The organism is uncultured Aquimarina sp. (genome assembly GCF_947495315.1).
Lineage (GTDB): Bacteria > Bacteroidota > Bacteroidia > Flavobacteriales > Flavobacteriaceae > Aquimarina.
Genome location: NZ_CANLYD010000003.1, coordinates 403,701 through 461,371, shown reverse-complemented (window position 1 = coordinate 461,371; position 57,671 = coordinate 403,701). Strand labels below are relative to the sequence as shown.

The following is a 57,671-nucleotide window of genomic DNA, read 5'->3' as shown; positions in this document are numbered from 1 at the left end:
ATACGTTAAAGCAGGAAGAAAAGCATGGGAAGCAGCAGTACCTGTTTATAATGCAGTAGTACTAATGAAAATAATCAATCGTCCATGGTGGTGGGTTATTCTATTATTTATTCCGGTTATTAATGTAATTATGCTTCCTGTAATATGGGTAGAAACCATTAGAAGCTTCGGAAAAAACACGACCACAGATACTATTTTAGTTATCGTTACATTAGGCTTTTATATCTACTATGTAAATTACATGTTGGATGTAAATCATATAGAAGATAGAGATCTAAAACCGAGAACCGGTACTGGAGAATGGGTAAGTTCTATTCTTTTTGCAGTAGTTGCAGCGACACTAGTGCATACATACTTTATGCAACCCTATACGATACCTACCGGATCTTTAGAAAGAACATTATTGGTGGGAGACTTCTTGTTTGTAAGTAAGTTTCATTATGGTGCCAGAACACCTATGACAGCAATTTCTTTTCCTATGGTACATGATACGATACCTTTAGTAAAGACTAAATCATATAATAGCGATATACAATATCCATATTTCAGACTACCTGGTTTTCAAAAAATTAAGCGTAATGATATTGTAGTGTTTAGCTGGCCAGTGGATACCGTAAATGCATTCCAACAATGGGGTGATGGTAAATATCATTATAAACCTATCGATAAAAAATCGAATTATGTAAAACGATGTGTAGGTATACCAGGAGATTCCTTATCTGTGGTGGATGGATATGTCCATATCAACGGAAAACAAACAGAATTGCCGGATAGGGCTGAAATACAGTTCTCTTATAGCGGTGAATTCAAACAAAGTGAATCTTCTTACTCAGCGTTAAATCCCGATTATCTTTATGAAAGATATGGTCTTAAACCAAATGAATTTAGCGCATTCATATTTGATGAACGAACTCAAAAAACTTATCTAAGGAAATCATTTAATCGTGCTCTTTTAACAAATGAGTCAGCAGAACTTTTTAAAAATAATGGTGGAGTAACAGGTTTAGAAAGAAACATCTATCCGAAAGGTGTTAAAGTACCGGGCACTTTTCCAAATAAGGGAAAAGTAAACTGGAATTTAGATAATTTTGGAGCTATTTATATTCCTGAAGCTGGTAAAACGGTTAAAATAGATCTAGAAAGTTTTTATCTATATCGAAGAATTATAGAAGTATATGAAGGATCTGAAATGGGAATCGATAACAAATTATCTGTAAATGGAACTCAGGTATTATTAAATGGAAATCCTATCGACACCTACACCTTTAAGCAAGATTATTACTGGATGATGGGTGATAATCGTCATAATAGCGAAGATAGTCGTGCTTGGGGGTATGTGCCGGCAACTCATATTGTGGGGAAACCTGTTTTTATATGGATGAGTTGGGATACCAATGCAAAAGGGCTTTTTAATAAAATACGATGGGAACGTCTATTTACTACAGTAGGTGGTAATGGAAAACCTGTATCTTATTTCTATTACTTCTTGATCACACTGATTGGTTATATAGTTTTCAGCAAGTATCGTAAACGAAAAAAAGCAGCTTAAGGTAATAACACCATAAGAATAAAAATCTTGAGAGTCATATAAATTTGTATAGATAGTTTTTTAAATATTTTTCGAAGACCTTTTAATGGATAAGAATAGTAAAATACTTCTCGGAACTCTACTCTTTGTGGTTAGTATTTTCTTATACATAGCATTCGGAACAGATGTGTATAGATTTTATACTAATTCGAGCGCCGCTAATGAGCCTAACTTACCTATTAACAGCAAAGTAGTAGTATCTATTTTTATAAAGCCCAAGAGGTTGGATTTTGTTTGCTATAAGCACACCGATAGTTTGTGGGGAAACAATAAACGAATTCATCGATTAGTTGGTATCCCTAATGATACTTTAGAAATTAAAAATGGCGTATTGTATGTTAATCGTAAGAACGTAGATAGTATTATCAATCTTGTACATTCATATAAGATTCAAGAAAAAGTTGCTAAAAAATTAGCCCAAAATAAAGAACTTATCACTTTGTTTGATGACCGTTCTTATTACCAATCTAATAATGATTCTGTAATTGCATTTATGAGTGACCGAATTGCAAAAAGAAATAATCTTGAAAGTTTTAAACAAATAATATCAAAAGGAAAAATTGATCAACATATCAAAAATCAATTTGGAATGAATTGGAATATAGATAATTTTGGTCCTTTAGTACTAAAAGAAAAGGAATATTTTGTAATAGGTGATAACAGACATAATTCAGAGGATTCCCGGATGATTGGAATTATTGATGAATCTAAAATTATTGGTAAAGCAACACGATTCTAGAAACGTTATGAAAACACCTCTACTCCATCCTATGTATTTTGGATCTATTGAGCAATATGTCGCAATAGCACAATCGGACACTATTGTTTTTGAACATCAGGACAATTACCAAAAGCAAACCTATCGCAATAGAACCTATATTTATGGAGCTAATGGTAAACTCTTATTGACCATACCCATAAAACACGTAGGCAATGGAACTAAACAATTATATAAGAATGTACGTGTAGAAAATGAATTCCCATGGCAATTACTCCACTGGAAGTCTATCCAATCTGCTTATCGAACCTCTCCGTTTTTTGAGTATTATGAAGATGATTTGGCTCACCTATTCGAAAAAAGAAAAGATTTTTTACTGGATTTCAATTACGAATGTATGGAGGTTATTTTTGATTGCCTGCAATTAAACCCTTCATATACCAAAACAAAAGATTACCAAAAAGATTCTGAAGATCTGAATGATATGAGAATCTTAGTGAATTCCAAAAAAGAAGAAACACATAAACTGGAAACATACATTCAGGTATTTTCGGACAAACACGGTTTCATTCCCAATCTTTCTATTTTAGACCTATTGTTTAACGAAGGAACGAATACACTTACCTACTTAGAAAATCAATCGATTTTTTGATGTTTCGGCTAACTATACATTACGGATTTCATTTTTTAATACCTTTAGCTATTGCTTTACTTTTCTTTCCTAAACAATGGAAAAAAGTATATCTCATTTTTCTTGGAGCCATGTTGATTGATATAGATCACTTATTAGCGGATCCAATTTTTGATCCAAATCGATGTAGTGTTGGATTTCATATTCTGCACAGCATATATGCTATAATCATATATACGGTTTTATTATTTCCTAAAAAAACAAGAGTTTTGGGTATAGCCCTACTTTGGCACATTATTACAGATCAATTAGACTGTTGGATGATGTAAATGCGTTTATTTAGAAAATATTCTTTACATTTAGTACAAAACTAGCTGTACATATTTCTTTTTTAACACTGTTTACCTATGAATAGATTTCTACTTTTTATCGTTTTAATAACCTTTTTCTCTTGTGGAAAACAAACTAAAGAATCAAAAGAAGATTCTAAAAACCAAACAGAAAACATCGAAGTGTTACCCATACAAAAACACGCTACGATACCAATGGACACAACATTGGCTAGAAAACTTTCTAAAAAAGAAATGAATGCCATTTTCTCTAATAGGAGACAAATTCAATTAGGTATTTCTAACCCACTGTATCAGGTATATAATTATAAAGACAACTCTGGTGAATATTATTTATTACTAACTGATCATAAAAATGTCGTAAACGAAGAAAAAGACACCTTATACGATAATATATATGCACTAAACTTAAGAGTGGAAAAGAATCAATTTAAGAAAAGATCAACGATCAAAGGTGAAATGGATCAAGAATGGGAAACTTCAATTGGTTTCTGGAATCAATACTCACAATTATCAGATCTTGATGGCGACGGTGAAGTAGACCCTATAATTGTCTATGGCACCACTACACATAGTATGTATGAAGATGGTAGAGTAAAAATCATAGCTTATTATAAAAAAAGCAGAGTAACTATTAAACATCAGAACAGTGAAATTCCTGATGGAAGAATCACTAAAATTAATAAGAAGCTCTATAATTTTCCAATACAAATACAAGAAGCAGTAATAGAAAAAATGAAACTAATGACAAAAAATGGTCATGCAGTTTTTGCCGATGATTGGGAGAAAAGCATAAAAAACAAAGCTACTCGTTTAGAAAATAAATAACACTTCAAAATCAGTGTTCTTGTTAATCTCTGTTATACTATTATTGCTATTTTTATACTTTAAAATTATAGTTTAATCCTTGAAAATATCGGATAATGATCAGAAAGTTCTAGGTCAAAACTTTTAAAAACAATAATTATTAAAATAACTAAGTATATCATATTACAGGTCAATTCGAACCCTCAGAATGATGACTAATTAATCTTTTAACGCATTGCCTACCCAACTATATCCAACCAAACCAAAAATAGAAACCATCATTGGAGTTGTAATACTATCTGTAAATAGAGGTCCTAAAAATCCCGCTAACAAAATAACTATACCAATAACATAACTAATATACTTAGAAGATCTCTTGTCAATTAAAGCCGATGTAGACAAAGGAATTATTGAACAAACGGCAGAAATCCCTATTAAAAACCAAGATCCTTTATCTAATATATAAAACAATAAAAAACTACATATCGACAAGCTAGATAAAGAGGAAAACAAAATCCCAGATATCTTATCTTTTTGCTCTAACAAATATTTCCCATATGAATTAAAAAGTAATATAGCATTGGATAATGGTCCAATGATCCATCCACCTAAAGCAAACAAAAGATAAGGTACTATGACAAAATAAGCTAAATAAGGGTAATCCGTTTTACTTAATAAGACAACAATAAAACGATAAGCAAGATATAGTCCAATAATAAAAAACCATTGTTTACCTTCTTTCATTTTAGATACCCAAAAAGCATATTTTAAAAAAAGTCTGTAAACAAAATTCTTTGATTTAATCGATTCAAGCATTCCATCCTTTGCATATCTGGAAGTAGGATCATTCTTAAGAGATTCTTTAAAATGATGCATCGCTTTCTCATGATTTCCTTGTTCTAATTGAACCCAACCAACATTAGCGTGAGAAAAACTACCTTCAGGATCTTGATGAAGAGTATTTCCTATTGTCTCTTGAGCCTCCTGTTTCCTGTTTAACTTAGTCAAAGTTTGGGCACGCACATTAAGACAAAGTATATTATTTGGATTAAGCTCCAACCCTTCATTAGCACAAGCTAGGCTTTCATTAAAATCTTTAGACTCTAACAACATAAGCCCCTTATAACCAAAATAATCTGGATTATAAGGATCCAATGATATTGCTTCATTAATAGCTTCTAAAGCTTTTTGTCTATTCTCATTATGCCGTGCTATAACCGATTTATTGTAAAATAATTCATCTTCATTAGGATACTGAGATATCAAAAGGTTATTCATCTTATTCCCTTTTTCAAAATCATCTAATTCCAAATAACAGCGTACTATTAAACTTTTGGCCAAATAACTCTCTGGATCAGATTGTAAACCTTCTTGTAACGAACGTAATGCCTTATCGAACTTACCTATTTGAAAAAGTTGAAAGCCTCTTTCAAAAAATACATTTTCCATTATTTCTTAATTTTCAAGTACGATAATATTTCGTCATATAAACCTGAATCATTGGCATATAAAGCATAATTCTTAGAAGTATTAAACCATTCTTTAGTACTCGGCTTTATACTTTTTATAGCCTTTAGCACATCTTTAGTATTAATTGGCTTTGGTATTCCATCATTAAATGACTGCATTAATTTCTGTTCTACAGCAACATCTATGGATGCCTGAATATCAGCACCTGAAAACTCTTTAGCTGCTTTTGACAAGGCTTTATAATCAATGTTTTCTATAGGCTTATCCTTTAGCATAATTTCATAAATGGCTGTTTTTGCAGTATTATCTGGTGGCGCCACAAAGATAATCCTATCAAACCTTCCTGGTCTTCTAAATGCAGGATCTAAATGCCAAGGTGTATTGGTAGCACCTAATACCAAAATACCATCATTATCACTATCTATACCATCTAATTCTGCTAAGAATTGATTAATTACATTTCTACCAGCAGACTTGTTCATGTCACTTCTGTTAGCCCCTAAAGCATCAATCTCATCTATAAAAATAACGCAAGGTTTATTACTTCTGGCAGTTTCAAAAACTTCATGAAGGTTTTGTTCACTACTACCTACCCACATATCCAATATGTCATTAATACCAATACTGATGAAATTAGCATCTATTTCTCCTGCAGTAGCTCTCGCTAAATGGGTTTTTCCGCAACCTGGTGGACCATATAACAGAATACCTCCTCCAATCTTTTTACCATAAGCCTTATATAATTCTTTATGCTCAAGAGGTTTAATTATTTTTAATGAAATCTGCTCTTTCACCTCACTCATACCTCCAACATCCGAAAAATTGACAGTAGGTTTTTTTAGAAATTTCACCGCATCTTCATCTACATAGGTATCTTCTTTACTCTGGATTGTTTGCATCCTTAACTTACTATCGAAATCGACATTTTTATAAGATTTATCAATATTTAAAATCTGTTGATACGTTTCTTTTGCCTCTAAAAAATTATCCTCCTCTAATTGGCAATAACATAACAGCTCAAGATATTCTAAATTAAAAGGATCAATCTGCATTAGTTCCTCTAAAATAACTTCTGCAGGAGATATCTTTTTAAGTCTAAAATAACATTTAGAAAGTCCAAATTTTGCATCTTTTAAAGTTCCGTCTAACTTCAAAATTTCCACATATTGCTCTTCTGATTTTGTAAAATCGCTTCTATCAAAATAAGATTTTGCAATTCTCAGTCTAAGAGGTATATTTTCCGGCGAAAAAGAAAGTGCCTCCAAAAGATCATCTATCAAATCGTTGCTCATATTACTATTTTATTACACCTTATTTTATTTTAGAGGTCAAAATTAAAGCTTAATCTTCGAAAAGATGGGATAATGATCTGAAAGTTCTAGATCAAAACTTTTAAAACCTACTACCTCAGTATCCTCTGGCACTAAAATAAAATCAATCCTTGCGGGAAACAGCTCAAAATTAAAGGTTTTTCCGAAGCCTTTACCTGCCTCTTTAAAGGTATCCTGAAGGTTTTCTGATTTTATCTTATCATATATATAAGAATACGCTGTATTATTAAAATCACCCATCACAATATTTCTGTATGGTGATAATTTCATATGTGCGATAAGCTGTTCTGCTTGGCTTTGTTGTTTTTTGAAAGAAACCTGTATTCGTTTGAATAACTTCTGAGAATCCGCCTTCGCTAAATCATCCGTTTTAGTACTAATTCCGTGAGATTGTAGATGAACATTGTACACTCTTATCGTATCAGAAGGCATAGCAATATCCACAAAAATGACATTATTAGCAGTCTTCTTAAAGCTTAACGAGCCTTTATTTACAAAAGGGTATTTAGAAAAAATAACGAGTGCCAATTCTTGACTACGGTGATGAAAATATTCAAATTTATGTTCGTACTGACTAAAATCTATATCAGGATTGTTATAAAACTCTTGAGCACAAAAAACATCAGGGTTTTCATCTTTTACTAATTTAGAAATCTCCTTTGGTATAACCTCAGAATCAATCCATTTAAACCGATTAAAAGCATGTACATTAAAACTAAATAAGGAAAGTGTATCATCAACCGCATCAGAAGATTTTCCTCTTAATTTATATAAAGAAGATACGTGAGAAATTCCAAGAATTAGCACAATTAATGATAATAGCATCTTACGTTTTAAGAGTATTGCCCAATACAACAGAAACAGTACATTAATAACAATTAAAATGGGTACAGTAAGGCTCAATACGGATAACAACGGAAATGTCTGCGGAGAAATGTATGGCAATAGATACGACATCAATAAGGCAAAAGCCACTACCGAATTGATAAAAAATATGATCTTATTAACCAGTTTTCTCATTACTAATTTTTACCCGCTTTAAACAAAAAGTCTTTTTCTTGTTTGGTTAAGCTATCATAGCCGCTTTTACTAATTTTATCAAGTATTGCGTCTATTTTAGCTTGATTGGGGTTTTTAGTCGTAGATGAAGTTGTATTTTTAGTAGTGTTTTTTGGTTTCTTCGCTTTATGCACTGTTTTTAGAGGGCTTTTCTTTCTAGGTTTAAAAAGACTTGCCACTGAATCCATCAACTTTTCAAACCAGCTACCTATGTCTTTTCCTTTTTTGAGTTGACTTGCATACAAATATCCAAATAACGCTCCACCGAGATGTGCTAAATGGGTTCCAGCAGTGTTAGGATTAATTTGAATAAGATCTAAAACAACAAAAAAGGCTGCAATATGCCAAAATTTCACAGAACCTATAAACATTAAACGAACTCCCAAATTTGGTACTCTGGTTGCTACTGCAATCAATATTGCCATGACAGAAGCAGATGCACCTATTAAATACGCATTTTGTGATTTTCCTAATTCAATAAGTGCTGGAAACAAATTATAGGATATCATAAAAAGCAAGGCACCACTAATTCCTCCTAATAGATATACCGTCCAAGCTCTTTTACCATTAAAGTAATCAATGAAATATCTTCCAGAAAAATAAAGCACTAACATATTAAAAAAGATATGTCGTAGGTCTGCATGCAAAAAAGCATACGTAATGATCGTCCAAGGCTTATACCAATATTCATCTAAATCTTTAAAAAAGACAAGCCAATCCACTACAAAAGTAAAATTCCATTGCATCAAAGAAGTAATCCCAGACAATAGTCCGAAAAAAACAAAAGCTAATAAATTGATAGCTATTAGCTTCTCTATAGCCGAAGCAGTTTGATATTTCAGTCTAAGACTATTTTGCAATGACATTAGTTCCAACGATTTTGATTAAACGAATTCTTTTTCCAATACCACACCATCATAAACCCAAACAGAGCTCCTCCTAAATGAGCTAAATATGCCGTGTTAGATGGGCTGAATAATGAATATCCCGATAACATAGAAAATAGATCTAGCAAAATTATAGCCGGAATAAAATATTTAGCTTTTATTGGTATTGGCAGAAATATAAGCATTAGCGGAGTTTCTGGAAACAAAACCCCAAAAGCAACTAATACACCCATTAAAGCTCCGGAGGCTCCTACCAAAGTTCCAACAAAATTTCCGACTAGATTTTGTAAGCCTTTGTCACTTAAGACTTGTTCCCACTGCGTATTATATTTACCTTCATTTAGTAAACTAAAAATCGCTTCTTTATCATATCCCGCTTGAATTAAGTTTGAAAGTTGCTCTTGAAATTGAAAATAATCCCATCCCGCATGTATCAATAGCGCTCCTAAGCCTGCAGAGATATAGAAAAACACAAACTTCTTTGTTCCTAAAAACTTCTCAACAGGTGTTCCAAACATCCAAAGCCCAAACATATTAAATAATATATGTTGAAAATATATTGTTTCTCCTCCTCCCGCTTTAAGAACATATCCTGCATGCATAAACATGTGTGTCAAAACTTGCCAGGGTTTGAATAAATCACTTGTAACAAAATGATATGCAAAAAGATTCTCGAATAAAACCCCTCTACCTATAGATAGTGTTCCTATCCAAAAAACTATATTAATAATCAGTATATGTTTTACTGCTGGTGAAATTCCCCTCATCTACTTTTAAAATTTTTTATCTATATCATCTACTGTTAACGTGATGAAAGTTGGCTTATTATCTGGTGTTACTGTTGGTTCTGTGCAAGCAAAAAGACTATTCACTATATGCTGTTGTTGTTCTTTGGCTAAATCCACTCCTGTTCTCACAGCAATACTTCCTGAAATAGATCTTGCCAACAAATCAGTTAAAGAAAACCCACTGTCTGGTACTTCCTGTTCTATGTCACTAACCAACTTCTCTAAGAGCACAGAAACCTCACTCTCTGTAGTAACTGTAGGAATGCCCGAAATAGATACTTCTTCTCCTGAAATCTCTCCAAAAACGAAACCGGTATTCTCTAAATGTTCCTGAACCGTTTTAAGTAATTGGATCTCTTGCTTAGAAAAAGATAATTTCAAAGGAAACAACAACTGCTGACTCACAGCACTAGCCATAGTGATATTGCGCAATACCTCTTCATATAATATCCTCTGATGTGCTCTGTGTTGATTGATGATTACCATACCGCTTTTTATGGTAGTCACAATATATTTTCGTCTTAGCTGATAGGTTGTATTATGCTCCAATGCTGCTTCCTGATCCCCATTAAATAAAGAACCGGTTACCTCTGCACTTTCAAACTGTATAGAAGAGAACTCACTTTCGGTAGGTTTAGACGGTATTTCTGTTGTATCCAAACCAGCATATAGATTCTCCCAACTACCGGCAGATTTTTTTTTAAAACTCGAATAACTTTTGGTAGAAGAAAATGATGAATCCTCTTTCTTTTCCTCTTTAAAAGGATTAAAACTTCGATCAACTTCTATGGTTGGCGTTTTCACCATTTTACTTTTATACTCATATGGAGTATCCATAGATGAATCTCTATTAAAATCCAATACAGGTGCAACATTAAATTGCCCCAAACTATGTTTTATCGTAGATCGCAGCATTGCATACAATGCATGCTCATCATCAAATTTAATTTCAGTCTTTGTAGGATGAATATTAATATCTATTGATGTTGGATCTACTGTTAGATAAATAAAATAACTAGGATGTGTTTTTTCTTTCAGTAATCCTTCAAATGCCGAATTGACTCCATGATTAAGGTAAGCACTTTTTATAAATCTATTGTTTACAAAGAAAAACTGTTCTCCTCGAGTTCGTTTTGCATACTCAGGCTTACATACAAACCCTGTGATACTTACTAAATCCGTTTCTTCATCAACTGGAACCAATTTTTCATTGGTTTTTCCTCCAAAAATATGCACAATTCGTTGTCGACAATTAGAAATTGGCAAACTAAAAACTTCACTTCCGTTATGATACATGTCAAATTTAATATCAGCGTGTACCATCGCTACTCTGTGAAATTCATCAATAATATGTCGTAGCTCTACCGCATTTGATTTTAGAAAATTACGACGTGCTGGAATGTTATAAAACAAATTCTTAACACTAATAGAGGTTCCTTTTGGCGTAACACAAACCTCTTGAGAAACAACCTCACTACCTTCTATTTTAATCTCTGTTCCGACCTCATCATCTTCTTGTTTGGTCTTTAATTCCACATGCGCAATCGCCGCAATGGATGCAAGTGCTTCTCCTCTAAACCCCTTGGTATTGAGTTGAAAAAGATCTTCCGCTGTTTTTATTTTGGAAGTTGCGTGTCGTTCAAAACTGAGTCGTGCATCTGTGACACTCATGCCTAAGCCATCGTCAATCACCTGGATAAGTGTTTTTCCAGCTTCTTTAACAATTAGTTTTATATGGGAAGCTTTAGCGTCAATCGCATTTTCTAATAGTTCTTTAACTACAGAAGCTGGTCTCTGCACTACCTCTCCGGCAGCTATTTGATTGGCTACGTGATCCGGTAATAGTTGGATGATATCTGACATTTATTGTCGGGCAGTAAATATGGATAAATCAAAATCAATTAAATATAAAAAGATGAAGATTAGCACAAACGCAATATAAATGACTCTTTTGTTAATTTCTCGGTTTCCTCTATTACGGCTTGATTTCCGATCTTCACTCCATTGAGAACCAAAGTCAATTGCATTTCTAGTTTCGCGATATTTAGTAATTCTATTTTCGAAATCGTAAATATTCCCTTCACTCTTTCCTTTGTAATACCTTGGAGTATAGTTATATCTTCGATTTGTTTTTCTCTTAGGGATACTTAATTTCACGTGCTGCTCCTTTCTTTTTATATTATCCAAATATACTTAAAATGCATAGTAATCTAAAGCTTTTAGCATTACAATAACATTGAAAATATCAACAGCAAGGATAATGCCATTTTTTCGATTCTTGAAAAGTGAAGATAGTATAGAAAGCGCGCAATATCCCTTCTTAGAACTTAGCGTCTTTGCGAAGTTGTACCATTTTTATTGCGGCAATAGCAGCCTCTGTACCTTTATTACCGTGTTTACCACCTGATCGATCTATCGATTGCTGCATATTATTATCGGTAAGAACACAAAAGATAACAGGAATATCGTTTTGGATATTTAAATCTTTAATTCCTTGAGTAACTCCATCACATACAAAATCAAAATGCTTTGTTTCTCCCTGAATAACACTACCAATAGCTATAACAGCATCCAGCATATCATAGGATTCCTGCATTTTCTTGCAACCATAGATAAGCTCAAAACTTCCAGGAACGTTCCATCTAACAATGTTTTCTTTTATTGCTCCACAATCTATTAAAGCATCAAAAGCACCTTGAAAAAGACCTTCTGTTATAGTTTCATTCCACTCCGAAACAACAATCCCAAACCGAAAATTTTTCGCGTTTGGGATTGTAGCTTTATCGTATTGAGATAAATTTTTATTTTCTGTAGCCATATTTGGTTGACCGTTTATTGTTAGTAGTTGATAATTTCTATGACTTTGTTTTAAAAACTAAGAACTAAAAACCAACAACTGTAAACTACTTAAGCATTCCTTGAGCTCTTCCTAAATGCACATCAGCCTGATTAGCTTCTACACTTTTAGAGAACTCTTCTTTTATTCTTTCTAAGTACGTAATCGCTACTTCTGGTTTATCTAGTGATATTGCAGTGATTGCAGACTTTAATAAAAACTTAGGAGTCGTAAATTCATTATTCTTAGCTTTTACTGCTTTTTCATAATAAGATAAAGCTTCACCCATTTGATCTAACTGAGCAAAAGCATCACCGATTCCTCCTAATGCTAAAGGGCCAAGCATTTCATCATCACTCTTAAACTTATCTAGATAATCAATAGCTTCTTGATACTTGTTCATATTAAGGTATGAGAATCCTGCATAATAATTAGCCAGGTTAGCTGCCTTAGTACCACCGTAGTTTTCTATGATTTCTAAAAATCCATATTTACCTTCTCCTCCATTAAGGGCTAATGTATATAAAGAATCACTAACAGTAGTATTACCATTTACTGCATTATCAAAATATTGCTGTGCCTTGAACATCTCATTAGATGCTTCTAATTCTTTTGGCTCCTGAATATATTTCTGATATCCAAGATATCCTAAAACTATAACAGCGATAGCACCAACAATGATAAATATATATTTTTGATTAGCAGCAACCCATTCTTCAGTTCGGGAAGCACCTTCATCTAAAGTATTAAATACTTCAGCAGTTGTAGAATTGTCTTCTAATTGCTCTACCTCTTCTGCTTTATTTTTTGGTTTGTATCCTCGTTTCTTATAAGTTGCCATAAATTATATTTAATGAACGGCAAAAATAAAATTTTTATTCATAATTAAAAGCGAAAATATTTGTTATTTTTCAATATTTTGCACTTCTTATTTGAGAATTTCAAAAATGTCGCTACTTGCTGACGATCAGTAATTTATGATTATAAAATCACTTTCTTTAATTAATTATAAAAATTTTGAATCCATCAATTTCGAATTTGATGATAAGATTAATTGCCTTGTTGGCCACAATGGAGTAGGAAAAACTAATATTCTGGATGCCATTTATCATTTATCTTTTGGAAAAAGCTATTTCAACCCAATTACGGGTCAAAACATAAAACACGACACTGATTTTTTTGTAGTTGAAGGGGTATATGAAAAATTGGATCGAGAAGAAAAAGTAATTGTTAGTGCAAAAAGAGGACAGAAAAAAGTAATAAAACGAAATGGTAAGGCCTACGACACTTTTAGTGAACACATTGGTTTTCTTCCCCTGGTTATTATTTCTCCAGCCGATAGAGACCTGATTACAGATGGAAGTGATACCCGTCGTAAATTTATAGATGGTGTAATTTCTCAGAGTGATACTGCGTATCTTTCTACTTTATTAAAATATGCTAAAGTTGTTTCTCAGCGTAATTCATTGTTGAAGTATTTTGCCGCTAACAATACATTTGACCCTACTACTTTAGAAATTTATAATCAACAAATGAATGAACTTGGTAGTATCATTCATCAGAAAAGAACTACTTTCCTCGAAACATTTATACCTATTTTCATAAATCGTTATGAAGCTATTAGTTCTGGCAAAGAATCTGTTGCACTAAGTTATCAAAGTAAATTATCGGAAAATGATTTATTAACGCTTTTGGAACAAAACTTAGCAAAAGATCGAATGTTACAATATACAAGTGTAGGAGTACATAAAGATGATTTGTCTTTTGAGATTGAAGGACACCCAATAAAGAAGTTTGGAAGTCAAGGACAACAAAAATCGTTTTTGATAGCCTTAAAGCTTGCCCAATTCGACTTTATCAAAAAACAAAGTAAAGTAAATCCATTACTACTATTAGATGACATTTTTGACAAGCTTGATGAAAAACGTGTTGAGCATATCATACAATTGGTAGATGATCAGAATTTCGGTCAGCTTTTTATTAGTGATACTCATGCAGATCGTACAGAAAATGTGGTAAAAAAGATATCTCAATCTTACAAGATTATTAAGCTTGGACTTGATTAAAAAATAGAACTTATGTCAAAACATATCATATATACTATAGTATTTCTACTAGTTTCATGTTCAAAACCAAATCCAGAATCATTCATTAAACATATTGATGGATATTGGGAAATTGAAAAGGTAATTACTTCTGATGGTGTTGAAAAACAATACAATTTTAATCAAAGCATTGACTTCTTTGAAGTCAATAATATGAAAGGAATTCGTAAAAAAGTACAGCCACAATTAAACGGCAATTTTATCACGACAAGAGATAGTGAAACGTTTACATTAGTTATGGAAAATGATAGCCTAAGAATGCATTACAAAACTTCATTGTCAACCTGGAAAGAAACGCTGATTTCTGCAAAAGAAAACCAGATGATCATACAAAATGAAGCAGGAAATCTTTACTTTTACAAACCATATACAAAGATTGAATTATAAATGGCAAGGCGACAAAATGATCTTCAAAGCATAAACAACGTTCTTAAAGATTTTGTGAGCGAAAACAAACTCCAGAAAGGCCTGGATAAGGTAGAGGTACGTGATGTTTGGGAACAAATCATGGGTCCTGCTATTAATAAATACACTAGGAACATTAAGCTAGACAGAGAAACCTTATACATAGAACTTACTTCTTCGGTACTTAGAGAAGAACTAAGCTATGGAAAAGAAAAAATTATCGCTAATCTTAATGAGAGCCTCGGAAGAGAATTGATTAAGAAATTAGTTTTGCGCTAGCCTATCCCTTACGAATTCAATTTTGGTCTTGCCATGTGGTGCAGGTTTTCCTTTCTCGTCGAGATTAACCATAGTAATCTTTTCTACTTTAATAATTGTTTTCCGAGTTAGTTTATTTCTAACTTCACAAGTTAAAATTAAAGATGATCTTCCAAACTTTACTACGTCCATTCCTATTTCTACAATATCACCCTGAACAGCGGAACTGACAAAATTTATTTCTGACATAAATTTTGTTACAACCTTTTTGCTTTCTAACTGAATAACTGCATAAAGTGCAGCTTCTTCATCAATCCATTCTAACAATCTGCCTCCAAACAAGGTCTCATTCGGGTTTAGATCACCTGGTTTTACAATCTTTCTTGTATGATATCTCATTTCCTTTACTTTGTTACAAAATTACACAAATAAAGATCTGAATACACTTGTTTAACATACTACAAAGAAGAATTATCTTTTTCTGAATTTAGGAAGAATGATACTACTAGATCACAAATTTTAATCTAGGAATTTTACAACTTTAATAAGTACAGCAAAAAAAGTCCTATTGAATATATCTATTGAATTATTAATTCTTCACAAAATTGTGTTCCTTCAGGACAAGTATCAGTTTCTGCCCTAATGCAGATTTCATAAGTTCCCGGATCGAATTGAAAAAACAAAGTATTATCTGCTCCTGGACCACCATCTTGCTCTATAATATCACCATTAATTACCCATTCATAAGTTACCGTATCAATGTCTGGAAATTGTGCTGTAAAATTATAACTAGGAGTGTTCCCTTCTTGTTCTATTGTGAAGAACAAATCAGGACAAATCGGTTCTACAATAATTTCTTCACAAAATTCTACCCCATCCGGACAAGAAGGTGTTGTCGTTTTTATACAGACGTTATGAACTCCTGGTGATAATTCAGAGAAAAACATATTATCTCCATTAGCGCCTCCATCCTGCTCTATAAGTTGGTTATCTATAAACCATTGATATGTTAACTCGTCTATTCCTTCAAAATTAGCAACAAAACTATATCCTAACGTTCCTGGTTCTTGTTCAAATTCGAAAAACAACTCTGGACAAACGGTTGTGACCTCTATAGTTTTACAAAACTCTATGCCTTCAGGACAAGTTTCTGTTTCTGTTTTAATACAAACTTCATACACTCCAGGAGCATCAAAATCACGCAATAACAAATTATCCCCTTGATTGTTTGGACCATCATCTTCAATAAATTCTCCATTGATAAACCAACTATAAGAACCTATAACTTCAAGATTAGGAAAGTCCGCTACAAATCGATATCCTAAATTAAAACGATCTTCAAGCTCAAAAGTAAAATTCAGTTCAGGACAACGGCGTTCACAAGATTCCATAATTCTGAAAAAACCAAAATAAGTCTCTATTGACGTACTCTCAAAATTTGGAGCTACTAGTACATTTACCGGAAACTTAAAATCAGGTTGATACACTGATCCTTGATTTTGATAAAAAATCTGAAACTCTTCTTCTGAAGCAATGTCTGTTTCATTTCCACCAGTATCTATTAAAATTACAGGATAATCAAATTTAAAACAACTATTAAAAAAACGATCAAATTCATCTCTTACAGTATCGAACTCACATTCACGTAAAATATTTAATAAAGCAGTTTCATTAGCAATAGAAACTTCTACATCTGTATCTCTAAAAACAATCTGAATTGGAAATTGCAATCCTGTAATATTAAAATTTACTCCTTGACTGGAGATTACATCTATCAATCCATCATAACTATCTATCCTAATAGTTGAATCTGTATTATACCCCAAGGTAATAGGATATACAAATTTAAAACACTGTTGATTTTCTGCAGGAAAAGTCACATCCGAATTAAAATTATTAAGAACAGTTACCATAGCAGTGCTAGAAACTACATCGTCTCTATTTTCTTCAGGAAAAAAAGAATCATCATTGACACAACTACTAAGGAGTATCAGAAAGAGTAGTATTGATAATTGTATATATGTATTGAAATTCTTCAAAATAACTTGTCTTTATATAAGTGAAACGTTTATAAGTTAATATACCCTACCATACAAACGTAATTTTAAACTACTTCCTAATTATTTTCAATGTATGAAAATTAAATCAAAACCGAAAAATGCTTCTATTTACATCCAAAACATCTTCAAAAAGAATCCTTCATTTGCTAGGCATCCTAAAGCAAAATTTAAACACGAAACTTTATTGCTTTTCAGAATTACTTAAAGACAAAACACCTCTTAATTAAAAAGAATTAATGCATTTTTTTAACTAAAGATAATTGATTTTCTCCCCATAAAACAATAAATTACACTTACCAAAAATCATTTGAAAAACCAACTAACACCTTATTTATGAAAACACTATCATAATATACTCGAGGAATTCATGTAATAAGATTTTTCTTTCACTTGCGTACATACTGACTAGAACTTTTAGGGGTAACGAATAGACCTAAAATAATTGACTATATACCTCTAAAACAACTGTATTCCTATTGATTATCAGATACAACAAAAATATCAATACATCAACATAATAATTACAACTCTAAAGTAGATTTAAGCTAAAAAAATGGTATTAGATATACAAAACACACAAAAGAAACTTCTCTTCATTTTAGGTGAACAGTGGTAAGGAGAAAAAAATGACCTGAACACTCCTAAACAAGGTAAGGCAACTCTAAAACTCACACCGATGAAAAAATTATTTAAAAAACTATTTCTATTAAATTTGTTACTCCTCATTTTTATAGGGTGCTCTAAAGATGATCTTTTAACAGAAAATGAAAGCATTCCGGAAATAGATTCAGTATTTGAAACCTTGAAAGCTTGGGGATTTTCAGATCATGAAATTGAAGATATGGGAACATATTATTTAGTAGATAAGGACATTGTATTTTATAAAAACAAAAAATATCATAAACCTGAAAATTCTAATACTAAACAAAGAGAACATCCTAATTCTGTGACTATTAATAGTATCCAAGTATTTATAAATCCTGGTATGAATCAAGCCTGGAGAAACGCTTCTGTGGATGCTATCAATCGATGGAATAACGCTAGTTCAGGATTGCTATTAAACATAACTACAACAACTGCCAATGCACATATCGAAATTATGTATGATTCTCAAGACCCAGCACTTACTTTAGCTGCTAATGTTTTTGGAATGGGTGAATTCCCGGCAACTAATGGTTTGCCAGGAACAAGGATTTGGATCAATCCCGATTTTAATGCTTGTAGTGGAGCTATTACTCAAAATATGAGGATTTCTAATGTTCAACATGAATTGGGTCATAATTTAGGCCTAACACATACGAATCAAACGTTTGGAAGTCTAATTCCAGGAACTCCAAGTACAGACGCCCAATCTGTAATGAATGGCGGTCAAGCTTGTACAATTAATAATTTCAGTACGGGAGATTTTTCAGCAGTAGCGTTTTTATTCCCTCCCTTAACGCCAACTGGATCCTCACTAGTGTGCAATACTTCTACCGCTGTTTATACAATAGAAAATTCAAATATCCCCCTAACCTGGACAACATCTTCAAATCTCCAGATTCTATCTTCTTCAAATAATAGTATTACTGTAAAGCCCGTAAATAGTTCTTTTAATGGATCAGGATTTGTCCAAGCTAATTCTCCAACGCAAAACATTCGTAAAGATGTGTGGATAGGAAAAGCTGTTGTAGACTATATTGAATTTGGCAATGGCATTGGAGAAACTGATTATTTTTGTTCTAGTCATTATGGTAATACGTATGATATCTTTCCAAGATTATCAGGTACAACGCATCAAATAAGACTTCGAAGATGGCCTAGCTTATCTATTGTATATAGTCCATCAACAAATTATTCCGGAAATTCAGGAACATTAAATTACACCCCTTCTCCTGGTTGGTATGTTTTTGGAATAAGAAGAACTAACCCCTGCGGTACTTCAGAATGGTTCGAAACCGAAGTTGAGTTTGTAGATTGTTCTAATAACGAGGGTGGAGGAGAATTTTAATTTCTATATAAAATCCGTCATTGCAAACTCGTTTATTTTATGATCTAAGTTCTAACTTCAATAACCTTGTAAAGTTTAATAAACAAAATTCCCTGGAAGAATGGCAATGCTCCCAGGGAATCAACCTAATTAATCTAACCTAACTAAACTTGTTTATTCGATCACTAATGTTTTACAAAATGTAGTTCCATTAGGACAATTCGGTGTTTCTGCTATGATACAGATTTCGTATGTACCTGATCCGAATTGGTAGTATAAATAATCATCTCTATCGTTACTACCGATAATTTCTGAGTTTACAACCTCTCCATTGATCGTCCATTCGTAGGAAACATCACTCATTCCCTCGAATTCTGCCCAGAAATTATATCCAGGTGTATCTCCTTCTTGTTCAATCTGGAAGTTAAGATTTGGGCAATCTGAAGTTGTTTCTTCTACTTCGATAACTTTACAGAATGTCACTCCTTCTGGGCAATCTGGTGTTTCTACAGAAAGACACACTTCATATCTTCCTGGATTAAACTGAAAGTAGAAAGGATCATTGTGTCCCGAACTTGTTCCAACATAATCTCCATTTACAGACCACTCTAATGTTACATTATCTATACCATCAAAAGCGCTTGGATAAAAATAGTATGCAGGATTATCACCATCTTGTTCTGCTTCGAAGAATAACTCTGGGCAAGCAGTCGTGCCAGGTATTTCTATTACTTTACAATACGATGTTCCTTCTGGACATTCTGGAGTTTCAGTTTTTAAGCATACTTCATATCTTCCTGGCTCGAATTGATAGTAGAATCTGTTATTGTCTCCATTATTAGAATCTTCTACAAATTCACCATTAATAAACCATCCTAACCATTCAAATTGATCTGCTCCTTCAAATTCTACCTGGAAATAATACGCAGGATTATCACCGTCTTGTTCAGCAATAAAAAATAAATCTGGACACGCATCTTCTCCAACTCTGATCTCTTTACAATAGATTACTCCATCAGGGCAATCCTCTGTGAATACTTTTAAGCAAACTTCGTATACACCTGGCTCGAATTGATACGTTAAAACTCTTGCTCCACCTTGTTGATCTGTTGGGTTTTCGATAAGATCTCCATTGATATACCATTGTATTTCGGTTGCTGCATCGATTTCTTCAATCTGAGCTTCGAACACATACGTTCCAGTAGTTCCTGGTTCCATTTCTTTTACAAAAGAAACCTCAGGGCATCTCTCTTCTATTTCTTCTACTTCAATCACTTTACAATACGAAGCTCCATTAGGACAATCAGGAGTTTCTGATTTGATACATACTTCATATCTTCCAGGCTCATTAAATTCCCAGAATAAGTAGTTATCATCATTCTGATTATCATTTTCCACTAACTCTCCATTAATAAACCACTCATAAGGTGTTTCTTCAATTCCTGGAAAATCTGCTATAAACTTATACTTATTTGGTCTTTCGTACTGTCTTGCTTCGAAGAATAGGTCTGGACAAGGGTCAGTTTCGTCTCGCTCCACTTCGATCTCTTTACATACTTCTAAAGGACAGGTATCACTTGCTACCTTTACACAAATAGTATGTGTTCCTTCTTCGAATTGATAATCAAAAATCTGGCCTGCAATATCATTCAGATTTCCTGTATCCACTTCTTCTCCATCAATAGACCAAGTAAATCGTACATCTTCTATTCCATCTAATTGAGCCACGAAACGATATACAGCACTACCTGGTACATTATCTATATTAATAGTAATATCCGGACACGTTTCAAACTCTTCATTTTCTTCGCAAGAAGTAAATCCTAATAACAGTGTAAAGATCATTACACACCAAATACTAAGTTTTTTCATCGTTATAATTTTTAGGGGTTGTCAATAATTAATTTTAAGAAGCGTTTTATCAGCTCCACAATAATGAAACGCAGCACAAAAAGAATACCCTACCCCTATTCCTACAAAAAAATGTTAATCACAGTTCTTTTTTCTTAAATACCACCTAATAAAACAGGGTCATACGCGCGTATGACCCCATTAGTAAAATATTCGGAATGATTTCTTTCTTATGAATCTATCCCTGATAATCTATCTCAATACACTTCTCTAAGTCACCACAAGTTTGTGAAACCGCTTTATAACAGATTTCATATGTACCGGACTGATTAACATGATCTTGAAGCCTTGCAACTCTAGGTGTGATTGGTGTAATTACTGCACCATCAATTGTCCATATTACAGAGTTTGGATCAATATCTGTAATAGATAATGTCGTTGCGATTGCTATTTTATCTTCGTAGTTTACTACATCAAAAACGGTGCAATCAATGGCTTGTGGCTCAGGAATAACAACATCTATACAAAACTCCACTCCATTTGGACAGTCATTAGTTTCTGCTTTAATACAAACTGTATACGTTCCTGGGTTATAAGAACTCAAATCAAGCAAATCATCTCTTTCCTGATTTTGTGAATTTTCGGTTTCCACCAATTGCCCATCTACAAACCATTCATAAACGCTTAATTGATCAATCCCAGGGAAACTGGCAAACATTAATGTTCCCTCTTCTATAAACTTTAGCTCTGGACAAGAACCATTGTTAGTATCTCCTACTTCTATTTCTTTGCAGAAAGGTTCTGCTTGGGTGCAAGTTGGACTCTCTGATATAAGACAAATGGTATATTTTCCTGCCTGTAGCGTACTTAGTAAAAATTTATTATCACCTTGAAAATCTAGTCCTTCATTCTCTATTAAAGTTTCATTACCCAGCACCTCGCCGGTAATCTTCCAAGCATAAAATCCTAGGTTCGCTATTCCTTCAAAATCTGCTATCAAATATTCTCCTTCTCTTGTAAAAGCTAGATTAGGACAAGATTCATTTCCTTCTTCTTCTATTACAATTTCTTTACAAAACTCTACACCTTCAGGACAATCAGGAGTTTCCGCTTTTACACAAATGGTATAAGTACCTACTTCATATTCAGAAATATCTAAGATATTGTCACGTTGATCTTCTAAGCTCTCGGTTTCTGCTAATTGGTCGTTTACAAACCATTCGTAAGTATCTAAACTATTTATTTCTTCAAAATTAGCAACTAATTTCCCACCATCTCTTTCAAAAGATAATTCAGGACATTCTGAGGATTGATCGTTTTCATCATTTTCTTCACAAGATGTGAATGTTACTATAAGCCCTAGCATAAGTAGACAAAGGGTTCTAAGATTTTTCATTTTATTTTTTTTAATTAAAGATTAAGTAAAAACTCAATTGAGATGTTTGTGTGTTATAACAATAGTAAAACGTTAAGCGAACAACCTACCCCACCCTATCTTTTATTTTTTTTTGTAATTTCTTTTTTCGGTACCAGAAAAAAAATCTAGTTTTGACACCAAATCAATCCCCAAATGTCTGATAGTAAAAACTCTACTTGTGACGAACAAGCCTTTGACCAATTTTTTAAAAGTCATGCAAAACTTTTGAGAAGTTATCTATATTATAAATTCGGGGATCTTGATCAAGCGGAAGATATCGTACAAGACTCCTTTATTAAATTATGGAATAACTGTACAAAGGTTCCTTTGGATAAAGCAAAAAGCTATGTCTATACAATAGCTACTAATCTTGGAATTAGTATTGCACGTCACCAGCAAGTAAAGTTCAAACATCAAAATTACATTACACAACGAAAAAGTGATGTGACAAATGAATCTCCGGAATTCGTTATGCTTGAAAAAGAATATATGGAGAAACTAAAAAATGCTATAGCTGATTTACCAGATAGACAGAGAGAAGTTTTTCTTTTGAGTAGAATTGATAAAAAAACATATAGAGAAATTGCCGAATTATCTAATGTATCAGTAAAAGCAATTGAGAAATTAATGCATAAAGCTTTGGTAACATTAAGAAAAAAAATTGGAAATATTTAAAACAGAGGTAGGGTAATACCAAACTCAAACGTTTTTATTATATATAAGCAGATTATGTTTGACGATAAAAAAGATGATATATTCTTATCCAGATGGATAAATGGAGAACTTTCTCCAGAGGAACTTCATGAGTTCCAATCGCATCCGGAGTACGAGTATTATATGAAGATTATGGCTGGTGCTGATGCTTTGAACCTAAAAGCGTATGATGTAGATACAGCTTTAAACACTATAAAATCAAGAAGAAATACTTCTTCTCAGAAAAGTACAAAACCCGTTATTAAACTTTGGCCTTATTTGGCAGCAGCAGCTTCGATTGTAATAATATTTGGATTATTCTTATTCAATTCTAATGATTCATTCACGACTTCCTTTGGAGAACAATTAGCAGTTACGCTTCCTGATGGTTCCGAAATGATACTTAATGCTAAGTCTGAAGCTAGTTTCGATAAAAAAAACTGGGATACTAACCGAACTGTATCCTTAGACGGTGAAGCTTATTTTAAAGTAAAAAAAGGAAGTACCTTTACTGTAACTACTACTAACGGAGATGTTTCTGTGCTAGGAACTGAATTTAATGTGCAATCGCAAGCTTCATTTTTTGAAGCAGTTTGTTATGAAGGTAAAGTGAGTGTTAGTAGTGGTCAAGAAAACACAATCCTTACAGCCGGAAAAGGGTATAGAAAAATTGCCCGTATCGCTTCTGAAAACTGGACTTTTGAAGCACTAGAACCTTCCTGGATCACTAATACAAGTTCGTTTAGAAGTGTTCCATTAGGTTATGTTTTTAAAGAGTTAGAGGATCAATACAATATCACTATCGATACAAAAAGCATAGATACTGATATAATTTATACCGGAACTTTTCCTAATAATGATATAGACGTTGCTCTTAAAACAGTTTTTAGTACCTTAGGTTTGCAATACCAACTATTGCAAGACGGTAAGACCGTGGTAGTAGAAAATTAAGAGCATGACGAGACTTTTATGTGTATGCATACTTTTGTGGAGTATATCTGTTTTTTCGCAAGAAAAAGCAAACATCATTGATGCTGAAAACAAACCACTGTCTCAGATAATTCCTTCTTTAGAAAAACAATTCGATGTAAAATTCTCATATATCGATGCAACTATTATTAATAAATTAGTATCTCTACAAACTAATACCGAAACTAGCTTAGAAGATGTTATTGATACTCTCGAGCAACAATCGAAATTAAAGTTTGAAGTCACAGGAGAAAATTTTATTACAATTAGAAAATACTCTAAAAAAGATACCGTTAGCGTTTGCGGTTATATTTATAATGAAAACTCAGAACCCTTAGAAAAAATCAGAGTTTTCTTTAAAGCCTCCAGAACCAATATTACTACAAACGAAAAAGGATATTTTCAGAATAAAGAAGTTCCTTTTAATTCAGCAATTTTAATCAGCGCACCGGGATTTAGACAGAAAGTTTTAAATACCACAGAATTTGATGATAAAAACGACTGTATTAAGATCTACCTTACCAATACTATTGAAACACTCGATGAAGTCATTATCCAGGAATACCTTACCAAAGGAATTACTCAAAACAAAAAAGTAGTGAATATCGATCTAAAGGATATTGAGATACTACCTGGGCTTACAGAACCAGACATTTTACAAAGTATCCAATTGACTCCTGGTGTTAATAGTCCATTCGAAACTGCATCGGGATTATATGTACGTGGTAGTGCTCCTAATCAAAACCTAGTACTTTGGAACGGTATCAAAACATACCATCAAGGACACTTTTTTGGTATGTTATCCGCTTTTAATCCTTATGTAGTAAAAGAAGTTGATTTTTCGAAAAGTGGAGTAAGCGCTAAATACGGAGATAGAATCTCTGGGGTGATTGATATCAAAACTGAAAATGAGGTTGCAGAACGTTTTACTGGAGGGGCCGGTTTTAATATGATCAATGCGGATGCTGTCGTTCACGCTCCAATTATAAAGGATAAAGTATCACTACAAGTATCCGGAAGACGTTCATATACTGATGTTTTGGAAACATTTACTTATAAGCAATTTGCGGATCGCGTTTTTCAGAATACAACCATCGCAGAGACTAACCCACTTAATGAAGCTAAAAATGATTTTTTCTACGCGGATTATAATGCTAATTTAATTGCCAAACTTTCAGATTTTGATAAAATTGAAGCGAATGCACTTTATAGCAAAAATGATCTTGATTTTAAGCGAAGTGACGATCTTATGTCTTTTAATGATGACTTAATAACTGAGAACGAAGGATACAACATAAGCTGGAAACATATCTGGAATAATAATTTTAGTGTTAAAACCAGCGGATATTACACGAGATATTTACTAAACTATCAATTCATAACCGAAGAATCAGGAACCACAACCGAAATAGAAAGCAAAAAGAATAGCGTAAAGGATTTTGGCACGGCTTTAGACCTTAATTATTCATTATCTGATAACCATAAGATTCTTGGTGGGTATCAATTTTCTAATAATACAATTAAGTATGCATTTGTAACGACTACTCCAACATATGAATTAATTTTGGATCAAGATGATCGTTTTCTGAATACACACGCAGTCTATGGCGAATATAAATACGAAACTCCTAAAAACTTCTATCTTTCTGCCGGGTTGCGTTTGAACCACTACGCAGAATTAGACAAATCATGTATTGAACCTCGTATTTTCATACAAAAAAACTTATCAAAGTATTGGGAAGTTAATGCCACGGGAGAATATCGAAGTCAGGCTGTCAGTCAGATCAGAGAATCTGTAGTTAGTGATCTATCCTTAGAAAACCAAATATGGACATTAGCCAACAAAGAACAATTCCCGATAATCAGCAGTTATCAATTTACTGTAGGAAGTAGTTTTAAGAAAAATAAATGGTATTTTGATATAGACACATATTACAAACAAATAGATGATATCACTTCGCTAACTGCTGGTTTCATTAATCCAATTGACAACACCTATCATACTGGCGAAAGTAGGGTTTATGGAATTGATTTTTTCCTAAAAAAACATTTTAAAAACTACAAAACCTGGGTAAGTTATTCTTATATCAATACTCAAAATAAATTTGATGATATCAATAACAATGAATCTTTTCCGGGTAACTGGAATATAGAACATACCGTAAAATGGTCCCACTTCTATAAGATCAATGACTTTCAATTCTCTTTAGGTTGGCTCTGGCATACCGGTAAAGCTTTTACTAATGTTTCTGGTGTTGATGAAAGTGGAAATCTGGTATTATTGGATTTTGGAGAAATCAATGGTAATAATCTTCCAGTATATCATAGACTTGATTTTTCTGCCATTTATGATTTTAAAATAAGATCGACGTCTAATGTTAGATATCGATTAGGGTTGTCTGTTCTGAATCTTTATGATCGGGAAAATTTATTGAACCGAGAATTTAGAACTACTAATTCATTGGATAATCGATTTATAAATTCGGATATTTTTGCTTTGGGCATTACTCCAAATCTAAGTTTTAGAGTGTTTTGGTAGTATGTATCGATAAACATTAAAAACAAAAAACCATCCACATAAGGCGGATGGTTTTGAATACTATTATAATAATATATTCTATTCTTAGAACTGCTCTCTTCCTGAGAAATGGAAAGCACCTTCGATAGCAGCATTATCATCACTATCACTTCCGTGAACAGCATTCTCACTGATAGAAGTAGCAAATTTCTTACGGATAGTTCCTTCTGCAGCTTCTTCTGGATTTGTAGCACCAATTAAGGTTCTAAAATCTTCTACAGCATTTTCCTTTTCAAGAATTGCTGCCACGATTGGACCACTAGTCATATACTCTACTAATTCTCCATAAAAAGGACGCTCACTGTGTACTGCGTAAAACGCTTTAGCATCATCAGTAGTTAATTGCGTTAATTTCATTGCTACAATTCTAAAACCTGAAGCAGTGATTTGTTCAAGGATCGCACCGATGTAGCCTTTTCTTACCGCATCTGGCTTAAGCATTGTAAAAGTTCTATTTGTTGCCATTTTTAAAATTTGATTTTTATCTTATTTCCTTTTAAAAGGAAACTTTATTCTTTTAATATTTCTTTTGACCATTTTGGCCAAATGCAAAATTTTGTGCAAAAGTATAGATAAAAGCATCAAAAACAAGAAATATCCTCAGAAAGTACTGTCTTTTCCAAAATCAAATCGAAAAACTCTAATTTTTAAGATATTGTTGCACTATTTCCTGTAATATGATATTATTTTCACCTCACATCTGCATAGTTACTTCTTGGGTATCAAAATTGAATTATAAAATCCAAAAACTTGCCGTAAAACTACCTCTCCTACTCTATATTGATTAGGTTCTCCGCTATATCTTGTATACGCATGTGCTAATCCACTAGAGGTAAGATTTACTAATGGGTATGGTAATCCCGATAAATTTGTTTTTGAAAATTCCAAAAGCAACAATAAAATCAGAAGTGTCGCTTTGTGGTATTGTTTGACAAAAGGCACAATGAATTCTAAAAAATAATATAAAAAATATACCGTTTTGGGTTTTGATTTTAGAATGAATTAGAACTCCATAAAATTAAGAATTCCTTTATTACCATATTATTAATTAATAGTATATTCGCTGATCTATGAATACTAGTGAGATTAAAGAAATAAAGGTGCTTTTGAGCACTCCAAAAAAGATTGTTATTATCCCTCATAAAAATCCAGATGGAGATGCTATTGGGTCTACCTTAGCATTACATCATTACCTGTCTGGATTAGGTCATCATTCTACTGTTATTACACCTAATGATTACCCAAACTTTTTAAAATGGATTCCAGGAGAGAATACCATTATAAAATATGATAGTGATAATGGTCTTGCAGTATCTAAAATTAAAGAGGCAGATATTATTTTCACCTTAGATTTCAATCATTTCTCCAGGACTGGAAATATGGAAAATGTTTTGACCCAAACTGATACTACATTTATTATGATTGATCATCACCAGCAACCGGATGATTACGCTACATATACTTACAGTGACGTTGGTATGAGTTCTACTTGCCAAATGATCTATCATTTTATAGAAAAGTTAGATGATCTCGATAGAATAAATGCTGATATCGCTACTTGTATTTATATTGGTATTATGACGGATACGGGTTCATTTCGATTTAGATCCACAACCAGTACCACACATAGAGTAATTGCAGATTTAATTGATCGCGGAGCTGATAATACCAGAATCCACGAAAATATTTACGATACCAATTCGTACTCCAGATTGCAATTGCAAGGAGTAGCTTTAAAGAATTTAAAAGTACTTCCGGAATATAAAACTGCTTATATCACGTTATCACAAAAAGAATTAGATGACCATAATTTTAAGAAAGGTGATACAGAGGCATTCGTTAATATGGGGTTATCTCTAGAAGGAATGGTTTTTGCATTGATTTTTATTGAAAACAAAGGCGAAAATATTATAAAAATCTCTCTACGTTCTAAGGGTGATTTTTCTGTAAATGAATTTTCCAGAAATCATTTTGAAGGAGGTGGTCATCACAACGCTGCAGGCGGAAAAAGCAATCTTTCTCTTGAGGAAACTGTTGAGAAATTTATTAGTATCTTACCCTCCTATAAAAATGCCCTAAATCCATGAGACATTTTCTTCTATCCTTAAGTGTTTTAACGCTGTTTTTTTCTTGTAAAGCACCAGAAGCAAGGAAACCGATTAGTATTTCATCAGGGTCATTTATTAATGAATCAATAAATAGGAATAAAGAGCTCAGTGCTAGAGAAGAAGCAAGGATTCAAAAAATTATTAAAGAAGATTCATTAAACAATTATATTTCATCAGATGGTGGTTTCTGGTATTATTACGAGAAAAAAGATACCATTTCTTCTATTACACCAAAGTTTGGTGATATTGTAAATTTCAATTATGATGTAAAAAATCTAAATGGTACTATCATCTATAATCAAAAAGAGCTAGATACTGTGAACTATTCTATTGATCAGGAAGATCTTTTTTTTGGATTAAGAGAAGGCTTAAAACTAATGAAAGAAGGAGAAATAGTAACATTTTTGTTCCCATCTTACCAGGCTTACGGTTATTATGGGGATGATCATAAGATTGGGACAAATATTCCGTTAATATCAAGAGTAACACTTAATAAAATCACAAAACAATCAACAAAAGAAAATTAAACCTTAACAAAAAAATGAAAAAACTAAATCTTTTATTTTTAGCACTTATCGCCCTTACTTTTACTAATTGCGAAGAAAAATACCCTGAACTTGGAGATGGAATCTATGCAGAAATTATTACCAATAAAGGGACTACTATTGCAAAATTACACCATGAAGCAACACCGTTAACCGTAGCTAATTTTGTTTCTCTTGCAGAGGGAACCAATACTTTGGTAGATAGTTTATATAAAGGAAAAAAATATTATAACGGCATCATATTCCATAGAATTATAAAAGATTTTATGATCCAGACGGGAGACCCTCTAGGAAAAGGAACGGGAGATCCAGGATACAAATTCCCAGATGAAATTGTAGACTCATTGACTCACAAGTCTAAAGGTATCTTGTCTATGGCTAATTCTGGTCCAGCTACAAACGGAAGCCAATTTTTTATTACTCTTAAAGAAACTCCTTGGTTAAATGGTAAGCATACGGTATTTGGTGAAATCATTTCCGGACAAGATGTGGTAGATAGTATTGGAGTGGTAGAAACAAAGAAACCGGGAGACAAACCAGTTTCTGAAGTAAAAATGCAGCAAGTAAATATCATTAGAAAAGGAAAGAGTGCTAAAGCATTTGATGCTAATGCAGTTTTTGAAGGAAAATTAAAAGCCTTAGAAGAAGAGAAAATAGAAAAAGAAAGAATTCAAAAAGAACAAAATGCTAAAACAGCTGCTAGATATAATGAATTAAAAGAAAAGGCAACAAAACTAGAAAGTGGTTTAGAAATATATTTCCTTAATAAAGGAGATGGAACACAACCTAAACAAGGACAAATAGTGAGTCTTTACTATCAAGGATACTTCACTGACGGAAGAGTATTTGATACAAATATCGAAGAATTAGCAAAAGAATTGGGAACTTGGGATCATCGTAGAGCAAGCGACCCAAGAGGATATGCTCCTATGCAAATGCCATATTCTCCGGATGCTCAAATGATTGCTGGATTCAAAGAAGGTGTACAACAAATGAAAGTAGGAGATAAAGCTGTTATATTCGTTCCTTCTCATTTAGGATATGGAGAAAGAGGTAGAAGACCTATCCCTCCTAATACAGATTTGATTTTCGAACTTGATTTACTTGGAATCAAAGGAGAAAAATAAAATTATAAAAAGGCATCTCAATTGAATTGAGATGCCTTTTCTTTTTTGGTAAAAATCCAAATACTATTTATTTCACAGGAATGTTTTGTAAAATTTCCTTTACAAAACCCCAATACTTTTGAGCAGAAGAAATACTAGCCCGCTCATCAGGCGAATGCGCACCTAAAATAGTAGGGCCAAAAGATATCATATCCATATCAGGATAATTTTGACCTAAAATACCACATTCCAACCCTGCGTGACAAGCAGCAACATGAGCTTTTTTTCCATTTACTTTTTGGTACAATTCATCTAGTACCTTCAGTATTGCAGAATTCATATTTGGTGCCCAACCTGGATAATCTCCATCCGTTGTAACCTCACATCCTATTAATTCGAAAGTTGCTCTTAGTTTGTTAACCAAATCTAATTTGGTAGATTCTGCACTACTTCTAGTCAAACATTCGATCTTAATATTACCACTACCAATAGTTACTTTGGCTATATTATTAGAAGTTTCTACCAAATCAGGAATAGATAAACTCATTGCATAAACTCCGTTATGAGCTGCATACAAAGATTTCAGAACACCTTCCTGAACTCCTAATTCCATTACCTTATTTGGTAAATCAACACTATTCAATTCAATTGACAAGTTTGGATCAACCAAAGAGAGTTCTTTTTTTATAATAGAAACTAATTCTCCAGTTTCAAATTTAAAAGCTTCAGAATGTATGGTATCAACTACTATGGTAGCAAAACTTTCTCTCGGAATTGCATTTCGCAAACTACCTCCTTTAATTTCGTGAATTCTAAGTCCAAAATTCTCAAAACCATCAAACAATAATCTATTCATAATTTTATTGGCATTACCCAATCCTTTATGAATATCCATCCCAGAGTGTCCACCGTTCAGGCCAGTTACTGAAATAGTATATGCTGTTTTCCCTTCTTCAATCCCTTCTTCTCTATATGTTCGTTCGGCAGTTACATCAACCCCTCCTGCGCAACCTACGCCAATTTCATCATCTTCCTCAGTATCTAAGTTTAATAAAATGTCTCCTTGTAGCCAATTTGGTTTTAACCCCATTGCTCCAGTCATTCCTGTTTCTTCGTCAATTGTAAACAAAGCTTCAATAGCAGGGTGAGCAATATCGTTAGATTCGAGAATAGCCATAATAGTTGCTACGCCTAATCCATTATCAGCTCCTAAAGTAGTTCCTCTGGCTCTTACCCAATCACCATCGACATACATTTCTATTCCCTGTGTATCAAAATCAAAAACAGTATCCGCATTTTTTTGATGCACCATATCCAGGTGAGATTGCATTACCACAGTTTTTCTATTCTCCATACCCAATGTGGCAGGTTTTTTAATCAAAACATTACCAACTTCATCTACTTCTACCGGTAATCCTAATGAATTTCCGAAGTCCTTCATAAAAGCAATTACGCGTTCTTCTTTTTTAGAAGGCCTTGGAACGGCATTAAGATCTGCAAATTTATTCCAGAGTTCTTTAGGCTCCAGATTTCTTATTTCTGAATTCATATGTGTATTGTATTTTAGCAAATGTACATTATGAAAATCTTAATTCAAATGATATATTAAATGTTGTAGCTTTACATCATACTATATTTGATTATATGCAATCCAAAACAAAATTATACCTTACTATTCTGCTTCCGATACAGATTATAATTATTAAGATATTATCTTTCTTTCCAGGATTTGTTGATCAGTTTTATAGCAATGGTTTATTTGTATATACCTCTAAAGCGTTACGATATGCTTTTGGATGGCTTCCGTTTTCTTTTGGAGATATTGGTTATAGTATTTTAATTGTACTCCTGATCCGATTTCTATTCAAAAAAGTGTTTCGAAAAAAAGTACAATGGAAATCAGTATTATTAGAAACAGGAGCAACGCTGTCCATAGTCTATGGATGTTTTCATCTCTTATGGGGAATGAATTACTATAGATTACCGATGCATGAAATATTAGAGATCAACGACCAATATACTGAAGATGAACTTTTTTTAGTTTCAGAAAAATTAATTAAAAAGGCGAATTTAATCCATGCCAACTTAGAACCTAACGATTCGTTGCCTATAGTGATGCCTTATAGCAAAGATGAAATTTTCGAAAAAACAATCCCAGCGTATCAGCAACTTAATCATATTTTTCCAACTATTAATTATTATCCAAAAAGTATTAAAACATCCTTATTAAGTTTACCTCTGACATATATGGGATTTAGTGGCTATCTTAATCCAATTACGAATGAAGCTCAGGTCAATGGATTAATTGTTAATTACAAAGCACCTACTACAAGCTGTCACGAAGAAGCCCATCAATTAGGCTTTGCTAAGGAAAATGAAGCTAACTTCATAGCGGCTTTGACCACAATGAATTATAACGATCCTTATTTTAAGTACAGTGGAACGACATTTGCTCTCAAGTTTTGTCTAAATGATCTGTACCTTAGAGATGAGCAAAAGGCTTTTTGTTTAATAGAAAAGTTAAGACCCGGAATTCGAAAAAACTATCAAGAAGTGAATGAATTCTGGATGAGTTATCAAAATCCATTGGAACCAATTTTTAAAAGTACCTACGACACTTACTTAAAAGCAAATAACCAACCTAAAGGTATGGAAACCTATAGCTATGTAGTTGCTTTATTAGTGAACTACTATAAAGACAAGTTATAGATATCATACGCTGCAAGGCTGTTGCACCTTCTTTTTAGTTGTTAAAAAAGTATTAATTAAAAGCCTATTTCTATCGCAACAGCTATCTTTAAAACCAATTCATCTTTACACTAACTCTTATGAAAAAACTATTATTATCACTCTTAGTGATATTTATGGGGTTTACTCTTAATGCTCAAGAATATTTCCCAAAAAATGATGGCGTAAAAACGTCTAACTCTAATTACACTGTTTTCACCAATGCAATAATTCATACATCTCCAGAAACAGAGATCAAGAATGGTATATTGATAATCCAAAAAGGAAAAATCATACAAGTAGGAACTTCTCTTACAATCCCGAAAAATAGTATCGTAATTGATTTACAAGGAAAACATATCTATGCTTCCTTTATTGACCCTTATACGAATTTTGGTATAAAAAAACCTGAGAAACAAGGAAATCCTTTTGGAGGAAACCCTCAGTATGATGCCTCCAGAGAAGGATATTATTGGAATGATCATATTCGTCCGGAAACAAATCCACTTAAAGACTTCTCGTATGATAAAAAGAAAGCTGAAAAGTATATTAAAGAAGGATTTGGAACATTAAACACACATATGCCTGATGGAATCATTAGAGGAACTGGTCTATTGGTTGCTCTAAACAATCATGGTACTGAAGGTGAACGCTTGATTAGTGACGCATCTTCACAACTTCTTTCTTTTTCTAAAAGTGCTAAAAGCAAGCAATTATACCCAACTTCTTTGATGGGGTCTATGGCCTTATTAAGACAAGTATATCTAGATGCTAGTTGGTATGCCAAAGGAAATACAAATAACAAGGATTTATCATTAGAAGCTTTAAACAGGAATAAAAATCTTCCTCAAATTTTTGAAGCTGGAAGTAGAATTAACGGTTTTAGAGCAGATAAAGTAGGAGATGAATTTAATATCCAATATATAATTGTTGGTGGTGGAGATGAATATGCAAGGATCGACAAAGTAAAAGCTACAAATGCTAAGTATATCCTTCCACTAGATTTCCCAGAAGCTTATGATGTATCAGATCCGTATATGGCCAAATTGGTAAGCCTAGGCGATATGCGTCATTGGAATCAAGCTCCGACTAATCCATCTGTTCTTGCTAAAAATGGGATACAATTTTCCTTAACAACACATAAACTAAAAAAAATAGAAGATCTTACAACCAGAATAGAAAAGGCAATTGAACATGGTTTAGATAAGCAAACAGCCTTGGCATCTTTAACAACTATTCCTGCTCAGATTCTGGGTAAAGGCGATATACTTGGAGCTATTAAGAAAGGAGCATACGCAAACTTCTTGATTACAAGTCAAGAGCTATTTTCTAAAGACAATGTTATTTATGAAAACTGGGTACAGGGTCATAAAAATATTGTTAATGATATGAATACTACAGATATTAATGGCAAGTATGACTTAACGCTTGCTGGAAAAACATATGAGCTATCCATATCTGGAAAACCTGCTAAACCAAAAGCTGAAGTAAAGTTTGGTGAAACTAAACTGGGAAGTAAGATTACTTATAAAGATGACTGGGTATCCATAACGTTTACAGGTATTGACACTACAAAAACACAATATACCAGAATCGTTACTACCATTAATAATAATCCAAAATTTTGGACCGGAAAAGCTATTCTTCCTAATGGTGCTGAAACAACCTTCACAGCAAAACAAAAACCTAAAGAAGATACCGAAAAGAATGAAAAGAAACCAGAGGATAAAAAAGAGGCTCCAAAAGTACTTCCTATTACGTATCCTAATATTGCCTATGGAACTAGTAAATTACCCAAATCTGAAAATCTCTTATTTAAAAATGCTACAGTTTGGACAAATGAATCCGAAGGAATTCTAATGGAGACCGATGTACTGGTTAAAGATGGAAAAATTGCAGCAATAGGTAAAAACCTTAACTCCGGAAATGCTAAAGTTATTGACGCAACTGGAAAACACTTAACTAGTGGTATTGTAGACGAACACTCACATATTGCGGCCGCTGCTATAAATGAAGCTGGTCATAACTCTACTGCAGAAGTGACGATAGAAGATGTTGTATCTCCTGATGATATTAATATGTATCGTAATCTAGCTGGTGGAGTAACATCTATCCAGATTCTTCATGGTTCTGCTAACCCAATTGGTGGAAGATCGGCAATTCTTAAATTAAAATGGGGAGAAAGTGCAGAAAATCTAATCTACAATAACTCTCCAAAGTTTATCAAGTTTGCATTAGGAGAAAATGTAAAGCAAAGTAATTGGGGTGATAGAGAAAGAGTACGTTTTCCACAAACTCGTATGGGAGTAGAACAACTCTATATTGATTATTTCACTCGTGCTAAGGAATATGAGCAACTAAAAAATAGTGGAAAACCATATCGCAAGGATATAGAAATGGAAACTCTTGTAGAAATTCTTAATGGTAAACGTTATATCAGTTGCCATTCTTACGTGCAAAGTGAGATTAATATGTTAATGAAGGTTGCTGAGAAATTCAATTTTAGAATAAATACATTCACACATATTTTAGAAGGCTATAAACTTGCCGATAAAATGGCTGCTCATGGTGTTGGAGGATCTACGTTCTCTGACTGGTGGGCATATAAGTACGAGGTGAATGATGCAATTCCTTACAATGCTACAATCATGCACAACCAAGGAGTTACAGTAGCTATTAATAGTGATGATGGTGAAATGTCCAGAAGATTAAATCAAGAAGCTGCAAAGTCTGTAAAATATGGAGGTGTTAGTGAAGAAGATGCCTGGAAATTTGTCACACTAAACCCTGCTAAACTTTTACATATTGATGACCGTGTAGGAAGTATTAAAGTAGGTAAAGATGCAGATGTAGTGCTATGGACAGATCATCCATTATCTATTTACGCAAAAGCTGAAAAAACAATTATTGAAGGAGCTATATACTTCGATCTGGAAAAAGACAAAACCAACAGAAAAGCTATTGCTAAAGAGCGAAATCAATTATCTACAATGTTATTAAAGGCTAAAAACAATGGTTTAAAGACACAGCCACCAAAGAAAAAGGAAAAACAACATTTTCACTGCGATACTGTAGAACATATCCACTAAACACCAATTAAAAAATGAAAAACTTATCATATATAATGTTGTTGCTAATAGTTGCATTCGGAAATGTAACAGCACAGCAAACTCCTGCTAAGTCTCAAACTGAAGCAATTACAATCACTGGTGCAACGGCACACATAGGTAATGGCGAAGTTATCGAGAATAGTATCATAATTTTTGAAAACGGAAAAATAACCAATATTGGTGTTAATGGAAGTGCTACTGCTAAAGGAAAAGTAATTGATGCTTCTGGAAAACATGTGTATCCTGGATTTATAGCTCCTAATTCAACTTTAGGACTTGTAGAAATAGGTGCTGTAAGAGCGACCGATGACGATAGTGAAATAGGTGGTTTCAATCCTCATATTCGTAGTATTATTGCTTATAATGCAGAAAGTAAGATCGTGGAGAGTATGAGGCCTAATGGAGTACTAATTGCTCAAACTACACCTCGTGGTGGTTGGATTTCCGGAACTTCTTCTATCGTACAATTAGATGCATGGAATTGGGAAGATGCTGCGCTAAAAACTGATGATGGTATACATCTTAATTGGCCAAGTCCTTTTACCAGAGGAAGATGGTGGCTCGGTGAAGATCCAGGTTTTAAACCAAATAAAAAATACACAGAACAAGTTATAGAAATCAATGATTATCTGTATCAAGTCAAAGCAACTATTCAATCAAACTCAGGTAAAAAACACTTACCTCATCTGGCAATGGCTAAAATCTTTGACGGTTCTCAAACATTGTTCATCCATGTCAGTCCAGAAAAAGCAATTCTAGATGTATTAAGTTTTATAAAAGAACAAGGAATCAAAAAGGTCGTTTTGGTTCATGCTGATGAAGCATACAAAGTAGCGAATCAATTAAAACAGGAAAATATTCCTGTATTACTAACCAGAACTCACTCTACTCCGAATTATGAAGATGATGACTATGACTTGCCATACAAAAATGCAAAAACATTAATGGATGCTGGTGTATTAGTTGCCTTAGAAAATAGTGGTCAGATGGAGCGTGCTAATGCTCGTAATCTTCCTTTTCAAGCAGGAACAGTTGCTGCTCATGGATTGGACAAAGAAAAAGCATTACAATTAATTACTGGCAATACTGCTAAAATATTAGGTATTGATGACATGGTAGGTACATTAGAGGTAGGAAAAGATGCGACCTTGTTTATTAGTATCGGTGACGCTTTAGATATGCGAACAAATCAATTAGAAAAAGCTTTCATTCAAGGTAGAGATATCAGTTTAGAAAGTCATCAAACTAAACTATGGAAGCGGTACAATAATAAATACAGTAAATAATTAAGTATACTGACGAGTACTAAATAAAATAGAGGCGCTTTTATCAAGCGCCTCTATTTTATTTAAATTCCTAGCTTTACCATTTGATGCTCACTTTTGTATTTTAGTGCTACCGTAACTCTTACCGACTCGTATATTTCATCTCCTCCTTTTGATCTCCAAGCTGCTTTAACCCCCTCTTTTATTAACCAGGAAAATGAAGGTGTATATGTTGGTCTAGGCACTAGATGCATTGCGTTAGAAGCTTCTAGCGCTTCTGCATACATTTCTGCTGCTAAATCGCCTAAATCATCAGTTACATTGTACTCTGAAATTGTATTATTAGGATAAAAAAAGTTTAAGATTTCTACGACCATTTGGTCATTATGTATAGAACTCATTGAATAAAGTTTTAAGAGATTAAAAAATGATTAACTATTTCGTGTATACAAATTTTGCAAATTTTAACCTCAAATTTCACCCTGTTTTCAGTGAAATGTTATTCCCTATTTTCGAGTATATTAACTTTTAAATTCCTTCATATCCTGAAGCGCACTGACCAACATATTTACATGATTTAGTGTACAACTTTCTCCCATTATACCTATACGCCATATCTTACCGGTAAAGTCACCTAGCCCTCCTCCTACTTCGATATTATAATCATTTAGTAGCCTTTTTCGTAGTAATGCTTCATCATTTCCTTCAGGTAAAAAAACCGCATTTAAATTAGGTAACCTATATTGTTCTTCTACCAAATATTTAAATCCTAAATTCTCCAATTTGGTTTTTAAAACCTGATGAACATCTTTATGCCTTTTCCATCTATTTTCTAGTCCCTCTTCTAAAACAATTCTAAGAGATTCTCTTAACGCATAAACGGAGGAAACTGGAGCTGTGTGGTGATATGCACGTTTGGCACCACCCCAATAGTTTTTCACTAAACTTAAATCCAGAAACCAGCTTTGTACTTTTGTTTTTCTATTTTCTAAAGCCTTCAATGCATTATCCGAAAAACTAACAGGAGACAATCCTGGAGGCGCACTTAGATTTTTTTGTGTACCAGTATATATTGCATCAATATTCCAATCATCTACTCTTAATTCCATTCCACAATATGAAGTCACTGCATCCACCATCAATAATCCACCTGCATTATGTACCAAGTCGCTTATTTCTTTTAATGGCTGTAGTGCTCCGGTAGAAGTTTCTGCGTGAACCAACGCTACTAATTTTGGTTTCTTACATACATCTAATGCCTTTTTAATATCTTCAGGAGTAATTACAGTTCCCCACTTTACCTCAACCTTATGAACTTTTGCACCACATCTTTCTCCTATATCGGCCATTCTGCCTCCAAACACACCATTAATACAAATGATAGCTTCGTCTCCTGGTTCTAATAAATTGACCAAACAGGTTTCCATACCTGCACTTCCCGGAGCAGAAACAACAAATGTCATATTATTTTGAGTCATAAAAGTTTCCTGCACCATCGTCTTAACCTCATCCATAATGGTTACAAATTCTGGATCCAGATGACCAATTAATGGGGTTGACATTGCTTTTAGCACTCTAGGATGAGCATCCGATGGTCCTGGCCCCATCAATATCCTGTTGCTTGTAGTAAGTTCTGTATACATAGAATTGGTTTTTGCGTGTGTTACTATATCGTTTTCGTAAATAGAATTAAATAAAGGATATAAAATTAGCTAATTCTAAAAATGTGCTTAACGTGACTTTATAATATTCTTGTTAAAAAGCCTACCTAAAATGATTATTTCGCAATATGAATGTTAAATGGAAGTGAAAAATCACCATATCCTAAAAATGATATGGTGATTTTTGCGAAAAAAAATTTTTGATTTATAAAAAAGAGCCCTATTACTAATAGCAATAGGGCTTTGTAAAACAACTTTTCTTTTTCAATGTTGATACTTCTTACATAGTATCTTCTTTCTTTTCTTTTGATTTACTAAATATAGATGAATCCATTTTTTCTGAACTTGCAGAAGCATTCACAAAATTTCTTTCACTTTTGACATCACCAACAACACCTTCTTTATATGCTCTCCATTTTAATGTTTTAGGAAGTAACAAGCCATTAACATCATTCCAGTCAGTATATTCTATTAAACTTATCTTTTCACTACTTTCTTTACTAAAAAACGTTACCGTATACCCTAAGTATTTCATCTTATAGGAATCAGCTTCATAATACAAGAAATAATTATCTTTTGGAGAATCTCCAATCTCTTTTCCATAGGATATTTTATAACCTGGATACGACACATCACCTACTTTAAGATCATCAACTTTTTCATAAGAAATACCTTCATCTCCCAACACAAAAGGCATTGCATAAAAATAGAACATAAGGTTATGATAAAAACGAGGGTTTCCCTTGAAATAAGTAGAATCTTGTTCGATCCAAGCCTCTTCTCCATCAAAACCTAATACAAATTTGTCTGTTTCTATTCGAGCATGTCTAGTCTTAAGATCAGTAGTGTGCTTTTCATTACCTTCTGGATTAGAAAGTTCAAAAACAAGTGTGTTTTGCTGATCAAAAGCTTGAATTCCACCATGAGCCTTAAAAACGGTGGTTATATCTGTTGGGAAATCTTTAGAACGATCAGAAATAGTTACTTCAACTTTCTCTTCTACAACAATTTCTTTTTCTGTTTTAGGTGTTTCTTTACAAGAAAATAAAACTCCTAAAGTTAGAGCGATTAGTGTTATTTTTTTCATTTTTAAATGTAAGGTTATAGTTTAAGTATACAATAGTCGTATCACATTCACAACCTTACAAACAATAATCCATTACTTCTTACTCTTCACTATTTTGCCTGCTTCATACACATGACTTTTATCAGAAAAAGTATAGTTTTTATCATTATATCTAAAGGTAGTTACATCTGCTCCTTCTACAATTTTACCATTAAAAAAAACATGAGATGCATCTTTAGCATATCCATATGATAATTCTTTAAATGAAGGTGCATCAGCCTCATCGATTATTAAACCCTCATAAAAAATGTGATTGTCTATTTTTAAAAGGGAAGAATCATCAAAAAATGTAATTTCATTACTATTTTTAAAAGGAAGCTTTATCACTTCTTGTATATAATCACCCCCTCTATAGGTAAGATAGAAATAAATATTCTCATCGTCTCTTATATGAGAGCTTGTTAGGGAAACTATTTCTGAAATATTAGCACCATCAATTTTCAATAGAGGTTCTCCATATTGATAGTGGTAAACTCCTTTAACATCTTTACAGAACTGATCATTAATGATTTCAAAAGATCCATGATCTACTTCCGTACATTTTTCATTATTACGGTAAATAAAGTTTTTATCTTTTGCAAAATTATAACTGAGTTGCTCATAAGTCTGAGCATCTGCTCCTTCCAAAATTTTAAATCCTTCGGCTTCTGAATTATCTAAATAGTATAAATCATCAACTAAAATAAAGACATGATTCTTATCTATTGGCATAAAACCATATTTCACTTCGAAAGAAGGAACATCTACAGGAGTATTTATGACTCTGGATTTAAAATAAGCGTGATTTGCATCCTTCGCATAATCTCTACCCAAAACTTGAAAAGTAGGAAGATCTACTTCCATTTCATTCTTGCCCAGTGAAAACCAATTCCCCATCGGACTATATACGATACCTTTATTATCTCTTGTGTAATAATAAGAATCAGATAATTCTTCATTCACTACTTTCCCAAAAGGATTAAAAAAACGATATACTCCATAGATACATAAAGCACCTATTGATATGAACAAAATAGCGACTATCATTATGACCTTTTTTACCATTGGACCAAAGCTACAAAATGTCGTATACTTACATCACCCTATAAACCGTGATTTCATAGTTTAATGGAAATAGAAATTGAAAACAATTAAGTTTTTTGTTTTTTCTTTTTAGCAGCGGGAAAAAGAACATTATTAAGAATTAAACGATATCCAGGAGAATTAGGGTGTAATTCTAGTTCTGTTTTTGGATCTCCTACTCTATGCTGGTAATCTTCGGGATCGTGACCACCATAAAAAGTAAAGAAACCTTTTCCTTTGATTCCATGAATGTATCTAGCTTCATTATTAGTTCTGTTTTCTCCCAAAACTAATACATTAGATTTTATTTCGCTAGGGTCATATGCAGTGGTCTGCCCCATAAATCCTTTTACCAACGCAGTGTGATTCTGACAAAGCATTGTAGGAATTGGATCCCATTTTGCCGAAAAATCCATTAGTGTAAAATAATCCGTAGTTTTAGAAATACGACGTTTCCTGGTCATATCAATAGAAGAAAACTCATATACATTAGGGCTACGTTCTAATGTAAAATCCTTAAATGCAAATGTTTTATTATAATCAATTTTAGATTGGTATCCAGGCTCACTCGGATCTCCATCAAACATTGGTTCACATATATCTACTCCTTCTGCCGCTAATGCTATCTCAAAACTATCTGTTGCGCTACACATAGCAAACATAAAACCACCTCCAACAACATAATCTCTAATTTTTAGAGCAACGCCTAATTTTTCTTGAGAAACTTTTTGATATCCCAAATCATTTGCTAATTTTTCTGCTTGAGCTTTTTCTCTTATGTACCAAGGTGCTGCTCTGTATGAAGAATAAAACTTGCCATACTGTCCCGTAAAATCTTCGTGATGTAGATGTAACCAATCAAATAGTATTAAATTATCTTCTAATACCTCTTTATCGTATACCGTTTCATAAGGGATTTCTGCAAAAGTAAGTACCATGGTTACTGCATCATCCCAAGGTTGATTTCCTTTTGGAGAATATACTGCTATCTTTGGGGCTTTTTCTAGTACAACGGCCTCCATATTCTTAGATGGGCTACTAATTTCTGCTAAAATTTCCTCTGTATTGGAATCACTTAACACTTCATATGAAACTCCTCTAATCGTACATTCTTTTCTGATATCTTCTGTATCGGGTAAAAGAAAGGAGCCACCTCTATAATTAAGCAACCATTTTACTTTAAGATCTTTACTCAATGTCCAATAGGTAATTCCATAAGCTTTTAAATGATTTTGCTGACTTTCAGCATCCATAGGTATCAATACATACGAAGCATATGATTGAAATGAAAGAAAAAACAAAAAAATATAAATCAAAAACTTATACATGTTTTTAGAAAGGAACGTCATCATCATTGTTAGAATCATTTATGCTACTCCCAAAAGCTTCATCGGCACTAGGAAGATGGTTTGTACTAAACGGATCTTCTTCTTCTTTTCCATCGTTCATTTTAGAATGAAACTCGAAAGGAGTACTAAAGTCATCTAAGTTATCAAATTTACCTAAGTGACCAATGAACTTTAACCTAATATTTTCTAAACCACCATTACGGTGTTTCGCTACAATAAATTCTCCTTGTCCTTGTGTAGGAGATCTTTCTTCATCATCCCATTCATCTATCTTATAATATTCTGGTCTAAATATAAATGCCACAATATCTGCATCTTGTTCAATAGCTCCAGATTCCCTTAAGTCACTTAATAATGGTCGTTTACTTCCTCCACGAGTTTCTACAGCACGTGATAGCTGTGATAATGCAATAACCGGTATATTCAATTCTTTCGCTAATGCCTTAAGGTTACGCGAAATTGTCGAAATTTCTTGTTCACGATTTCCATTCTTACCACTTCCTCCTGCAGTCATTAATTGTAAATAATCAATTACGATCATTTTTATACCATGTTGAGAAGAAAGACGACGTGCTTTTGCTCTCAAATCAAAAATGGAAAGAGAAGGTGTATCATCAATAAAAAGTGGTGCTTTTTCTAAATCTTTAACCTTCACATTCAGCTGTTCCCACTCATGCTTTTCTAACTTACCCGTACGTAATTTTTCTGAAGAAAGCCCGGTTTCTGAGGAAATCAAACGGGTAATTAGCTGTACCGAAGACATCTCTAATGAGAAGAACGCAACTGGGATATTAGCTCCAACGGCCATATTTCTGGCCATCGATAATGTCAAAGCTGTTTTACCCATACCAGGACGTGCTGCAACAATAATTAAATCACTAGGCTGCCAACCGGAAGTAAGTTTATCTAATTTATCAAAACCAGAAGGTACTCCACTCATTCCTTCTTTATTAGATATTTCCTGAATTTTTTTCTTGGCCTGGATTACCAAATTCTGGGCAGTTTCTGTAGATCTTTTAATATTTCCCTGAGTTACCTCATATAACCTAGATTCTGCCATATCCAAAAGATCAAAAACATCAGTGGTCTCGTCATAGGACTCTTCTATGATTTCGTTTGATATTTTGATCAGACTACGCTGAATATATTTCTGCAAAATTATACGTGCATGAAACTCGATGTGTGCAGAAGATGCTACCTTTTGGGTTAATTGTATAAGATAAAATTCCCCACCTGCTAATTCTAGTTTTGCGTCCTTCTTAAGTTGACTAGAAACCGTTAATAAGTCTATTGGTTCTGAATTTTCGAAGAGTTTGTAGATTGCTTCAAAAATGTATTTATGAGACTCTCGGTAAAATACATCAGGATTAAGAATGTCAATAATTTCATCAACCCCTTTCTTATCAATCATCATTGCTCCAAGCACAACTTCCTCTAAATCAGTTGCTTGAGGAGGTATTTTTCCTTTTTCCAGCGAAATTACGTTCCCCCGACCGTAATTAGATTGCTGAGTTTGCTGTACTTTTTCCATAACTACGAATGTAAAAAAATTGTAAAGAGGTGGACCTTATACAAAGGTAATGAATGTTCACCGGTCTTCAACAAATGAACTGTTGATAACTTAATTATATTGTTAATAAGCATAAAAAAATCCGAAGTCAAAAACTTCAGATTTTTGTGTCAAGTGATTTATTAGGGGTTAGCCTTTAAAGACTCCCATATTTGCATATTTATCCATACGCTTTTCGACCAATTCTTCTGGTGATAAGTTTTTCATCTCATCAAAAGACGATAAAATTTTGTCACGTACAGCTTTAAATGTTTTTTCACGATCACTATGTGCTCCACCAAGTGGTTCTCTTACGATTTCATCCACAACTTTAAGTTTAGCACTATCTTTTGCAGTTAATTTTAAAGCTTCTGCTGCTATTTCTTTTTGTTCCCAGCTTCTCCATAATATAGAAGAACAGTTTTCTGGAGAAATTACAGAATACCAAGAATTCTCTAGCATCAATACTTTATCACCTACTCCTATTCCTAATGCTCCACCACTGGCTCCTTCTCCAATAATGATAACAATAATAGGAACTTTAAGACGAGTCATTTCCAGAATATTTCTAGCAATAGCTTCGCCTTGTCCTCTTTCCTCAGCTTCTAGACCTGGATAAGCACCAGGTGTATCTATAAAACTTACTACAGGAATATTAAATTTTTCTGCACTTTTCATTAATCGAAGTGCTTTTCTATATCCTTCTGGATTAGCCATCCCGAAGTTACGATATTGTCTTGTTTTAGTATTATACCCCTTTTGCTGGCCAATAAACATAAAGCTTTGATCACCAATCTTACCAAGACCTCCTATCATTGCCTTATCATCTTTAACATTACGATCTCCGTGTAATTCTAAAAAAGACTCACCACAGATTGCGTTAATGTAATCTAAGGTATACGGCCTAGATGGATGTCTGGACAATTGTACTCTCTGCCAAGCAGTAAGGTTTTTATAAATTTCCTTTTTTGTCTCGTTCAACTTCTTTTCGATTTGCTTACAGGTATCAGTAACATCAACGTCACTCTCTGCTCCTATAGCGCAAGCCTTCTCAAATTGTTCCTCGAGTTCTTTTATGGGGAGTTCAAATTCTAAATATTCCATATCAAGAATATATTTTTATTTTTTAACTAGGGTTAGCAGACAAATATAAAACAATACTTGTTAAACTAGTATTAAGACCTTTGTCTTTTTATTTTTTTAATATTTTTAAATATTCCGTTTAACACAACAGTGCCCAATATAATAAGGGCTCCGTAATAAAATCCAGGATTCATTTTTTCTGAATCTCCAAAAATTAAATAAGCCAATACTATTCCATAAATCGGCTCTAGATTAATCGTTAACATTACCGTATATGGACTTAAGTATTTCATTACCTGAACAGAGCCAATAAAGGCATAAGCCGTACAGAAAGATGCTAAAATGACAAGATACACCCAATCCGAAGTTGACAATTGAAAGAAAGCAACTGAAAAACCGTCATTCTCGTTTCCAAAAAAGGAAACTCCGATTAAATAAATGGTTACAAAACCAACACCACTTAACAATTCGTAAAAAGAAATCATTGATGGCGTATATTGCCGTGCAATCTTTCCGTTAATCAATGAAAAAACCGAGGACAAAAAAGCCGAACATATTGCATATATAATACCTAAAAAATAATCTCCTTCTACCTTAAAAATAATATAAAGTCCACAAATCACCATAAGACCAAATACGACTTCATACCATATCAGCTTACGTTTATAAAAAATAGGCTCCAAAATTGAAGTAAAAAATGCTCCAGTAGATAGCACAGCTAAAGTTATAGAAACATTAGATACTTTTATTGCTGCAAAAAATGTAATCCAATGTAGCGCTATGATAGCTCCAGCAATACATAATGTCGCTAGAAGTTTTGTGGAAATGTTTAGGGAAATCTTTCTTAAATAGATATAAATATAAATAAACCCCGAAGCCATTAACATTCTATACCATACTAAAGGTAGCGCATCAATGGAAATTAATTCTCCGAGTATTGCTGTAAAACCCCATACAAAGACTATAAAATGAAAATGTAGGTAATTCTGAAGCTTAACGTTTGGCATTATACAATAGATAAATAGCTAAAATTCCAAAAGAAACATTGGGAAACCATACAGCCACTAAAGGTGGGAAATCAGATTGATTAGCCATGGTACCTAGTACCTTATCAAAAAAGATAAAAACAAAGGCTAACGAAATACCAACAGCAAGATTCACTCCCATTCCTCCTCTTCTTTTCATAGAAGAAACTGCAACCCCTATTACTGTTAGAATAAATGCCGAGACTGGAATACTCCATCTTTTATATGCCACCACTTTATAACGATTAATATCAGACGACCCTCTTTTACTTTCTTTTTCAATAAATTTATTTAATTCCACATAATTAAGCGTTTCCGCTACATAGGTCACTGGTGTAAATTCATCAATATTAAAAGGTAATACAGTATCTTTCTTTCTGGCTTTCTCAATAATATCTTCATTTTCTAAAACTGTTCGCTTTACAAAATCTCTTAGCTCATAAATACTATCCTTAAAAGTTATCGTTCTTGCGGAAATCTTAGTTACCAACTTATTACCATCAAAATACTCTAATGTGAAGTTAGTTGCCTTTTTCTTAAGTGGCTTAAAATCATTAGCATACAAAAAAATACTATCATTTAATTGTCGATATACATTCCTGGTTTCTTGTACTTTTTTACCTTTCTTTAAATACGTATATTTAAATTCATTAAATCCCTGACTTGCCTTGGGTGCTAAAAACAAACCCATTGCCAAGGCTCCGACACAAATTAAAATAGCTCCTATCATATAAGGTCTAAGAAATCTCCAAAACGAAACACCGGAACTTAAAAAAGCTATAATCTCTGTTTTATTAGCCAATTTAGAAGTGAACCAAATCACAGAGAGAAAAACAAATAGTGGAAATAATAGATTTGCAAAATATATCGTAAAATCCAGATAATAAGAAACAACTGCCCCAAATGGCGCTTTATGTTCTAATATATTATCAATTTTTTCTGAGAGGTCTACGATGATACCAATTGGGATAAACATGAGAATCATTGTAAAAAATGTTCCCAAATATCTTTTAAGTATGTACCAGTCTAATATTTTCAAATTACAGTCTTTTATCCATTTGTTTAACCATCATATTTTTCCAGGAATAAAAATCACCTGCTAAGATATGTTTTCTAGCTTCTCGAGTCAACCACAAATAGAAACCTAAATTATGTATCGTAGCTATTTGTTTTCCTAATAATTCATTTACCGAAAAAAGATGTTTTAAATATGCCTTAGAATACTCTGTGTCCACATATGTAATTCCCATTTCATCAATGGGTGAAAAATCATCTTCCCACTTTTTATTTTTCATATTTATGGTACCATGAGCAGTAAAAAGCATTCCATTACGAGCATTACGAGTAGGCATAACACAATCAAACATATCAATTCCCAGTGCAATATTTTCTAAAATATTAATAGGCGTACCTACACCCATTAAATATCTTGGCTTGTCTTCTGGCAAAATTTCGGTTACTACTTCTGTCATTGCATACATCTCTTCTGCTGGTTCACCTACAGACAATCCTCCTATTGCATTTCCTTCTGCACCAGCGTTTGCTATATATTCTGCAGACTGTCTTCTTAGGTCTTTATAGGTACTTCCTTGCACGATCGGAAAAAAAGTCTGATCGTACCCATATTTAACAGGAATTTTTTCGAGATGTTGCATACATCTATCTAACCACCTGTGTGTCATATGCATACTTCTTTTTGCATATCCATAATCACAAGGATACGGAGTACATTCATCAAAAGCCATGATAATATCTGCTCCAATTGTACGCTGTATTTCCATAACATTTTCTGGAGTAAAAACGTGATAAGAGCCATCTATATGGGATTTAAATTTAACTCCTTCCTCTTTGATTTTACGATTTGCTGATAAAGAATACACCTGATACCCTCCACTATCGGTAAGAATATTTCGATCCCAATTCATAAATTTATGCAACCCTCCAGCTTTCTCTAAAATAGGAGTTTGAGGTCTTAGATATAAATGATACGTGTTTCCTAAAATTATATCAGGATTGATATCATTCTTAAGCTCTCTCTGATGAACCCCCTTAACAGTTCCTACAGTGCCGACAGGCATAAAAATTGGAGTCTCAATAACTCCGTGATCAGTGGTTATTTTTCCAGCTCTGGCCTTACTTTGAGGATCTGTAGATAATAGGTCGAATTGCATAGTTTTTATTTCGTAGAGCGCAAAGATAACTAACTAAAACTACTTTGATAAAGCGAAGTTTCCGAAAACTTTTCGTTATTAACAATAGTATCTTGATTAAAAGGTGATCAGACATTTTGCCACGGTTATCAAAACCTGTATTTTTGCGCCTTAATCATTAAGCCAATTAGCATAGCAATGCCAAAAACACAACAATTAGAAGATTTTGTAACTCAGGTCCGTAGAGATATTCTACGACAAGTTCACAAAGTAAACTCAGGGCATCCAGGTGGTTCTCTGGGGTGCACAGAATTTTTTGTAGCTCTTTATCAAGAAATTCTAGAAAGAAAAGATGGTTTCGATATGGATGGAAAAGAAGAAGATCTTTTTTTCTTATCTAACGGACATATTTCTCCAGTTTTTTATAGTGTATTAGCGAGAAGTGGGTATTTTCCGGTGGAAGAGTTAAATACATTTAGATTAATTAACAGTCGACTTCAGGGACATCCTACTACTCATGAAGGTCTTCCAGGCATTCGGATTGCTTCAGGATCTCTTGGACAAGGAATGTCAGTAGCTATCGGAGCAGCACAAGCAAAAAAACTAAACAATGACAACCACATTGTATATAGTCTTCACGGAGATGGAGAGTTACAAGAAGGACAGATTTGGGAAGCTGCTATGTATGCTTCTGGAAAAAAAGTAGACAATCTTATTTCAACCATAGATCTTAACGGACAACAAATTGACGGATCTACTGATGATGTATTACCGCTAGGTAGTTTAAGAGCTAAATTTGAAGCATTTGGTTGGGATGTTATGGAAATCAAAGAAGGAAATAATATTACTTCTGTTATAGAAGGTCTTAAAGAAGCAAAAACCAGAACAGGAAAAGGAAAACCTGTTTGTATTTTGATGCACACTGTTATGGGTCATGGAGTAGACTTCATGATGCATACTCACGCATGGCATGGTAAAGCTCCAAATGACGAGCAATTAGAAATAGGTTTAGCACAAAATCCTGAAACTTTAGGAGACTATTAAGACATAAAAAGAGGTTTCTGTCTTACAGAAATTACTGAAAAAAAATATACATGAAAAAATATATAGATACAGGAAAAAAAGACACTCGTTCTGGTTTTGGATCGGGTCTTGAAGTACTTGGAAAAACAAATGAAAATGTTGTAGCGCTTTGTGCGGATCTTATTGGTTCTCTAAAAATGGATGCTTTTATTGCAAATAATCCGGATCGTTTTTTTCAGATCGGAATTGCTGAAGCCAATATGATGGGTATTGCTGCAGGATTAACTATTGGAGGTAAGATTCCTTTTACAGGAACCTTTGCAAACTTTTCTACAGGTCGTGTTTATGATCAAATACGCCAGTCCATTGCCTACAGTGGAAAAAATGTGAAAATCTGCGCTTCTCACGCAGGTTTAACATTAGGAGAAGATGGTGCGACTCATCAAATTTTAGAAGACATTGGATTAATGAAAATGTTACCTGGAATGGTAGTAATCAATCCTTGTGATTATAATCAAACCAAAGCAGCTACTATTGCAATTGCAGATTACGAAGGTCCTGTATACTTACGTTTTGGAAGACCTAAAGTAGCTAACTTCACCCCAGAAGATCAAAAGTTTGAAATCGGAAAAGCTGTTCATTTACAAGAGGGTACGGATGTTACTATTGTAGCCACAGGACACTTGGTATGGGAAGCATTGCTGGCCGCAGAAGCTTTACAAGAAAAAGGAATTAGCGCTGAAGTAATAAATATTCATACGATTAAACCTCTTGATGACGAAGCGATTTTAAACTCTGTAAAAAAGACAGGCTGTATTGTTACTGCAGAAGAGCATAACTTTTTAGGAGGTCTTGGAGAAAGTGTATCCAGAGTATTAGCTCAAAATCATCCTACTCCACAAGAATTTATTGCTACTAATGATACTTTCGGAGAAAGTGGAACTCCTGGTCAACTGATGGAGAAATATGGATTAAACGCTGAAGCCATAACTAACGCTGCAGAAAAAGTTATAAAGAGAAAATAATAACATTCTGCTTGTTAAATTAAACAAATATCTAAAGCCTTCTGTAAAAAAACAGGAGGCTTTTTTTAATGCGCATTAGAATAATCTGAACCCATTTTCGTTATAAAGGAAACACTAACCACCAAAAAATATTTAATTATTTATTCATCTTTTAAAACTCATTTAAAATGAAAAATGTATTAGTGTTTTTAATTCTCTTTAACTCATTCGGACTTATCGCACAAAAAAAAGGAATAAACTTCGGTGTGAAAGCTGGTCTTAATTATGGAGATAATGGCAAAATTGAATTCAATGACGTTACAAATGCTGGAGATAATCTACTATCAGAAAATGCTGATGATCGCGTAGGTTATCACGTTGGAATTTTCCTAAGAGGAGATATTACTGACAGTTTTTATCTAAAACCAGAACTACAATATACTCAGAATAGTAGCTCGTATTCGTTTGATAATAGAAAACTAGATTATAATATAAAGAAACTAGATCTACCTATTTTAGCCGGAGTATACTTATTAGGACCTTTACATGTTTTTGGTGGTCCTTCCTTACAATACATTTTAGACAACGACTTAGAAGATGTAAGACTAAGTGAGGTGAAAAATGAATTTACTGTTGGTCTTCAATTTGGAGTTGGATTACAAATAAGACGTCTTAATATAGACCTAAGGTACGAAAGAGGAATTACCGAAAATCAAGCTCAAACAATTGATGAAAATACAGGTCAAACCATCAGAGTAGATTCCAGACCAAATCAATTTATATTAAGTTTAGCCTTAGATTTATAACTTCTTAGCGCATTTATAAAAAAACTCCGGTGTTTACCGGAGTTTTTTTATTCTTATTAGTTCTTTTCCTCTGTATCATCAGAGTCTAAATGATTCCATATTCCATCACCATCATCATCATAAAATATAATTTCATTGGTAGGATCATCTGGATTATTAGGATTATAGTCAATAACCCCATTTCCATTAAGATCTCCTAACAGTGTAATTTCGTCTTCTGTAAATGTCCCATCACCGTCATCATCTGCGTCAAAAAAATCAGGAAAACTATCTCCATCTGTATCATCATTAGTTGGATCGCGATCCCCAATATCATTAGTAGGATCACCATCACCATCTCTATCAACACTTAAATCCGAATCAGCTTCTAAATCTTCTAGGTACGAAGGTATACCGTCATCATCGTGATCCGATTCTACATTTCTATATAATTGGATACTAAATATAAGAGGTGAATATTGAGGAATACCAGTTTGTCCTTGATCGAAATAAGCTAGTCCGGAAGGCATAAATACAGTAAAATCACCAAAATCCATATTATAATCCACAGTACCATTATCTGGATTCTCCATAAACCCTGATGCACCACTAACTTCTACCGTTCCCTCTCTAAATCCTGGTAAAACACCATTTAAATCAAACCATACCGGAGTAACAGCACTATCAAAAACTCTTCTATCGGGATTATTATTATCTACCTGATCCTTTTCATCAATTATCCCATCTCCATCACTATCTGGTTCGTCAGGATTATTATCAACATCAGCATCATCCGCAATTCCATCTCCATCACTATCCGTTTTGGTTTCTGAATCACTTATATTGTCAGGCTCATTATCTCCATCTGCATCTACATCCGCATCATCAGGAATACCATCTGCATCTTGATCTACATTATCATAAAAAATCTCTCCTCTATATGTTACAAATGCTGAATCTGCAAAGGTTGGTTGACGTTCAGTCGGTGCTCCATTATTTCGCTTCAAAAGATATAATGTATAATCTACATCATCACGAGTAATAGTTTTTGTTTCCAGAAGTCCAGAATCCCAAATAGAAGTCTCACCACTATTATCACCAGCAATGGTATCAAATTGTATGATTTGATAGTCAGGGTTCGCATCATTATCTACTGGAGTAAAAAAATGCGTCTTTAAGTAACTTTGTATTATTGGATCCTCATTTACTTGCTGCTCTGTCATATCCCTTGGCGGAATGCTAACAAAACCATCATCATCGTTACTACAAGCATATAAGGCCGAAACAACAACTCCTATGGCAAAAATATATCTTCTTACTTTCATCTGATTGCTTTTTTGAAGGCGCAAGATACAATTTTCTTGTACTTTTGCTGAACTATTATTAGAGATAAAACGCATTTTTTAATCATTTTTTATGCGAGTTGATAAATATTTATGGTGTATCAGATATTTCAAGACACGTAGTATTGCTACAAAGGCTTGTAAGGAAGGTAAAATTCGTGTAAACGGAGATATTGTAAAACCGTCCAGAGAAATATACCCAACCGATAAAATTACTGTTCGTAAAAACCAGCTTAATTATGAACTAGTTGTTTTAGACACACCAAAAAGCCGACTTGGCGCTAAGCTAGTCGACATATACCGTAAAGACGTAACTCCTGCTGAAGCGTTGCAAAAATTAGATCTTTTAAATTACTCCAAAGACTATTATAGAAAAAAGGGTACCGGTAGACCAACTAAAAAAGACAGAAGGGATATCGATGATTGGTTTGAAGAGCCTACTGATAAGGATAGTGAAGAATGAAGTTAGATTCGCATTTCTGGAGTAATAAATATAAACTACACCAAACGGGTTGGGATATTGGATATGCTTCTCCTTCAATCATATCATATTTTAATCAATTAGATAATAAAGACCTTAAAATATTAATTCCGGGATGTGGAAATGCTTACGAAGCAATACTTTTATTTGAAAGTGGATTTAAAAACGTATATATCTTAGATTTTGTAAAAGAGACACTTAACAAATTTGAAGAAAGACAGCCTAATTTCCCTAAATCTCAAATACTGTATGAAGATTTTTTCAGCTTACATGATCAATTTGATATCATTGTGGAACAAACATTTTTCTGTGCCTTATTACCTAATCAAAGAAAGGAGTATGTTTCTAAAATGAAATCTCTCTTAAAATCTGGAGGAAAATTAGTTGGTTTATTTTTTGATAATGATTTCGAAAAAACCGGTCCTCCATTTGGCGGAAACAAAAAGGAGTATTTAACACTATTCTCTTCGTCTTTCAAAATTAAAACACTAGAAAAATGTTATAATTCCATTCCTCCGCGTATGGGTAACGAACTCTTTTTTATCTTTGAGGACAATTGAAAAAAAATTAACACCGTTTACGTATGCAAGCTAAAGACAATATCATTCTTACTCATGAACAAATTCAGCATAAGATTAAGAGAATAGCTTATCAGATATATGAAACTAATGTAAATGAAAAAGAAATCGTTATTGCCGGTATTGCAGAAAACGGATACATTTTTGCTCAAAGGTTAAAAAAGATTTTAGAAGGCATTTCGAGTATAAGTGTTACACTTTGCGAAGTAACTATGGATAAATCCGCTCCGCAAAACACAGTAAAAACTTCGATCTCCTCATCAGCATATGAAAACAAATCTCTTATCCTAGCCGATGATGTTCTTAATTCGGGGACTGCTTTGGCTTATGGAGTAAAACATTTTTTAGATGTTCCTCTAACAAGATTTAAAACAGCAGTTTTGGTGAATCGAAATCATAAAAAATATCCAATTAAGGCAGATTTTAAAGGTATTTCTTTATCTACCTCCTTACATGAGCATGTTAACGTAACTTTTGGCAAAAACGATCTTGCAGTACTAGAATAAGGTATTCTTTATTTCTGTTGCTATCTCTTCGACAGTTTTATCATCTGTAGAAATTACATACTCTGCCTGATTGTAATAAAATGAACGTTCAAAAAGATGTTTCCGAATAAAATCCTTAAGATCATCTTTGGATGAAACGTGTGCTATTAAAGGTCGTTTTCCTTTTTCTAAAAATAATCTATTCACTAATTCCTGTAGTGATGTTTTTAAATAAACACTTTTAGCATTTTTATTATTCTTTATAATTTCCAGATTTCCTACAAAACAAGGTGTTCCTCCACCTAGAGAAATTATAGTATTTGTATAAGTTTCTAAAACCTCATTTAAATATTGATTTTCTTTTTTTCTAAAATATATTTCTCCTTGGTCTTGAAAAATTTGATTTACTGATTTTTTTTCTTGAGCTTCGATATAATCATCCAGATCAAGACATTTCATTTCTAATTTAAGAGCTAAATCCCTACCAATGGATGACTTACCGCATCCCATATACCCTATTAAAATAATGTTCATAAACTAAAATTTAGATTATTTATGCCTAAAAAAAAGGGCATTTAAAATAAAATGTAAATTTATATTAAATTCTTCTTGAAAAATAAATTAATGATAGTATATTTGCACCCGCATTCAAGGAAAAAAATTGAATGACCAGTTAGCTCAGTTGGTAGAGCATCTCCCTTTTAAGGAGAGGGTCCTGGGTTCGAGCCCCAGACTGGTCACAATAAAGTGAATAATGATTAAGTTTTAATGATTATTCACTTTAAAAGTTCTTTAAAAAATATTTGATTCCTAATGGTATCAATGACCAGTTAGCTCAGTTGGTAGAGCATCTCCCTTTTAAGGAGAGGGTCCTGGGTTCGAGCCCCAGACTGGTCACTAAAAAGTATCGCAATTCTCTTGTGATACTTTTTTAGTTTTATACTATATTATAATATAAGCATCTTTATTTACCCGGATGCTGGAATTGGTAGACAGGCATGGTTGAGGGCCATGTGTCCATTAGGGCGTGTGGGTTCGACTCCCATTCCGGGTACTTTTCTTTTTATTTCTCAAAATTAATACACATCTTTTAGTTGTTTTCTTTATCCTGAAAATTTACCAAGAACACAAATTTCAAATCTAAATTAAAAATCCCTAAATTTTTTAGATAATTCATCTTTCCTGTATCTGCCAAAACACCCGTCTGATAAATTCATAAAATCATTTTTGTTATTAAGATATGTTCTAAATAAATTTGCCGTTTTAAGTGAGAGCACTACTTTTGAAAAAAATATATTCCTTTAAAATATAAAATGAAACACATCCATTATTCACTCCATACCATCATCTGGTTTGGTTAGTGATCACAAATTATGCAAAACCTTACTATTTTCTAACGCGAATTACTATACTATTAAAATATTATAACAAATGAAATACATTTATCTATTAATAACATTACTTATCGTATCATCTTCTTGCAAAAATGATAAAAACAATCAAGATTCTCAGGAAAAAACAATCACAAAAAAAGAGATTGTTAATGTATATACTCATAGACACTATCCAGCTGATCAAGAATTATTTGCCAATTTTGAAAATCAAACAGGCATCAAGGTGAATGTAGTAAATGCCAAAGCAGATGAATTAATTCAGAAAATGTCTGAAGAAGGAGAGCAATCACCTGCAGATGTTTTAATCACTGTAGATGCAGGAAGATTAGTAAGAGCAAAGGATAAAGATTTATTACAATCTATTGACTCTAAAAAATTAAATGAAATTATTCCAACTAATCTAAAAGATGAAAATAATCAATGGTTTGGTTTAACAAAACGAGCACGTGTTATTATCTATGCAAAAGATAGAATTAAGCCAGAACAATTATCAACCTATGAAAATCTAACTTCACCAACATGGAATAAAAAAGTATTAATCAGATCTTCTGGAAATATCTATAACCAATCTTTACTAGCTTCTATAATAGCAAATAATGGAGAAGAATCTGCAAAAGACTGGGCTACCAAAATAGTAGCAAACATGTCTAGGTCTCCAAAAGGAAATGACAGAGATCAAGTAAAAGCTGTTGTAGCTGGAGAAGGTGACATTGCAGTAGTAAATACTTATTACATTGGCAAATTACTAAACTCCAAAAATCCTGAAGAAGTTAAGGCTGGTAATGGGGTTGGAGTCTTTTTCCCTAATCAAGAAGATCGTGGCACACACATTAATATAAGTGGTGCTGGAGTAGCTAAATATGCCCCAAATAAAGATAATGCAATCAAGTTTATCGAGTTTTTAGCTAGTGCTGAAGCTCAAGAAGTATTCGCAAAAGCCAATTATGAATACCCTGTAAACAAAAAAGTAAAACCTTCAGAATTGCTTCAATCTTGGGGATCATTCAAAGAAGATACATTAGCACTATCTTTATTGGGTAAAAACAACAAGAAAGCTGTCATTCTTTTTGATGAAGCTGGTTGGAAATAAATTTTGAAATTACTTAGAGATATATATTTAAAAAGAGATACTAACAAATGGTCAATATTTACATTGGCCATTGTTGTTTGTATTGCCATTCCCATTCTCACAATATTTTTTAAATTATTTTCTGGACCAGGCGAAACTTGGTCACATCTAGTAAAGCATGTGCTAGCTGATTATATTCTTAATTCAATATGGTTAGTTATAGGGTGCTCCATGTTGACTTTGTTTTTTGGCGTTTCTTCTGCCTGGATAGTTAGTAGATATGAAATCCCTTATCGAAGGTTTTTAGAATGGATGTTAATTCTACCTTTGGCTATTCCATCATATATAACAGCTTATGCATATGCCGGAATATTTGATTATGGAGGCTCTCTGGAAATACTAATGAAAACAATCGGTATTTCTTCATTTAAGTTAGATGTCATGAATATTTTTGGGCTTATACTTATTTTAAGCCTTTCTTTATTTCCATACATATATGTAAGCGCCAGAGCCATATTTCTATATCAATCAGGAAGACTTATAGAAGCCTCAAAGCTATTAGGTGCAACTGAGCGAAGTACATTTTTCAAAATTGTTTTACCTGTAGCCAGACCTGCTATTGTAGGCGGATTAATACTAGTATTAATGGAAGTATTAAATGATTACGGCGCTGCAAAATATTTTGGCGTTAGCACATTTACTACTGGTATTTTCAGATCTTGGTTTTCTCTAGGAGAACCATCTACAGCTGTATATCTATCAGCGATACTTCTTTTTGTAGTATTTATACTAATTTACCTGGAACGTCTTCAGCGTGGAGCTAAAAGTTATTATAATTCTTATAAAAGCAATAACGTACTAAAGAAAAAAACT

54 protein-coding genes and 3 tRNA genes (2 of these 57 cut by a window edge) are annotated in these 57,671 nt (G+C 33.2%); 29 read left to right on the top strand and 28 right to left on the bottom strand.

The genetic code is table 11. The features are described from left to right. The 5 genes from lepB (Q0910_RS07930) to Q0910_RS07910 all read left to right on the top strand — a co-directional run. Window positions 1–1,549: the 3' portion of a signal peptidase I gene (gene lepB / locus Q0910_RS07930; protein WP_299214541.1), read on the top strand. Its footprint begins 71 nt before the window's first position; the window shows 1,549 of its 1,620 coding nt (coding positions 72–1,620); its start codon lies off the left edge, out of view; it ends in the stop codon at window positions 1,547–1,549. Window positions 1,550–1,634: 85 nt separating this feature from the next. Continuing rightward, entirely contained in the window at window positions 1,635–2,327 is a 693-nt protein-coding gene (lepB, locus tag Q0910_RS07925) for a signal peptidase I (RefSeq protein WP_299214538.1), read from the top strand. A 7-nt stretch (window positions 2,328–2,334) separates the two neighbouring features. After that, entirely contained in the window at window positions 2,335–2,958 is a 624-nt protein-coding gene (locus tag Q0910_RS07920) for a WbqC family protein (protein WP_299214534.1), read from the top strand. Next, complete coding sequence (locus tag Q0910_RS07915) at window positions 2,958–3,266, top strand: DUF6122 family protein (protein WP_299214530.1); 309 nt, start codon at window positions 2,958–2,960, stop codon at window positions 3,264–3,266. Before Q0910_RS07920 ends, Q0910_RS07915 begins: the two co-directional genes overlap by 1 nt. A 78-nt stretch (window positions 3,267–3,344) precedes the next feature. After that, window positions 3,345–4,115, top strand: coding sequence for a M949_RS01915 family surface polysaccharide biosynthesis protein (locus Q0910_RS07910; RefSeq protein WP_299214527.1), 771 nt, complete (start codon window positions 3,345–3,347; stop codon window positions 4,113–4,115). A 198-nt stretch (window positions 4,116–4,313) separates the two neighbouring features. Here Q0910_RS07910 and Q0910_RS07905 read toward each other — a convergent pair whose 3' ends face one another. The 9 genes from Q0910_RS07905 to Q0910_RS07865 all read right to left on the bottom strand — a co-directional run bounded on the left by Q0910_RS07905 (window position 4,314) and on the right by Q0910_RS07865 (window position 13,306). Then, window positions 4,314–5,543: a tetratricopeptide repeat protein gene (locus Q0910_RS07905; RefSeq protein ID WP_299214524.1), complete on the bottom strand. Its 1,230-nt coding sequence runs from the start codon at window positions 5,541–5,543 to the stop codon at window positions 4,314–4,316. Then, entirely contained in the window at window positions 5,543–6,856 is a 1,314-nt protein-coding gene (locus Q0910_RS07900; protein ID WP_299214521.1) for an AAA family ATPase, read from the bottom strand. The genes Q0910_RS07905 and Q0910_RS07900 overlap by 1 nt, the downstream gene beginning before the upstream one ends. 42 nt (window positions 6,857–6,898) lie before the next feature. Beyond that, window positions 6,899–7,915 carry an endonuclease/exonuclease/phosphatase family protein gene (locus Q0910_RS07895; RefSeq protein WP_299214518.1) on the bottom strand — a complete coding sequence of 339 codons (1,017 nt, stop codon included), beginning with the start codon at window positions 7,913–7,915 and terminating at the stop codon, window positions 6,899–6,901. Between the two features lie 2 nt (window positions 7,916–7,917). After that, on the bottom strand, window positions 7,918–8,820 hold the full coding sequence (locus tag Q0910_RS07890; protein WP_299214516.1) for a rhomboid family intramembrane serine protease: 903 nt from the start codon (window positions 8,818–8,820) through the stop codon (window positions 7,918–7,920). Then, complete coding sequence (locus Q0910_RS07885) at window positions 8,820–9,608, bottom strand: rhomboid family intramembrane serine protease (RefSeq protein ID WP_299214512.1); 789 nt, start codon at window positions 9,606–9,608, stop codon at window positions 8,820–8,822. The genes Q0910_RS07890 and Q0910_RS07885 overlap by 1 nt, the downstream gene beginning before the upstream one ends. Before the next feature lie 6 nt (window positions 9,609–9,614). Then, window positions 9,615–11,492 carry a DNA mismatch repair endonuclease MutL gene (gene mutL / locus Q0910_RS07880; protein ID WP_299214509.1) on the bottom strand — a complete coding sequence of 626 codons (1,878 nt, stop codon included), beginning with the start codon at window positions 11,490–11,492 and terminating at the stop codon, window positions 9,615–9,617. After that, window positions 11,493–11,786, bottom strand: a complete 294-nt coding sequence (locus Q0910_RS07875; RefSeq protein WP_299214504.1) for a hypothetical protein — start codon at window positions 11,784–11,786, stop codon at window positions 11,493–11,495. It abuts the gene before it with no gap. 163 nt (window positions 11,787–11,949) lie between these two features. Beyond that, complete coding sequence (gene ribH / locus Q0910_RS07870) at window positions 11,950–12,447, bottom strand: 6,7-dimethyl-8-ribityllumazine synthase (protein WP_299214501.1); 498 nt, start codon at window positions 12,445–12,447, stop codon at window positions 11,950–11,952. An 85-nt stretch (window positions 12,448–12,532) separates the two neighbouring features. Continuing rightward, window positions 12,533–13,306 carry a tetratricopeptide repeat protein gene (locus Q0910_RS07865; protein ID WP_299214499.1) on the bottom strand — a complete coding sequence of 258 codons (774 nt, stop codon included), beginning with the start codon at window positions 13,304–13,306 and terminating at the stop codon, window positions 12,533–12,535. Between the two features lie 136 nt (window positions 13,307–13,442). Between Q0910_RS07865 and Q0910_RS07860 the strand changes: the two genes are divergently transcribed. The 3 genes from Q0910_RS07860 to Q0910_RS07850 are packed head-to-tail and all read left to right on the top strand — an operon-like array spanning window position 13,443 to window position 15,254. Continuing rightward, window positions 13,443–14,531 (top strand): DNA replication/repair protein RecF, encoded by a 1,089-nt coding sequence (locus Q0910_RS07860; RefSeq protein WP_299214497.1) that lies wholly within the window; start codon window positions 13,443–13,445, stop codon window positions 14,529–14,531. 12 nt (window positions 14,532–14,543) lie between these two features. After that, window positions 14,544–14,957 (top strand): lipocalin family protein, encoded by a 414-nt coding sequence (locus Q0910_RS07855; protein ID WP_299214494.1) that lies wholly within the window; start codon window positions 14,544–14,546, stop codon window positions 14,955–14,957. Then, on the top strand, window positions 14,958–15,254 hold the full coding sequence (locus tag Q0910_RS07850; protein ID WP_299214490.1) for a DUF721 domain-containing protein: 297 nt from the start codon (window positions 14,958–14,960) through the stop codon (window positions 15,252–15,254). It abuts the gene before it with no gap. Here Q0910_RS07850 and Q0910_RS07845 read toward each other — a convergent pair. Then, window positions 15,240–15,632 (bottom strand): hotdog domain-containing protein, encoded by a 393-nt coding sequence (locus tag Q0910_RS07845; protein ID WP_299214488.1) that lies wholly within the window; start codon window positions 15,630–15,632, stop codon window positions 15,240–15,242. The two genes, Q0910_RS07850 and Q0910_RS07845, sit on opposite strands and share 15 nt — an antisense overlap. 179 nt (window positions 15,633–15,811) lie before the next feature. Continuing rightward, the gene (locus Q0910_RS07840) at window positions 15,812–17,272 is read right to left on the bottom strand and encodes a hypothetical protein (protein ID WP_299214486.1); all 1,461 of its coding nucleotides are present in this window, start codon (window positions 17,270–17,272) and stop codon (window positions 15,812–15,814) included. A 697-nt stretch (window positions 17,273–17,969) separates the two neighbouring features. Here Q0910_RS07840 and Q0910_RS07835 point away from each other — a divergent pair. Then, on the top strand, window positions 17,970–19,283 hold the full coding sequence (locus Q0910_RS07835) for a M57 family metalloprotease (RefSeq protein ID WP_299214484.1): 1,314 nt from the start codon (window positions 17,970–17,972) through the stop codon (window positions 19,281–19,283). 153 nt (window positions 19,284–19,436) lie between these two features. On the opposite strand, the gene Q0910_RS07830 is transcribed toward Q0910_RS07835, so the two are convergent. Continuing rightward, window positions 19,437–21,134 carry a hypothetical protein gene (locus tag Q0910_RS07830; RefSeq protein ID WP_299214482.1) on the bottom strand — a complete coding sequence of 566 codons (1,698 nt, stop codon included), beginning with the start codon at window positions 21,132–21,134 and terminating at the stop codon, window positions 19,437–19,439. Window positions 21,135–21,351: 217 nt separating this feature from the next. Further along, window positions 21,352–22,509, bottom strand: coding sequence for a hypothetical protein (locus Q0910_RS07825; RefSeq protein WP_299214480.1), 1,158 nt, complete (start codon window positions 22,507–22,509; stop codon window positions 21,352–21,354). A 174-nt stretch (window positions 22,510–22,683) separates the two neighbouring features. Here Q0910_RS07825 and Q0910_RS07820 point away from each other — a divergent pair, with 174 nt between their 5' ends. The 3 genes from Q0910_RS07820 to Q0910_RS07810 are packed head-to-tail and all read left to right on the top strand — an operon-like array spanning window position 22,684 to window position 26,731. Next, complete coding sequence (locus Q0910_RS07820; protein ID WP_299214478.1) at window positions 22,684–23,205, top strand: RNA polymerase sigma-70 factor; 522 nt, start codon at window positions 22,684–22,686, stop codon at window positions 23,203–23,205. A gap of 54 nt (window positions 23,206–23,259) precedes the next feature. Then, a complete protein-coding gene (locus tag Q0910_RS07815) occupies window positions 23,260–24,174 on the top strand; it encodes a FecR domain-containing protein (protein WP_299214476.1) in 915 nt (304 codons plus the stop codon). Between the two features lie 4 nt (window positions 24,175–24,178). Next, window positions 24,179–26,731 carry a TonB-dependent receptor gene (locus Q0910_RS07810; RefSeq protein WP_299214474.1) on the top strand — a complete coding sequence of 851 codons (2,553 nt, stop codon included), beginning with the start codon at window positions 24,179–24,181 and terminating at the stop codon, window positions 26,729–26,731. Window positions 26,732–26,815: 84 nt separating this feature from the next. Here Q0910_RS07810 and Q0910_RS07805 read toward each other — a convergent pair whose 3' ends face one another. Both Q0910_RS07805 and Q0910_RS07800 read right to left on the bottom strand, forming a co-directional pair. Then, window positions 26,816–27,235 (bottom strand): nucleoside-diphosphate kinase, encoded by a 420-nt coding sequence (locus Q0910_RS07805; protein WP_027395629.1) that lies wholly within the window; start codon window positions 27,233–27,235, stop codon window positions 26,816–26,818. A gap of 243 nt (window positions 27,236–27,478) precedes the next feature. Next, a complete protein-coding gene (locus Q0910_RS07800; protein ID WP_299214472.1) occupies window positions 27,479–27,658 on the bottom strand; it encodes a hypothetical protein in 180 nt (59 codons plus the stop codon). A 182-nt stretch (window positions 27,659–27,840) separates the two neighbouring features. Between Q0910_RS07800 and Q0910_RS07795 the strand changes: the two genes are divergently transcribed. Genes Q0910_RS07795 through Q0910_RS07785 form a run of 3 tightly spaced genes read left to right on the top strand, consistent with a single transcriptional unit; the run spans window position 27,841 to window position 30,550 of the window. Beyond that, window positions 27,841–28,857, top strand: coding sequence for a DHH family phosphoesterase (locus Q0910_RS07795; RefSeq protein WP_299214470.1), 1,017 nt, complete (start codon window positions 27,841–27,843; stop codon window positions 28,855–28,857). Beyond that, on the top strand, window positions 28,854–29,405 hold the full coding sequence (gldI, locus tag Q0910_RS07790) for a gliding motility-associated peptidyl-prolyl isomerase GldI (RefSeq protein ID WP_299214468.1): 552 nt from the start codon (window positions 28,854–28,856) through the stop codon (window positions 29,403–29,405). The genes Q0910_RS07795 and gldI overlap by 4 nt, the downstream gene beginning before the upstream one ends. A gap of 14 nt (window positions 29,406–29,419) precedes the next feature. Further along, entirely contained in the window at window positions 29,420–30,550 is a 1,131-nt protein-coding gene (locus Q0910_RS07785; protein ID WP_299214466.1) for a peptidylprolyl isomerase, read from the top strand. Window positions 30,551–30,617: 67 nt separating this feature from the next. On the opposite strand, the gene Q0910_RS07780 is transcribed toward Q0910_RS07785, so the two are convergent. Beyond that, on the bottom strand, window positions 30,618–32,078 hold the full coding sequence (locus tag Q0910_RS07780) for an aminoacyl-histidine dipeptidase (RefSeq protein ID WP_299214464.1): 1,461 nt from the start codon (window positions 32,076–32,078) through the stop codon (window positions 30,618–30,620). A 95-nt stretch (window positions 32,079–32,173) separates the two neighbouring features. Here Q0910_RS07780 and Q0910_RS07775 point away from each other — a divergent pair, with 95 nt between their 5' ends. From Q0910_RS07775 to Q0910_RS07765, 3 genes are all read left to right on the top strand, one after another. Next, on the top strand, window positions 32,174–33,238 hold the full coding sequence (locus Q0910_RS07775; RefSeq protein WP_299214462.1) for a DUF3810 domain-containing protein: 1,065 nt from the start codon (window positions 32,174–32,176) through the stop codon (window positions 33,236–33,238). Between the two features lie 119 nt (window positions 33,239–33,357). Further along, complete coding sequence (locus Q0910_RS07770) at window positions 33,358–36,345, top strand: amidohydrolase family protein (protein ID WP_299214460.1); 2,988 nt, start codon at window positions 33,358–33,360, stop codon at window positions 36,343–36,345. A 14-nt stretch (window positions 36,346–36,359) separates the two neighbouring features. Next, window positions 36,360–37,652 carry an amidohydrolase family protein gene (locus tag Q0910_RS07765; RefSeq protein ID WP_299214458.1) on the top strand — a complete coding sequence of 431 codons (1,293 nt, stop codon included), beginning with the start codon at window positions 36,360–36,362 and terminating at the stop codon, window positions 37,650–37,652. Window positions 37,653–37,714: 62 nt separating this feature from the next. Here the strand turns inward: Q0910_RS07765 and Q0910_RS07760 are convergent, their stop codons facing one another. The 10 genes from Q0910_RS07760 to tgt all read right to left on the bottom strand — a co-directional run bounded on the left by Q0910_RS07760 (window position 37,715) and on the right by tgt (window position 48,657). Further along, window positions 37,715–38,032: a hypothetical protein gene (locus Q0910_RS07760; RefSeq protein WP_299214456.1), complete on the bottom strand. Its 318-nt coding sequence runs from the start codon at window positions 38,030–38,032 to the stop codon at window positions 37,715–37,717. Between the two features lie 120 nt (window positions 38,033–38,152). Beyond that, window positions 38,153–39,274, bottom strand: coding sequence for an alanine--glyoxylate aminotransferase family protein (locus Q0910_RS07755; protein ID WP_299214454.1), 1,122 nt, complete (start codon window positions 39,272–39,274; stop codon window positions 38,153–38,155). Between the two features lie 298 nt (window positions 39,275–39,572). Beyond that, window positions 39,573–40,379 carry a DUF6503 family protein gene (locus tag Q0910_RS07750; protein ID WP_299214452.1) on the bottom strand — a complete coding sequence of 269 codons (807 nt, stop codon included), beginning with the start codon at window positions 40,377–40,379 and terminating at the stop codon, window positions 39,573–39,575. A 72-nt stretch (window positions 40,380–40,451) separates the two neighbouring features. Next, the gene (locus tag Q0910_RS07745; RefSeq protein WP_299214450.1) at window positions 40,452–41,444 is read right to left on the bottom strand and encodes a DKNYY domain-containing protein; all 993 of its coding nucleotides are present in this window, start codon (window positions 41,442–41,444) and stop codon (window positions 40,452–40,454) included. A 104-nt stretch (window positions 41,445–41,548) separates the two neighbouring features. Next, window positions 41,549–42,808: an asparagine synthetase B gene (locus tag Q0910_RS07740; RefSeq protein ID WP_299214448.1), complete on the bottom strand. Its 1,260-nt coding sequence runs from the start codon at window positions 42,806–42,808 to the stop codon at window positions 41,549–41,551. 4 nt (window positions 42,809–42,812) lie between these two features. Continuing rightward, a complete protein-coding gene (dnaB, locus tag Q0910_RS07735; protein ID WP_299214445.1) occupies window positions 42,813–44,360 on the bottom strand; it encodes a replicative DNA helicase in 1,548 nt (515 codons plus the stop codon). 168 nt (window positions 44,361–44,528) lie between these two features. Next, window positions 44,529–45,482, bottom strand: coding sequence for an acetyl-CoA carboxylase carboxyltransferase subunit alpha (locus Q0910_RS07730; protein WP_298547496.1), 954 nt, complete (start codon window positions 45,480–45,482; stop codon window positions 44,529–44,531). Between the two features lie 71 nt (window positions 45,483–45,553). Further along, window positions 45,554–46,468, bottom strand: a complete 915-nt coding sequence (locus Q0910_RS07725) for a DMT family transporter (RefSeq protein ID WP_299214441.1) — start codon at window positions 46,466–46,468, stop codon at window positions 45,554–45,556. Continuing rightward, window positions 46,455–47,525, bottom strand: a complete 1,071-nt coding sequence (locus tag Q0910_RS07720; protein ID WP_299214438.1) for an LptF/LptG family permease — start codon at window positions 47,523–47,525, stop codon at window positions 46,455–46,457. The genes Q0910_RS07725 and Q0910_RS07720 overlap by 14 nt, the downstream gene beginning before the upstream one ends. A 1-nt stretch (window position 47,526) precedes the next feature. Next, window positions 47,527–48,657 (bottom strand): tRNA guanosine(34) transglycosylase Tgt, encoded by a 1,131-nt coding sequence (tgt, locus tag Q0910_RS07715; protein WP_299214435.1) that lies wholly within the window; start codon window positions 48,655–48,657, stop codon window positions 47,527–47,529. A 177-nt stretch (window positions 48,658–48,834) separates the two neighbouring features. Between tgt and Q0910_RS07710 the strand changes: the two genes are divergently transcribed. The 3 genes from Q0910_RS07710 to Q0910_RS07700 all read left to right on the top strand — a co-directional run bounded on the left by Q0910_RS07710 (window position 48,835) and on the right by Q0910_RS07700 (window position 51,469). After that, window positions 48,835–49,680 carry a transketolase gene (locus tag Q0910_RS07710; protein WP_299214432.1) on the top strand — a complete coding sequence of 282 codons (846 nt, stop codon included), beginning with the start codon at window positions 48,835–48,837 and terminating at the stop codon, window positions 49,678–49,680. A 50-nt stretch (window positions 49,681–49,730) separates the two neighbouring features. Beyond that, window positions 49,731–50,684 (top strand): transketolase C-terminal domain-containing protein, encoded by a 954-nt coding sequence (locus Q0910_RS07705; protein WP_299214429.1) that lies wholly within the window; start codon window positions 49,731–49,733, stop codon window positions 50,682–50,684. 167 nt (window positions 50,685–50,851) lie between these two features. Further along, on the top strand, window positions 50,852–51,469 hold the full coding sequence (locus Q0910_RS07700) for a porin family protein (protein WP_299214427.1): 618 nt from the start codon (window positions 50,852–50,854) through the stop codon (window positions 51,467–51,469). Between the two features lie 56 nt (window positions 51,470–51,525). Here the strand turns inward: Q0910_RS07700 and Q0910_RS07695 are convergent, their stop codons facing one another. Then, the gene (locus Q0910_RS07695) at window positions 51,526–52,773 is read right to left on the bottom strand and encodes a hypothetical protein (protein ID WP_299214423.1); all 1,248 of its coding nucleotides are present in this window, start codon (window positions 52,771–52,773) and stop codon (window positions 51,526–51,528) included. A 91-nt stretch (window positions 52,774–52,864) separates the two neighbouring features. Between Q0910_RS07695 and Q0910_RS07690 the strand changes: the two genes are divergently transcribed. The 3 genes from Q0910_RS07690 to Q0910_RS07680 are packed head-to-tail and all read left to right on the top strand — an operon-like array spanning window position 52,865 to window position 54,356. Then, window positions 52,865–53,254 carry a S4 domain-containing protein gene (locus Q0910_RS07690; protein ID WP_299214421.1) on the top strand — a complete coding sequence of 130 codons (390 nt, stop codon included), beginning with the start codon at window positions 52,865–52,867 and terminating at the stop codon, window positions 53,252–53,254. Next, complete coding sequence (locus Q0910_RS07685) at window positions 53,251–53,832, top strand: methyltransferase domain-containing protein (RefSeq protein ID WP_299214418.1); 582 nt, start codon at window positions 53,251–53,253, stop codon at window positions 53,830–53,832. The genes Q0910_RS07690 and Q0910_RS07685 overlap by 4 nt, the downstream gene beginning before the upstream one ends. A gap of 23 nt (window positions 53,833–53,855) precedes the next feature. Then, complete coding sequence (locus tag Q0910_RS07680; protein ID WP_299214415.1) at window positions 53,856–54,356, top strand: phosphoribosyltransferase family protein; 501 nt, start codon at window positions 53,856–53,858, stop codon at window positions 54,354–54,356. On the opposite strand, the gene Q0910_RS07675 is transcribed toward Q0910_RS07680, so the two are convergent. Continuing rightward, window positions 54,348–54,869 (bottom strand): shikimate kinase, encoded by a 522-nt coding sequence (locus tag Q0910_RS07675; RefSeq protein ID WP_299214412.1) that lies wholly within the window; start codon window positions 54,867–54,869, stop codon window positions 54,348–54,350. The genes Q0910_RS07680 and Q0910_RS07675 overlap by 9 nt on opposite strands. A 133-nt stretch (window positions 54,870–55,002) precedes the next feature. On the opposite strand from Q0910_RS07675, the gene Q0910_RS07670 reads away from it, so the two are divergent. The 5 genes from Q0910_RS07670 to Q0910_RS07650 all read left to right on the top strand — a co-directional run. After that, window positions 55,003–55,075: transfer RNA gene (locus Q0910_RS07670), tRNA-Lys, on the top strand. 84 nt (window positions 55,076–55,159) lie between these two features. Beyond that, window positions 55,160–55,232, top strand: a tRNA-Lys gene (locus tag Q0910_RS07665). 73 nt (window positions 55,233–55,305) lie between these two features. Then, window positions 55,306–55,389 (top strand) — tRNA-Leu (locus Q0910_RS07660). Window positions 55,390–55,766: 377 nt separating this feature from the next. After that, complete coding sequence (locus tag Q0910_RS07655) at window positions 55,767–56,819, top strand: Fe(3+) ABC transporter substrate-binding protein (protein WP_299214409.1); 1,053 nt, start codon at window positions 55,767–55,769, stop codon at window positions 56,817–56,819. Window positions 56,820–56,822: 3 nt separating this feature from the next. After that, window positions 56,823–57,671 carry the 5' portion of an iron ABC transporter permease gene (locus Q0910_RS07650; RefSeq protein WP_299214406.1) on the top strand. It continues 789 nt past the right edge of the window, so only the first 849 of its 1,638 coding nucleotides appear in the window; it begins with the start codon at window positions 56,823–56,825; its stop codon lies beyond the right edge, outside the window.

Bases quoted from the DNA above. Each gene is read 5' to 3' on its own strand.
- Q0910_RS07795 (WP_299214470.1), top strand. From the start codon at position 27,841: ATGAATACTAGTGAGATTAAAGAAATAAAGGTGCTTTTGAGCACTCCA.
- Q0910_RS07770 (WP_299214460.1), top strand. From the start codon at position 33,358: ATGAAAAAACTATTATTATCACTCTTAGTGATATTTATGGGGTTTACT.
- Q0910_RS07885 (WP_299214512.1), bottom strand. From the start codon at position 9,608: ATGAGGGGAATTTCACCAGCAGTAAAACATATACTGATTATTAATATA.
- Q0910_RS07860 (WP_299214497.1), top strand. From the start codon at position 13,443: ATGATTATAAAATCACTTTCTTTAATTAATTATAAAAATTTTGAATCC.
- Q0910_RS07830 (WP_299214482.1), bottom strand. From the start codon at position 21,134: ATGAAAAAACTTAGTATTTGGTGTGTAATGATCTTTACACTGTTATTA.
- Q0910_RS07910 (WP_299214527.1), top strand. From the start codon at position 3,345: ATGAATAGATTTCTACTTTTTATCGTTTTAATAACCTTTTTCTCTTGT.
- Q0910_RS07890 (WP_299214516.1), bottom strand. From the start codon at position 8,820: ATGTCATTGCAAAATAGTCTTAGACTGAAATATCAAACTGCTTCGGCT.
- Q0910_RS07655 (WP_299214409.1), top strand. From the start codon at position 55,767: ATGAAATACATTTATCTATTAATAACATTACTTATCGTATCATCTTCT.
- Q0910_RS07850 (WP_299214490.1), top strand. From the start codon at position 14,958: ATGGCAAGGCGACAAAATGATCTTCAAAGCATAAACAACGTTCTTAAA.
- Q0910_RS07905 (WP_299214524.1), bottom strand. From the start codon at position 5,543: ATGGAAAATGTATTTTTTGAAAGAGGCTTTCAACTTTTTCAAATAGGT.
- Q0910_RS07765 (WP_299214458.1), top strand. From the start codon at position 36,360: ATGAAAAACTTATCATATATAATGTTGTTGCTAATAGTTGCATTCGGA.
- Q0910_RS07920 (WP_299214534.1), top strand. From the start codon at position 2,335: ATGAAAACACCTCTACTCCATCCTATGTATTTTGGATCTATTGAGCAA.
- Q0910_RS07695 (WP_299214423.1), bottom strand. From the start codon at position 52,773: ATGAAAGTAAGAAGATATATTTTTGCCATAGGAGTTGTTGTTTCGGCC.
- Q0910_RS07900 (WP_299214521.1), bottom strand. From the start codon at position 6,856: ATGAGCAACGATTTGATAGATGATCTTTTGGAGGCACTTTCTTTTTCG.
- Q0910_RS07915 (WP_299214530.1), top strand. From the start codon at position 2,958: ATGTTTCGGCTAACTATACATTACGGATTTCATTTTTTAATACCTTTA.
- Q0910_RS07705 (WP_299214429.1), top strand. From the start codon at position 49,731: ATGAAAAAATATATAGATACAGGAAAAAAAGACACTCGTTCTGGTTTT.
- Q0910_RS07855 (WP_299214494.1), top strand. From the start codon at position 14,544: ATGTCAAAACATATCATATATACTATAGTATTTCTACTAGTTTCATGT.
- Q0910_RS07730 (WP_298547496.1), bottom strand. From the start codon at position 45,482: ATGGAATATTTAGAATTTGAACTCCCCATAAAAGAACTCGAGGAACAA.
- Q0910_RS07785 (WP_299214466.1), top strand. From the start codon at position 29,420: ATGAAAAAACTAAATCTTTTATTTTTAGCACTTATCGCCCTTACTTTT.
- Q0910_RS07675 (WP_299214412.1), bottom strand. From the start codon at position 54,869: ATGAACATTATTTTAATAGGGTATATGGGATGCGGTAAGTCATCCATT.
- Q0910_RS07895 (WP_299214518.1), bottom strand. From the start codon at position 7,915: ATGAGAAAACTGGTTAATAAGATCATATTTTTTATCAATTCGGTAGTG.
- dnaB (WP_299214445.1), bottom strand. From the start codon at position 44,360: ATGGAAAAAGTACAGCAAACTCAGCAATCTAATTACGGTCGGGGGAAC.
- Q0910_RS07815 (WP_299214476.1), top strand. From the start codon at position 23,260: ATGTTTGACGATAAAAAAGATGATATATTCTTATCCAGATGGATAAAT.
- Q0910_RS07750 (WP_299214452.1), bottom strand. From the start codon at position 40,379: ATGAAAAAAATAACACTAATCGCTCTAACTTTAGGAGTTTTATTTTCT.
- tgt (WP_299214435.1), bottom strand. From the start codon at position 48,657: ATGCAATTCGACCTATTATCTACAGATCCTCAAAGTAAGGCCAGAGCT.
- lepB (WP_299214538.1), top strand. From the start codon at position 1,635: ATGGATAAGAATAGTAAAATACTTCTCGGAACTCTACTCTTTGTGGTT.
- mutL (WP_299214509.1), bottom strand. From the start codon at position 11,492: ATGTCAGATATCATCCAACTATTACCGGATCACGTAGCCAATCAAATA.
- Q0910_RS07820 (WP_299214478.1), top strand. From the start codon at position 22,684: ATGTCTGATAGTAAAAACTCTACTTGTGACGAACAAGCCTTTGACCAA.
- Q0910_RS07680 (WP_299214415.1), top strand. From the start codon at position 53,856: ATGCAAGCTAAAGACAATATCATTCTTACTCATGAACAAATTCAGCAT.
- Q0910_RS07755 (WP_299214454.1), bottom strand. From the start codon at position 39,274: ATGTATACAGAACTTACTACAAGCAACAGGATATTGATGGGGCCAGGA.
- Q0910_RS07835 (WP_299214484.1), top strand. From the start codon at position 17,970: ATGAAAAAATTATTTAAAAAACTATTTCTATTAAATTTGTTACTCCTC.
- Q0910_RS07845 (WP_299214488.1), bottom strand. From the start codon at position 15,632: ATGAGATATCATACAAGAAAGATTGTAAAACCAGGTGATCTAAACCCG.
- Q0910_RS07780 (WP_299214464.1), bottom strand. From the start codon at position 32,078: ATGAATTCAGAAATAAGAAATCTGGAGCCTAAAGAACTCTGGAATAAA.
- Q0910_RS07740 (WP_299214448.1), bottom strand. From the start codon at position 42,808: ATGTATAAGTTTTTGATTTATATTTTTTTGTTTTTTCTTTCATTTCAA.
- Q0910_RS07760 (WP_299214456.1), bottom strand. From the start codon at position 38,032: ATGAGTTCTATACATAATGACCAAATGGTCGTAGAAATCTTAAACTTT.
- Q0910_RS07710 (WP_299214432.1), top strand. From the start codon at position 48,835: ATGCCAAAAACACAACAATTAGAAGATTTTGTAACTCAGGTCCGTAGA.
- Q0910_RS07775 (WP_299214462.1), top strand. From the start codon at position 32,174: ATGCAATCCAAAACAAAATTATACCTTACTATTCTGCTTCCGATACAG.
- Q0910_RS07810 (WP_299214474.1), top strand. From the start codon at position 24,179: ATGACGAGACTTTTATGTGTATGCATACTTTTGTGGAGTATATCTGTT.
- Q0910_RS07700 (WP_299214427.1), top strand. From the start codon at position 50,852: ATGAAAAATGTATTAGTGTTTTTAATTCTCTTTAACTCATTCGGACTT.
- ribH (WP_299214501.1), bottom strand. From the start codon at position 12,447: ATGGCTACAGAAAATAAAAATTTATCTCAATACGATAAAGCTACAATC.
- Q0910_RS07690 (WP_299214421.1), top strand. From the start codon at position 52,865: ATGCGAGTTGATAAATATTTATGGTGTATCAGATATTTCAAGACACGT.
- Q0910_RS07865 (WP_299214499.1), bottom strand. From the start codon at position 13,306: ATGGCAACTTATAAGAAACGAGGATACAAACCAAAAAATAAAGCAGAA.
- gldI (WP_299214468.1), top strand. From the start codon at position 28,854: ATGAGACATTTTCTTCTATCCTTAAGTGTTTTAACGCTGTTTTTTTCT.
- Q0910_RS07725 (WP_299214441.1), bottom strand. From the start codon at position 46,468: ATGCCAAACGTTAAGCTTCAGAATTACCTACATTTTCATTTTATAGTC.
- Q0910_RS07745 (WP_299214450.1), bottom strand. From the start codon at position 41,444: ATGATAGTCGCTATTTTGTTCATATCAATAGGTGCTTTATGTATCTAT.
- Q0910_RS07685 (WP_299214418.1), top strand. From the start codon at position 53,251: ATGAAGTTAGATTCGCATTTCTGGAGTAATAAATATAAACTACACCAA.
- Q0910_RS07805 (WP_027395629.1), bottom strand. From the start codon at position 27,235: ATGGCAACAAATAGAACTTTTACAATGCTTAAGCCAGATGCGGTAAGA.
- Q0910_RS07825 (WP_299214480.1), bottom strand. From the start codon at position 22,509: ATGAAAAATCTTAGAACCCTTTGTCTACTTATGCTAGGGCTTATAGTA.